This window comes from Paracoccus amoyensis (assembly GCF_014490725.1).
GTDB lineage: Bacteria > Pseudomonadota > Alphaproteobacteria > Rhodobacterales > Rhodobacteraceae > Paracoccus > Paracoccus amoyensis.
This window is the reverse complement of the sequence record NZ_JACOQL010000005.1, coordinates 55,192-111,228: the sequence shown is the minus strand read 5'-3', so window position 1 is coordinate 111,228 and position 56,037 is coordinate 55,192. Positions and strand designations below refer to the sequence as shown.

Annotated in this window: 57 protein-coding genes, 1 other RNA gene and 1 pseudogene (2 of these 59 cut by a window edge); 33 read left to right on the top strand and 26 right to left on the bottom strand. The window is 59.6% G+C overall.

Going from position 1 to position 56,037, the window contains the following annotated elements; translation table 11 throughout:
- On the top strand, positions 1-986 hold the 3' portion of the coding sequence (locus H4P12_RS15995) for a M20 aminoacylase family protein (RefSeq protein WP_187794677.1). Its footprint begins 190 nt before the window's first position; only the last 986 of its 1,176 coding nucleotides appear in the window; its start codon lies off the left edge, out of view; it ends in the stop codon at positions 984-986.
- Positions 983-2,113: a M20/M25/M40 family metallo-hydrolase gene (locus H4P12_RS15990; RefSeq protein WP_187794676.1), complete on the top strand. Its 1,131-nt coding sequence runs from the start codon at positions 983-985 to the stop codon at positions 2,111-2,113. The genes H4P12_RS15995 and H4P12_RS15990 overlap by 4 nt, the downstream gene beginning before the upstream one ends.
- 63 nt (positions 2,114-2,176) lie before the next feature.
- Here the strand turns inward: H4P12_RS15990 and H4P12_RS15985 are convergent, their stop codons facing one another.
- Entirely contained in the window at positions 2,177-2,842 is a 666-nt protein-coding gene (locus H4P12_RS15985; RefSeq protein ID WP_187794675.1) for a calcium-binding protein, read from the bottom strand.
- A 114-nt stretch (positions 2,843-2,956) separates the two neighbouring features.
- Here H4P12_RS15985 and H4P12_RS15980 point away from each other — a divergent pair, with 114 nt between their 5' ends.
- From H4P12_RS15980 to H4P12_RS15970, 3 genes are read left to right on the top strand one after another with little or no spacing between them, the layout of a single operon-like run.
- Positions 2,957-3,289, top strand: a complete 333-nt coding sequence (locus H4P12_RS15980) for a PepSY domain-containing protein (RefSeq protein ID WP_246449329.1) — start codon at positions 2,957-2,959, stop codon at positions 3,287-3,289.
- On the top strand, positions 3,289-3,951 hold the full coding sequence (locus H4P12_RS15975) for a response regulator transcription factor (RefSeq protein WP_187794674.1): 663 nt from the start codon (positions 3,289-3,291) through the stop codon (positions 3,949-3,951). The genes H4P12_RS15980 and H4P12_RS15975 overlap by 1 nt, the downstream gene beginning before the upstream one ends.
- A 7-nt stretch (positions 3,952-3,958) precedes the next feature.
- The gene (locus H4P12_RS15970; RefSeq protein ID WP_187794673.1) at positions 3,959-5,302 is read left to right on the top strand and encodes a sensor histidine kinase; all 1,344 of its coding nucleotides are present in this window, start codon (positions 3,959-3,961) and stop codon (positions 5,300-5,302) included.
- A gap of 8 nt (positions 5,303-5,310) precedes the next feature.
- On the opposite strand, the gene H4P12_RS15965 is transcribed toward H4P12_RS15970, so the two are convergent.
- The 4 genes from H4P12_RS15965 to rplU all read right to left on the bottom strand — a co-directional run bounded on the left by H4P12_RS15965 (position 5,311) and on the right by rplU (position 7,802).
- The gene (locus tag H4P12_RS15965) at positions 5,311-6,291 is read right to left on the bottom strand and encodes an MsnO8 family LLM class oxidoreductase (protein WP_187794858.1); all 981 of its coding nucleotides are present in this window, start codon (positions 6,289-6,291) and stop codon (positions 5,311-5,313) included.
- A gap of 132 nt (positions 6,292-6,423) precedes the next feature.
- The gene (locus H4P12_RS15960) at positions 6,424-6,993 is read right to left on the bottom strand and encodes a GNAT family N-acetyltransferase (RefSeq protein WP_187794672.1); all 570 of its coding nucleotides are present in this window, start codon (positions 6,991-6,993) and stop codon (positions 6,424-6,426) included.
- A 104-nt stretch (positions 6,994-7,097) separates the two neighbouring features.
- Complete coding sequence (gene rpmA / locus H4P12_RS15955; RefSeq protein WP_187794671.1) at positions 7,098-7,370, bottom strand: 50S ribosomal protein L27; 273 nt, start codon at positions 7,368-7,370, stop codon at positions 7,098-7,100.
- A gap of 12 nt (positions 7,371-7,382) precedes the next feature.
- Positions 7,383-7,802, bottom strand: a complete 420-nt coding sequence (gene rplU, locus H4P12_RS15950; protein WP_187794670.1) for a 50S ribosomal protein L21 — start codon at positions 7,800-7,802, stop codon at positions 7,383-7,385.
- A gap of 275 nt (positions 7,803-8,077) precedes the next feature.
- Here rplU and H4P12_RS15945 point away from each other — a divergent pair, with 275 nt between their 5' ends.
- Positions 8,078-9,049, top strand: coding sequence for a zinc-binding metallopeptidase family protein (locus H4P12_RS15945; protein ID WP_187794669.1), 972 nt, complete (start codon positions 8,078-8,080; stop codon positions 9,047-9,049).
- 16 nt (positions 9,050-9,065) lie between these two features.
- Here the strand turns inward: H4P12_RS15945 and H4P12_RS15940 are convergent, their stop codons facing one another.
- Both H4P12_RS15940 and H4P12_RS15935 read right to left on the bottom strand, forming a co-directional pair.
- Positions 9,066-10,127 carry a CaiB/BaiF CoA transferase family protein gene (locus H4P12_RS15940; protein ID WP_187794668.1) on the bottom strand — a complete coding sequence of 354 codons (1,062 nt, stop codon included), beginning with the start codon at positions 10,125-10,127 and terminating at the stop codon, positions 9,066-9,068.
- Positions 10,128-10,149: 22 nt separating this feature from the next.
- Positions 10,150-11,964 (bottom strand): ABC-F family ATP-binding cassette domain-containing protein, encoded by a 1,815-nt coding sequence (locus H4P12_RS15935; protein ID WP_187794667.1) that lies wholly within the window; start codon positions 11,962-11,964, stop codon positions 10,150-10,152.
- Positions 11,965-12,071: 107 nt separating this feature from the next.
- Here H4P12_RS15935 and H4P12_RS15930 point away from each other — a divergent pair.
- Together H4P12_RS15930 and H4P12_RS15925 are read left to right on the top strand one after the other, a co-directional pair.
- Positions 12,072-13,009, top strand: a pseudogene (locus tag H4P12_RS15930) (nucleoside hydrolase).
- Positions 13,010-13,028: 19 nt separating this feature from the next.
- Positions 13,029-13,319, top strand: coding sequence for a hypothetical protein (locus H4P12_RS15925; RefSeq protein ID WP_187794666.1), 291 nt, complete (start codon positions 13,029-13,031; stop codon positions 13,317-13,319).
- Between the two features lie 224 nt (positions 13,320-13,543).
- On the opposite strand, the gene H4P12_RS15920 is transcribed toward H4P12_RS15925, so the two are convergent.
- The 8 genes from H4P12_RS15920 to pyrH all read right to left on the bottom strand — a co-directional run bounded on the left by H4P12_RS15920 (position 13,544) and on the right by pyrH (position 22,189).
- On the bottom strand, positions 13,544-14,263 hold the full coding sequence (locus H4P12_RS15920; protein WP_187794665.1) for an OmpH/Skp family outer membrane protein: 720 nt from the start codon (positions 14,261-14,263) through the stop codon (positions 13,544-13,546).
- The gene (gene bamA, locus H4P12_RS15915; protein ID WP_187794664.1) at positions 14,263-16,563 is read right to left on the bottom strand and encodes an outer membrane protein assembly factor BamA; all 2,301 of its coding nucleotides are present in this window, start codon (positions 16,561-16,563) and stop codon (positions 14,263-14,265) included. Before bamA ends, H4P12_RS15920 begins: the two co-directional genes overlap by 1 nt.
- A 101-nt stretch (positions 16,564-16,664) precedes the next feature.
- Entirely contained in the window at positions 16,665-17,996 is a 1,332-nt protein-coding gene (gene rseP / locus H4P12_RS15910; protein ID WP_187794663.1) for an RIP metalloprotease RseP, read from the bottom strand.
- Positions 17,993-19,150, bottom strand: coding sequence for a 1-deoxy-D-xylulose-5-phosphate reductoisomerase (gene dxr, locus H4P12_RS15905; protein ID WP_187794662.1), 1,158 nt, complete (start codon positions 19,148-19,150; stop codon positions 17,993-17,995). The genes rseP and dxr overlap by 4 nt, the downstream gene beginning before the upstream one ends.
- A 3-nt stretch (positions 19,151-19,153) precedes the next feature.
- Entirely contained in the window at positions 19,154-19,987 is an 834-nt protein-coding gene (locus H4P12_RS15900; protein ID WP_187794661.1) for a phosphatidate cytidylyltransferase, read from the bottom strand.
- Entirely contained in the window at positions 19,984-20,718 is a 735-nt protein-coding gene (gene uppS / locus H4P12_RS15895) for a polyprenyl diphosphate synthase (protein WP_187794660.1), read from the bottom strand. Before uppS ends, H4P12_RS15900 begins: the two co-directional genes overlap by 4 nt.
- Before the next feature lie 7 nt (positions 20,719-20,725).
- Complete coding sequence (gene frr, locus H4P12_RS15890) at positions 20,726-21,289, bottom strand: ribosome recycling factor (RefSeq protein WP_187794659.1); 564 nt, start codon at positions 21,287-21,289, stop codon at positions 20,726-20,728.
- A 165-nt stretch (positions 21,290-21,454) separates the two neighbouring features.
- On the bottom strand, positions 21,455-22,189 hold the full coding sequence (pyrH, locus tag H4P12_RS15885; protein WP_187794658.1) for a UMP kinase: 735 nt from the start codon (positions 22,187-22,189) through the stop codon (positions 21,455-21,457).
- Between the two features lie 93 nt (positions 22,190-22,282).
- On the opposite strand from pyrH, the gene miaA reads away from it, so the two are divergent.
- The gene (gene miaA / locus H4P12_RS15880; RefSeq protein ID WP_343069846.1) at positions 22,283-23,179 is read left to right on the top strand and encodes a tRNA (adenosine(37)-N6)-dimethylallyltransferase MiaA; all 897 of its coding nucleotides are present in this window, start codon (positions 22,283-22,285) and stop codon (positions 23,177-23,179) included.
- A 465-nt stretch (positions 23,180-23,644) separates the two neighbouring features.
- A complete protein-coding gene (locus tag H4P12_RS15875) occupies positions 23,645-24,316 on the top strand; it encodes a helix-turn-helix domain-containing protein (protein WP_187794656.1) in 672 nt (223 codons plus the stop codon).
- Here H4P12_RS15875 and H4P12_RS15870 read toward each other — a convergent pair.
- Positions 24,304-25,059: an RlmE family RNA methyltransferase gene (locus H4P12_RS15870; RefSeq protein WP_187794655.1), complete on the bottom strand. Its 756-nt coding sequence runs from the start codon at positions 25,057-25,059 to the stop codon at positions 24,304-24,306. The genes H4P12_RS15875 and H4P12_RS15870 overlap by 13 nt on opposite strands.
- The gene (locus tag H4P12_RS15865) at positions 25,059-26,180 is read right to left on the bottom strand and encodes a Ppx/GppA phosphatase family protein (RefSeq protein ID WP_187794654.1); all 1,122 of its coding nucleotides are present in this window, start codon (positions 26,178-26,180) and stop codon (positions 25,059-25,061) included. The genes H4P12_RS15870 and H4P12_RS15865 overlap by 1 nt, the downstream gene beginning before the upstream one ends.
- Before the next feature lie 183 nt (positions 26,181-26,363).
- Here H4P12_RS15865 and H4P12_RS15860 point away from each other — a divergent pair, with 183 nt between their 5' ends.
- From H4P12_RS15860 to fumC, 10 genes are all read left to right on the top strand, one after another.
- On the top strand, positions 26,364-26,915 hold the full coding sequence (locus tag H4P12_RS15860; RefSeq protein ID WP_187794653.1) for a biotin transporter BioY: 552 nt from the start codon (positions 26,364-26,366) through the stop codon (positions 26,913-26,915).
- Between the two features lie 76 nt (positions 26,916-26,991).
- The gene (locus tag H4P12_RS15855) at positions 26,992-27,663 is read left to right on the top strand and encodes an MOSC domain-containing protein (protein WP_223115845.1); all 672 of its coding nucleotides are present in this window, start codon (positions 26,992-26,994) and stop codon (positions 27,661-27,663) included.
- Positions 27,663-28,511 carry a pyridoxal kinase gene (pdxY, locus tag H4P12_RS15850; RefSeq protein WP_187794651.1) on the top strand — a complete coding sequence of 283 codons (849 nt, stop codon included), beginning with the start codon at positions 27,663-27,665 and terminating at the stop codon, positions 28,509-28,511. Before H4P12_RS15855 ends, pdxY begins: the two co-directional genes overlap by 1 nt.
- A 69-nt stretch (positions 28,512-28,580) precedes the next feature.
- Positions 28,581-29,021, top strand: a complete 441-nt coding sequence (locus H4P12_RS15845; RefSeq protein ID WP_187794650.1) for a PaaI family thioesterase — start codon at positions 28,581-28,583, stop codon at positions 29,019-29,021.
- A 95-nt stretch (positions 29,022-29,116) separates the two neighbouring features.
- Positions 29,117-30,517, top strand: coding sequence for an NADP-dependent phosphogluconate dehydrogenase (gndA, locus tag H4P12_RS15840; RefSeq protein WP_187794857.1), 1,401 nt, complete (start codon positions 29,117-29,119; stop codon positions 30,515-30,517).
- A 310-nt stretch (positions 30,518-30,827) separates the two neighbouring features.
- Positions 30,828-33,002 carry a catalase/peroxidase HPI gene (katG, locus tag H4P12_RS15835; RefSeq protein WP_187794649.1) on the top strand — a complete coding sequence of 725 codons (2,175 nt, stop codon included), beginning with the start codon at positions 30,828-30,830 and terminating at the stop codon, positions 33,000-33,002.
- A gap of 97 nt (positions 33,003-33,099) precedes the next feature.
- Positions 33,100-33,454, top strand: a transfer-messenger RNA (tmRNA) gene (gene ssrA / locus H4P12_RS15830).
- 145 nt (positions 33,455-33,599) lie between these two features.
- Positions 33,600-34,076: an SspB family protein gene (locus H4P12_RS15825; protein ID WP_187794648.1), complete on the top strand. Its 477-nt coding sequence runs from the start codon at positions 33,600-33,602 to the stop codon at positions 34,074-34,076.
- Positions 34,077-34,130: 54 nt separating this feature from the next.
- The gene (locus tag H4P12_RS15820) at positions 34,131-35,039 is read left to right on the top strand and encodes a dihydrodipicolinate synthase family protein (RefSeq protein WP_187794647.1); all 909 of its coding nucleotides are present in this window, start codon (positions 34,131-34,133) and stop codon (positions 35,037-35,039) included.
- 92 nt (positions 35,040-35,131) lie between these two features.
- Positions 35,132-36,526, top strand: coding sequence for a class II fumarate hydratase (gene fumC / locus H4P12_RS15815; protein ID WP_187794646.1), 1,395 nt, complete (start codon positions 35,132-35,134; stop codon positions 36,524-36,526).
- Positions 36,527-36,586: 60 nt separating this feature from the next.
- Here the strand turns inward: fumC and H4P12_RS15810 are convergent, their stop codons facing one another.
- Positions 36,587-36,841 (bottom strand): hypothetical protein, encoded by a 255-nt coding sequence (locus H4P12_RS15810; RefSeq protein WP_187794645.1) that lies wholly within the window; start codon positions 36,839-36,841, stop codon positions 36,587-36,589.
- Positions 36,842-36,936: 95 nt separating this feature from the next.
- Between H4P12_RS15810 and H4P12_RS15805 the strand changes: the two genes are divergently transcribed.
- Positions 36,937-37,116 carry a DUF4169 family protein gene (locus H4P12_RS15805; RefSeq protein WP_187794644.1) on the top strand — a complete coding sequence of 60 codons (180 nt, stop codon included), beginning with the start codon at positions 36,937-36,939 and terminating at the stop codon, positions 37,114-37,116.
- Positions 37,109-37,339, top strand: coding sequence for a ribbon-helix-helix domain-containing protein (locus H4P12_RS15800; RefSeq protein ID WP_187794643.1), 231 nt, complete (start codon positions 37,109-37,111; stop codon positions 37,337-37,339). The genes H4P12_RS15805 and H4P12_RS15800 overlap by 8 nt, the downstream gene beginning before the upstream one ends.
- 678 nt (positions 37,340-38,017) lie before the next feature.
- Here the strand turns inward: H4P12_RS15800 and cobS are convergent.
- A complete protein-coding gene (gene cobS, locus H4P12_RS15795) occupies positions 38,018-38,989 on the bottom strand; it encodes a cobaltochelatase subunit CobS (RefSeq protein WP_187794642.1) in 972 nt (323 codons plus the stop codon).
- A gap of 134 nt (positions 38,990-39,123) precedes the next feature.
- Between cobS and H4P12_RS15790 the strand changes: the two genes are divergently transcribed.
- The 9 genes from H4P12_RS15790 to H4P12_RS15755 all read left to right on the top strand — a co-directional run bounded on the left by H4P12_RS15790 (position 39,124) and on the right by H4P12_RS15755 (position 47,042).
- Positions 39,124-40,017: a sigma factor gene (locus H4P12_RS15790; RefSeq protein ID WP_187794641.1), complete on the top strand. Its 894-nt coding sequence runs from the start codon at positions 39,124-39,126 to the stop codon at positions 40,015-40,017.
- 144 nt (positions 40,018-40,161) lie between these two features.
- Positions 40,162-41,169, top strand: a complete 1,008-nt coding sequence (locus tag H4P12_RS15785; protein ID WP_187794640.1) for a DUF808 domain-containing protein — start codon at positions 40,162-40,164, stop codon at positions 41,167-41,169.
- Between the two features lie 212 nt (positions 41,170-41,381).
- Positions 41,382-42,701: a sn-glycerol-3-phosphate ABC transporter substrate-binding protein UgpB gene (gene ugpB / locus H4P12_RS15780; protein WP_187794639.1), complete on the top strand. Its 1,320-nt coding sequence runs from the start codon at positions 41,382-41,384 to the stop codon at positions 42,699-42,701.
- Positions 42,702-42,761: 60 nt separating this feature from the next.
- Positions 42,762-43,640 (top strand): sn-glycerol-3-phosphate ABC transporter permease UgpA, encoded by an 879-nt coding sequence (ugpA, locus tag H4P12_RS15775; protein WP_187794638.1) that lies wholly within the window; start codon positions 42,762-42,764, stop codon positions 43,638-43,640.
- The gene (gene ugpE, locus H4P12_RS15770) at positions 43,640-44,488 is read left to right on the top strand and encodes a sn-glycerol-3-phosphate ABC transporter permease UgpE (protein ID WP_187794637.1); all 849 of its coding nucleotides are present in this window, start codon (positions 43,640-43,642) and stop codon (positions 44,486-44,488) included. The genes ugpA and ugpE overlap by 1 nt, the downstream gene beginning before the upstream one ends.
- Before the next feature lie 4 nt (positions 44,489-44,492).
- A complete protein-coding gene (locus H4P12_RS15765; protein ID WP_187794636.1) occupies positions 44,493-45,500 on the top strand; it encodes a sn-glycerol-3-phosphate ABC transporter ATP-binding protein UgpC in 1,008 nt (335 codons plus the stop codon).
- Between the two features lie 119 nt (positions 45,501-45,619).
- Positions 45,620-45,742, top strand: a complete 123-nt coding sequence (locus H4P12_RS19075) for a hypothetical protein (protein ID WP_281390479.1) — start codon at positions 45,620-45,622, stop codon at positions 45,740-45,742.
- A gap of 35 nt (positions 45,743-45,777) precedes the next feature.
- Positions 45,778-46,716 carry a M4 family metallopeptidase gene (locus H4P12_RS15760; protein WP_223115842.1) on the top strand — a complete coding sequence of 313 codons (939 nt, stop codon included), beginning with the start codon at positions 45,778-45,780 and terminating at the stop codon, positions 46,714-46,716.
- A gap of 41 nt (positions 46,717-46,757) precedes the next feature.
- Positions 46,758-47,042 (top strand): protealysin inhibitor emfourin, encoded by a 285-nt coding sequence (locus H4P12_RS15755; RefSeq protein ID WP_187794634.1) that lies wholly within the window; start codon positions 46,758-46,760, stop codon positions 47,040-47,042.
- A gap of 80 nt (positions 47,043-47,122) precedes the next feature.
- Here H4P12_RS15755 and H4P12_RS15750 read toward each other — a convergent pair whose 3' ends face one another.
- The 7 genes from H4P12_RS15750 to H4P12_RS15720 form a co-directional block, all read right to left on the bottom strand.
- Positions 47,123-48,085: a magnesium transporter CorA family protein gene (locus H4P12_RS15750; RefSeq protein ID WP_187794633.1), complete on the bottom strand. Its 963-nt coding sequence runs from the start codon at positions 48,083-48,085 to the stop codon at positions 47,123-47,125.
- A gap of 33 nt (positions 48,086-48,118) precedes the next feature.
- Complete coding sequence (locus tag H4P12_RS15745) at positions 48,119-49,363, bottom strand: glycerate kinase type-2 family protein (protein WP_187794632.1); 1,245 nt, start codon at positions 49,361-49,363, stop codon at positions 48,119-48,121.
- An 89-nt stretch (positions 49,364-49,452) separates the two neighbouring features.
- Complete coding sequence (locus tag H4P12_RS15740) at positions 49,453-49,653, bottom strand: CsbD family protein (RefSeq protein WP_187794631.1); 201 nt, start codon at positions 49,651-49,653, stop codon at positions 49,453-49,455.
- 77 nt (positions 49,654-49,730) lie between these two features.
- Complete coding sequence (locus H4P12_RS15735) at positions 49,731-50,675, bottom strand: 2-hydroxyacid dehydrogenase (protein WP_187794630.1); 945 nt, start codon at positions 50,673-50,675, stop codon at positions 49,731-49,733.
- The gene (locus H4P12_RS15730) at positions 50,675-51,007 is read right to left on the bottom strand and encodes a tRNA-binding protein (protein ID WP_187794629.1); all 333 of its coding nucleotides are present in this window, start codon (positions 51,005-51,007) and stop codon (positions 50,675-50,677) included. The genes H4P12_RS15735 and H4P12_RS15730 overlap by 1 nt, the downstream gene beginning before the upstream one ends.
- Positions 51,004-51,831, bottom strand: a complete 828-nt coding sequence (gene proC / locus H4P12_RS15725) for a pyrroline-5-carboxylate reductase (protein WP_187794628.1) — start codon at positions 51,829-51,831, stop codon at positions 51,004-51,006. The genes H4P12_RS15730 and proC overlap by 4 nt, the downstream gene beginning before the upstream one ends.
- Before the next feature lie 41 nt (positions 51,832-51,872).
- The gene (locus tag H4P12_RS15720) at positions 51,873-52,376 is read right to left on the bottom strand and encodes a type III secretion system chaperone family protein (RefSeq protein ID WP_187794627.1); all 504 of its coding nucleotides are present in this window, start codon (positions 52,374-52,376) and stop codon (positions 51,873-51,875) included.
- Positions 52,377-52,583: 207 nt separating this feature from the next.
- Between H4P12_RS15720 and cobD the strand changes: the two genes are divergently transcribed.
- Entirely contained in the window at positions 52,584-53,558 is a 975-nt protein-coding gene (cobD, locus tag H4P12_RS15715; RefSeq protein WP_187794626.1) for a threonine-phosphate decarboxylase CobD, read from the top strand.
- 137 nt (positions 53,559-53,695) lie between these two features.
- A protein-coding gene (locus H4P12_RS15710) for a transglutaminase family protein (protein WP_187794625.1) crosses the window boundary here: on the top strand, positions 53,696-56,037 show its 5' portion. The gene runs 988 nt beyond the window's last position; the window shows 2,342 of its 3,330 coding nt (coding positions 1-2,342); the start codon lies at positions 53,696-53,698; the stop codon falls past the right edge of the window.

Sequence of the window (56,037 nt, the reverse complement as noted above, 5' to 3'; positions counted from 1 at the left end):
GCGGCAAAGGCGCGGGCAATCGACGTATCGGCCTGCGTGCCGATATGGACGCGCTGCCGATCAATGAGACCAGTGGCCTGGATTATGCGTCCCAAAACAGCGGTCGGATGCACGCCTGCGGCCATGATGGCCATACGACGATGCTGCTGGGCGCGGCCAGATATCTGGCTGAAAGCCGCAATTTCGACGGCACTGCTGTGTTCATCTTCCAACCTGCCGAGGAAGGTCTGGGCGGCGCACGCGGCATGATTGCAGACGGCCTGTTCCAGCGTTTCCCGGTGGATGAGGTTTACGGGATGCACAATCAACCCAACGGCCAGCCGAACCGCGCAATGATCTGCAAGGGCGCGGCCATGGCCGGCGCGTCCTTCTTTGACATCGCCGTCACCGGCAAGGGCAGCCATGCCGCCATGCCACAACAATCGCGGGACGCGCTGGTTGTGGCCTCGGCCCTTGTCGGGCAATTCCAGACGATCCTTGGTCGCAACATGCCCGCGCTGGATCAGGCGGTGCTGTCGGTCACACAGATCCATGCGGGCAGCGCCTATAACGTGGTGCCGGAAACGGCGCAGATCGCGGGCACGATCCGCTTTTTCAAACCCGAGGTTCGCGACCTGATGCAGATCCGCATGCGCGAAATATGTGAAGGCTTCGCGGTGGCCTATGGTATGCGGATCGACGTGACTTTCAACGAAATCTTCGATGTTCTGCTAAACGACGACTCGCTTGCCGATGAATGGGTCGCGGCGGCGGCGGATGTGGTAGGCGCCGACAATGTCACCGATGACAGCCCCCCTTTTACCGGATCCGAAGATTTCGCCGACATGCTGCAAATCGTGCCCGGCGCCTATGGCAATCTGGGCCATGCCGGCACCGTGCCCCTGCATAACCCGGGCTTTGTGCTGGACCCGGAAATCCTGCCGGTCGGAGCCTCGATCTATGCCCGGCTGATCGAACGCCGCCTGCCATTGGGGAACGCCGCATGAATCCGCTGAACCTGCCGTTTGATTCTGATGAAATGCTGGCTGGTCTGCGCCCTTGGGTCGAATGTGAAAGCCCGACCTGGGACGCGGCTGCAGTCAGTCGGATGATGGCGCTGGCGGCCCGCGATCTGACGGCCATTGGTGCCACAGTGGAAACAATTCCCGGCACCAAAGGGTTTGGTGATTCCATTCGCGCCACTTTCCCGCATCCCGATCAGGGCAAGCCGGGCATTCTGGTTTCGGGCCATCTTGATACCGTCCACCCGATTGGCACCTTGGAAAAGCTGCCTTTCCGGGTGCAGGACGGCCTTGCCTATGGTCCGGGCATCATGGACATGAAGGGCGGAAACTATGTCTTTCTGGAGGCGATGCGCCAAATTCTAAAAACGGGCCTGCAAACGCCGCTGCCAGTGACCTTCCTGTTCACCCCGGATGAAGAGGTCGGAACCCCCGCCACGCGCGGGCTGATCGAGGATCAGGCCCGTGGTCAACGCGCCGTGCTGTTGCCAGAGCCCGCCTCGCCCGATGGTGGCGCGGTGATCGGGCGATACGCCATCGCCCGCTTTGACCTGCTGACCCAGGGTCGCCCCAGCCATGCCGGCTGGGCGCTGAAAGACGGACGGTCAGCCATCGCGGCAATGGCCCGCAAGATCTTGGAGGTCGAGGCGATGACCACGGATGACTGCACCTTTTCGGTCGGGGTGATCCATGCGGGGCAATGGGTCAATTGCGTGTCATCCGAATGTCGCGCCGAAGTGCTGAGCATGGCCAAGACGCAGGCCGATCTGGACAACGGTGTCGCCGCGATCGAGGCGCTTCAGGGCGAAGCAAATGGCGTCGACTTCATTGTCACACGCGGCGTCACCCGCCCCGTCTGGGAGCCTGCGCCCGGCACGAGGCAGCTTTACGAACTGGCCCGGAAAATCTGCGCCGAGATCGGCTTTGAGCTGACCGCTGGCAGCGCGGGCGGCGGATCGGATGGCAATTTCACCGGCGCGATGGGCGTGCCCACGCTGGATTCAATCGGCGTGCGCGGCAAGGGTCTGCATACGCTGAACGAACATATTCAGATCGACAGCCTTGCAGAGCGCGCGAAACTGGCTGCCGCTTTGATGATGGAAATTCGCTGAGACCGAAAAAAGGGTGGCCCAGGAAACCGGGCCACCCTTCGACTGTTTGACAGAAAACGTGACTTAGAACGTGAAGTCGCTCATATCCAGCTGTCCGAGACGCATGTCTTCCAGCGTGATCGTGGTCGTGGCCGACAGCTTCAGCACAACATCACCGCCATCCTGCGTCGCATTGTTGATCAGATTGCGAACCTGAGCACGGCTGAAATCGTCAATCTCGATCTTGTCCAAACCGTTCTGGAAATCGCGAACGATGTCGTGACCATGGCCCATCTCAAATTCGAACTCGTCAGCGCCCGTGCCGCCAACCAGAATATCGTTACCACGGCCGCCCTCAAGGGTGTCGTTGCCCGGACCGCCGATCAGCGTATCATTGCCGGCGCCACCATCCAGATCGTCGCGGCCGATATTGCCGGACAGTCGATCATTGCCGCTGCCGCCATCCAATTCATCGTTACCGGCCCCGCCATGCATCGAATCGTTGCCTGCGCCGCCTTCCAACTCGTCATTGCCAGCGCCCCCGCTCAGGAAGTCGTTGCCGCCATTGCCTTCCAGATCGTCGTTGCCATTGCCGCCCCAGATACGGTCATGACCAGCGCCACCTTCGATCTCGTCGTTGCCGTTGTAGCCGTAGACGGAATCATTGCCGTCCAGCGCCAGCAGCCAGTCATCCAGCGAGGTGCCCTTAATCAGATCAGGGCCGTTAGTGTAACGAACAGGATTTGCCATGGTGAAAGTCCTTTGTTTGCATTTCGCGTGGCACGGGCTGCATTGCCCTGTGCATCTGCGAATCATTCATAACGTAAGCTTGCTGACAGTATTCTGACCTGAACTGTCAGTGAATTGTCAGCGCTGATTTGGCATATGGCGTGGATGAAATATGCCGTGCTCACTCTCATCCTTTCAAGCGCTTCCATATCCACTGCGCAGGAAGCCGTCATGCCTGATTACGAGCTTGCACTGGATGCGGTGCAGGACGGTGAAATTCTTCCATTAGCTGATATTCTTGCAGAGCTGAACAAGACCCATCCTGGCGAAGTCGTTGAAGTCGAGCTTGAATATGACTTCGGAAGACGTGTCTATGAAATCGAATTGATTACACCCGAGGGCCTGTTGATCGAGGTTGACCTGGATGCAGCAACCGGGAAAATCCTGGAAGTGGAAGAGGATGATTGATGCGCGCGCTTATTGTCGAAGACGACCATCGGATCGCATCTGATCTGCAGCGCGCATTGGATTCTGCAGGCTTTCGGGTCGAGCATGTCGATAATGGTGAGGACGCGTGGTTTCGCGGCGGGACCGAAAACTATGACTTGATCGTGCTGGATCTGGGCTTGCCGGGGTTGGACGGCCTGACGATTCTGAAGCGCTGGCGGGCCGAGGGGTGTGAAAGCCCGGTCCTGATCCTGACCGCGCGCGGGGCATGGACCGAACGCGTCGAGGGTATTGACGCCGGGGCCGACGACTATCTGCCCAAGCCCTTCAGGATGGAGGAACTGATTGCCCGCGCCCGTGCCTTGGTGCGACGTTCGGGGGGACGGGCCGCATCGGTCCAGCAACTTGGCCGGCTGTCGGTTGATATCAACCGAATGCAGATCACGATTGATGGTGTGCCCATCTCTGTCACGCCGCTTGAATTTCGCCTTCTGGCCTATCTGGCGCTGCATCGAGACCGTGTTGTGCCACCACCGGAACTGCTGGAACATCTTTACGGTGATGATGACGCCAAAGATGCAAACGCCTTGGAAGCGGTGATCGCCCGACTGCGGCGCAAGATCGGGACGGGCATCATCATGACGCGTCGCGGCTTTGGCTACGGTCTGGACAGCGCTGGATGAGGGCTGGATGAGGCGGAATTCGATCAGATGGCGGTTGATGCTGGCTGGCGCAGTCGCAATCCTGATCACCCTGACGCTCTCGGCTGTCGGGCTGTCCTTTCTGTTTGAACGCCATGTCGAGCGCGTTGCCGTCAACGATCTTGCGGCGCGTGCCCTGACGCTTGCCGGAATGGTCGAAAACGACGCGGATGGCGTTCCCCACCTGACCGATCCCCCGCCGGACCGCCTGTATCGCCAGCCCTATTCAGGTCACTACTGGCAAGTCAGTCTGGGGAACGAGGAACGGCGGTCGCGGTCGCTGTGGGATTACCGCCTGACACCACCCAAAGACCCGATCCCCCCCGGTCAACGGCGCGTTCTGGCCCTGCCCGGCCCGCAGGATGAAAGGCTGATCGTTCTGGAACAAGGCCTGCTGGTCAATGCAAATGGCCAGCCGCTGCCTTTGCGTATTCTGGTCGCGACCGATCGCACCGCCATGCAAGAGGCCAAACGCGATTTCGTCACAGAATTGCTCCCCTTTCTGGGTGTTCTTTGTGCCTTGTTACTTACCGCGTTCTGGGCCCAAATCCGTGTCGGCCTACAACCTTTGTCGGAAGTCAGCGACCGCGTTCTGGCCCTGACCGCGGGCGACCGCAAGCGAATCGGCACCGACCTGCCGGACGAAGTTGTCCCCTTGTCGCAGCAGATTGACCAGTTGCTGGACCAACGCGATGCCGAACTGACCCGCGCCCGCCATCGTGCCGCCGATCTGGCGCATGGGTTCAAGACACCGCTACAAGCCTTGCTGGGCGATGCGGAAAAGCTGCGCGTTCAGGCGCAGACGACCGTCGCCGATAGTATCGAAACCGTTGTCGGCTCAATGCGGCAACTGGTTGACCGCGAACTGACACGGGCGCGCATCCAGTCTGATCGCAATTCGGCAGAGGCCAAGCCAGACCTGGTGATAAATCGCGTCATCAAAGTGCTGAAACGAACGCCCACAGGGGCCGATATCCAGTGGGATATCTCGGGTGACCCGGATCTACGGGCAAGAATCGACCCGGACGACCTGACCGAGGCCCTGGGCGCGTTACTTGAAAACGCGATGCGCCATGCCAGAACACGGGTAACCACAACGGTTGCAAGGCACGGTCGCCATGCCGTCATCACGATCCGCGATGATGGCCCCGGCGTCCCGGAAACGGCGCTGAAACATCTGACGCAACGCGGCGTGCGGCTGGACGAAAGCGGCGAAGGTCAGGGCATCGGTCTTGCCATTGTGACGGATGTCGTCGACGCCGCCGATGGGCAGATCAGCTTTGCAAATGCCGACCCCGGCCTGTCGGTCGAGGTCAAATTGCACGCGAAATAGGGGCGGATTTACGGCCGCCCCATCACTTCGGCCGCGATTTCAAAGCTGCGCAAGCGGGCTTTGTGATCATGAATCTGTCCCGTCAGGATAATCTCGTCCGGTTGATATGTTGCGATCAGTCGGCGCAGTTGTTCGTCAATCTGCGCCGCATTCCCGACCGCCGTGATCCTGAGCGCCTGATCCACCATGCGCCGCATCTGTGGGTCCAGATCATTCTGCAGATCACGCGTCGGGCACGGCAATTTCCCTGGCATCCCGGTCCGCAAACGCGCAAAGGCAAGCTGCATCGAGGTGCGCAGATAATGTGCCTCATCGGCATCGTCGGCCGCAAAGACATTGATTGCGATCATGGCCTTGGGCTTATCCAGCCATTGTGACGGGCGGAACCGATCACGATACATCTGCAAAGCCTGATCCATGTCACCGGGGGCGAAATGGCTGGCAAAGGCATAAGGCAGGCCCAAATGCGCCGCCAGTTGTGCGCCGAAAAGGCTGCTGCCCAAAATCCAGATCGGCACGTTCGTCCCCTCGCCCGGAAGGGCGCGAACAGACGCATTCGGGTTTTCGGGGCCGAAATAGGTCAGCAATTCCATCACATCCTGCGGAAAGCTGTCCGCCATCGGATCGCGGCGCAGGGCGCGGATGACAGCACCATCACCGCCCGGCGCGCGGCCCAGCCCCAGATCGATGCGATCGGGAAAGGCCGTTGCCAAAGTGCCGAACGCCTCTGCTACGGTCAGCGGGGCGTGGTTGGGTAACATGATTCCCCCCGCCCCGACCCGCATGGTCCTGGTCGATTGCGCGACCAGGGCGATCAGCACCGCAGTCGCCGCGCTGGCGATGCCGGGCATGTTGTGATGCTCGGCCAGCCAAAATCGGTGATAACCCCAACCTTCGGCTTTTTTCGCCAGATCAAGGGTATTTTGAATTGCATCTGCAGCCTCAAACCCCTCGGGGACAGGCGACAGATCAAGAAGGGAATAAGGAATGCTGCTCATACTGGGCAGTTATGTAGCAATACCGGATTTGCAACGGCAGTCGTTGCAAAAAATGGAATGCCCGCCATGCAATAAGAACGCCCGGCGTCGGACCGGGCGTTGAAAGGGTTTGCGAACGGACCGTCAGCCCATCTTGCGCAAATAGGTCCAAGTCGGCACCCGGGAATTACGCGCCACCGACCAGCTTTCGGCATCGCCCAGATAGACGAAACCGCAATTGGTCAGCACACGGGCGGAACCGGGATTGTCCTGAAACACCTCGGCGAACAGGGTTCGGGAGTTGTGGGGGTTCGCCTTGACGACAGCATCCACAGCCTCAGTCGCGAAGCCGGTGTTCCAGAAGCCAGCGCCGATCCAGAAGCCAAGTTCGGACTGATCCCCCTCCATACGGGTCAGCGATACGACGCCCAACAGTTCTGCCAATTTATAGGTCGATCCGTCGATCGCCCAGACGTCTTCGCTTCGCTTTTCCGACAGCGCACGGGCCACGAACGCTTCAGAGGCGCCGGGCGGCAGTGGGTGCGGAATGGCGCGCGTGCCTTCGGCAATGCGGCGATCAGCGGTATAATGTGCGATCATTCCCGCATCCGACGGACGCAAAGGGCGCAAGACAAAGCGTTCGGTTTCGATGACTGGCTGGTTCAGCACATCCCTGTCGATGGCCAGATCGTCCAATCTCGTTCCTTCCCGCATGGGTGCAGACATTACCATTTTCCCCTCCCGGAAACTGGTCAAAAAATGACCGGGGGACCGGCTTTCGCCGATCCCCCCGTTAACATTGAAATGTTAAGTTTGGGTTACTCGGCCGCCTCAAGCGAGGCCGGGACCACCGAAATAAACGTGCGACCCTTCAGACCCTTGCGGAAGGTCACATGGCCATCGGTCAGTGCAAACAGGGTATGGTCCTTGCCTATGCCCACGTTCACGCCCGGCCACCACTTGGTGCCGCGCTGACGCACGATGATATTGCCGGCAATCGCTTCCTGACCGCCATACAGCTTCACGCCAAGACGGCGACCAGCTGAGTCGCGACCGTTGCGGGACGAACCGCCTGCTTTCTTATGTGCCATGGTTCAGTCTCCTTAAGCTTCTGCGGCTTCTTTTTTAGCCGGTTTTTTCGCTTTGGCGGGCTTTGCTTCTTCCGCCTCGACTTTGGTGCGGGCGCCGACGGCAGCCTTCACACCGGATTTGTCCGCGCCTTTTTCCAGCACGTCGGTGACGCGCAGCAGGGTCAGTTGCTGACGGTGGCCGCGCGTGCGCTGCGAGCTGTGCTTGCGGCGGCGCTTGACATAGGTGATGACCTTGTCAGCCTTGATCTGGTCGATCACTTCGGCCTGAACGCATGCGCCGTCAACCAGCGGAGCGCCCAAGGTCGAGCCGACCATCAGAATATCGTTGAACTGGACTTTATCGCCAGCAGCAGCATTCAGCTTTTCAACGCGCAGCACATCGCCTGCCTGCACTTTGTATTGCTTGCCGCCTGTTTTCAGAACCGCGAACATCGCTTCATTTCCTTTGTCTACCGCGTTCTTCGGCCCCGGATGTTCCGGTGTTCTGGCAAAGCCGCCTTCGAACTGCGCACCCTGACGGACAGGGTGTCATTCAAAAATAACGATCCGGCCAAGAGCATTCGCCCGGCCGGTTGAAGGGGATATGGCGGATTCGGGCCAGCAAGTCAAGCGTAACGGGCAGATTACCGCAAACTGACTTGCTATATTTAACAGGAACCTTGAACGAACGCGCTGCATTGGAACGTCATAAGTCCAAGGAGCCAGCGATGCAAAGTTTCACCTGTCCCGCCAGCGGTGATCGCGTTTATTTCGACAATCTTGCCTGTGGCTGCGGTGCCCAGCTTTACTATGAACCCGAAGCGCGCGCCATGTGGAACGAAGCCATGCCCTGCGCCAATCGCGACATCATCGGTTGCAATTGGGCGGTGGCGCCCGGTGAAACCTTGTGCCGCGCGTGTCTGATGACCGGTATTATTCCGGATTTCAGCGTCGGCAACAATCAGGAACTATTGGCGCGGGCCGAGCGTGCGAAACGGTGGGTGCTTGCCAATATCTCGAACTGGGGATGGTTCACTGACGCGGATCAAGGACCATCCCCAAGCTTCCAGATGCTGTCTGAATACATTGCGGGCAGTGAAGAACGGATCATGATGGGCTACGGAGGCGGCATCATCACGATCAACGTGACCGAAGCCGACGAGTTGATCCGCCTGCAGCGCCAGCACCAGTTGCGCGAACAGTATCGGTCAATGGTCGGCCATTTCCGGCATGAGATTGCGCATTTCCTGTTCAACCGTCTTTCAGTTGCTTCCGGGTTTCTGGAGGCCTTTCGCACCGTCTTCGGGGATGAGCGCACCGATTATGGCGCGGCGTTGCAGGAACATTACGCCAATCCAAAGCTGACAAACGGCGAATTCATCACCAATTACGCGACCGCCCACCCGCATGAGGATTGGGCAGAAACGACAGCGCATCTGCTGCACATGGTCGATTTCACCGACAGCTTTGTCAGTGCGGGCCTGTCGATGGCAGGCGTGCCGGAAAACTATACCCCCTATCAGGACGGCAACGCGCAGCATCTGCTGACGATCACGACTGATGTTGCCATCGCCATGAATGACATCAACCGGGCGCTGGATAACTCTGACTTGTATCCATTTGTCCTGACGCCACGCATCCGCGAAAAATTGTCATTCGTGCATGATTGGGTCATGCACCATGCCGAACGCGGGGCTTAGGCGCGCAGGACAGGGGCTATAACCAGCGTTGCAGAGCAACCTCGGCGCTGATCTCCTCGCCATCCCTGACCCGGGCCGGTGTCGCGGACAATCGCGGCGCGGGCATTGGCTCATACCCCGAAAAAGTGCGGCGGGCGATGTTGTGAGGATGGCGCGGAGCCTCGTCTATCGACAAGACGGGCGCTGCACAGGCATCCTCGCTCTCCATGATCTCGGCCCATTCATCGCGTGACCGCTGCGAAATGACCTGCGCCAGACGCTCTTGGATCGCGGGCCAATTGTCGGGATCGGCGCGGTCGGGCAAGCTGTCGGGCGCAATGCCCAGCAGGGATAAAAGCCGTGTCCAGAATTTCGGCTCGATCGCGCCCACGGCCAAAAAACCGCCATCTGCGCAGCGATAGACGGTATAATAGGGCGCACCGCCATCCAGCAGATTCACCTGCCGCCGGTCGGTCCACAGGTTTGACAGCCGCAGTCCCGAAATCATCGTCATCAAATGCGCCACGCCGTCCGTGATCGCCGCATCGACGACCTGCCCCCGACCCGTGCGACTGGCCCGCAACATGGCCGCCAGCATCCCCGACACCAGATACATCGACCCGCCCGCGAAATCGCCCAGCAGGTTCAATGGCGGGATCGGATGCGTCGCAGGACCAATGGCATGAAGTGCGCCGGTGATCGCCAGATAGGTGATGTCATGGCCCGCAGTTTCCGCCAAGGGGCCGGATTGCCCCCAGCCGGTCATCCGACCGTAGACCAGTTTGGGATTGGCTGAAAAATCCGACGGCCCAAGGCCCAGACGTTCCATGACGCCGGGGCGCATCCCTTCGATCAGCGCGTCAGCGTGCAGGACCAGTTCCCGCGCCGCGGCCTTGTCCTCGGACCGTTTCAGGTCAAGCTCGATCCAGTCGCGGCCACGGTTCAACAGATCGCGATGCGGCCCCAGAACCGGTTGCTCATCCGGGCGCACGATGCGGATGACCTGTGCGCCATGTTCAGCAAACCACATCGCGGCGAAGGGCGTCGGCCCGATGCCGGCAAATTCGACAATTCGTATACCTTGAAGTGCAGCGACCATGACGCCTCCTATGCGGACAGGATCAGCCCGCCGCCCTTTCTTCAAGGGTCAACCATTCCTCTTCAGCAGAATCCAGCGCGGATTGGCGTTCGGCCAAAGCGAGTGTCGCCTTTTCAAATTTTTGCGGCGCGGTGCGATACAGGTCCGGGTCGGACAGAAATTGCGACAGCTTGGCGATTTCGGCCACTAACCGGGAAATCACCGTGGGCAGTTCCTCAAGTCGATGCTTTTCGGTAAAGCTCAGCGAGGATTTTGCCGCCTTCGGCTTCTCCTGCGCGGCTCCTTTTTTGGGGGCCACAGCCGGTTGGACAATAACGGCGGGCTCATCCTCGCCACGCTGGGCGCGATAATCGCTCCAGCCACCAGCATAAATCACGGCGCGACCATCACCTTCCATGGCCACCGTCGTATCGGCCACGCGGTCGATAAAGTCGCGGTCATGGCTGACCAGCAGAACCGTGCCGTCATATTCGCCCAGCAAATCCTGCAACAGGTCCAGCGTTTCCACGTCCAGATCGTTGGTCGGTTCGTCCAGCACCAGCAGGTTCGACTGCCTGGCCATCAACCGTGCCAACAGCAGCCGGGCCTTTTCGCCGCCCGACAGGCTGCGCACGGGGGCACGAACCTGCGCGTCGTCGAACAGGAAATCTTTCAGATAACCCACCACATGCCGTGGCTGACCGCGGACCATCACCTGATCCGCACGTCCCGAAACGCGCATCTCCGGGTCGCCCGTCAGCGATTCCCACAGGGATTGATCGGGATTCAACGCGGATCGCGTTTGATCGAAAATCGCCATTTCCAGATTGGTGCCCAGGGTCACGCTGCCCTCATCCGGGGGCAACTCACCGATCAGCATTTTGATCAGCGTGGTTTTGCCCGCGCCATTCGGACCGACGAAAGCCACGCGATCACCGCGTTGCACACGCAGATCAAAGGGCTTCAGGATCACACGGTCGCCAAAGGTCTTGCTGATCCCCTTGGCCTCGATCACGCGCTTGCCCGATTGCGGTCCGGCATCCAGCGCCATCGCCGCCGCACCCTGTCGCCGGATCTGGGCCGAGCGTTCCGCCCTCAGATCGGCCAGCGCGCGGACTCGCCCCTGATTACGCTTGCGGCGGGCGCTGATGCCTTCAACAGCCCAACGCGCCTCGGCCTTGATTTTGCGGTCCAGTTTATGACGGGCATCGTCCTCGGCGGACCAGGTGGCTTCGCGCCAATCCTCGAAATGTTCGAAGCCACGTTCCTGACGGCGAACCTCGCCCCGGTCGATCCACAGGGTCGCGCGGGTCAGACGACGCAGAAAGGCGCGGTCGTGACTGATAATGACATAGGCCGCCCGGGTTTGGGACAGATATTCTTCCAGCCAGCCGATCGCCTCGATATCCAGATGGTTCGTCGGCTCGTCCAGCAGCATCAGCTCCGGCGCCTGCGCCAGCAGACGGGCCAGCGCGGCGCGGCGGCGTTCACCACCCGATGCGGTCGCGACCGGACGGGCCGGATCGAATTTCAACCCCTCGGCCGCCATCTCGACCCGGTAGGTTTCCGCTTCAGGCAGGCCGTCAGCGGCAAAATCGCCCAGCGTTTCAAAGCCCGACAGATCGGGCTCTTGCTCCATATAACCGACATGGGCGCCAGTGGTCAGGATCACATCCCCCCGATCCGGTTCGACGATGCCGGCCATGACTTTCATCAGCGTCGATTTGCCCGAACCGTTTCGCCCGACCAAAGCCACCCGGTCGCCCTGCTGGACGATCAGCGAAAGATCCTCGAATACCGGGTTGCCCCCGAAAGTCAGGGAGATATCGGTCAATTGAAGTAAGGGTGCGCGTGCCATGCCAGCGCCCTATCCCGGCAATGATCGGCGGTCAATCCGGCATAGATGCCCCTTGCGCGTGGATGCGGGCCGCCGCAAAAATGACCAACAGACATCAAGGACGCACTATGGCGCAGAAAATCATAATCGACACCGACCCCGGTCAGGATGATGCCGTGGCGATCCTGCTGGCCCTTGCCAGCCCCGAATTGGAGGTGATGGGCATCACCGCCGTGGCCGGCAATGTGCCGCTGTCCCTGACCGAGGTGAACGCCCGCAAGATCGTCGAACTGGCAGGCCACACGGATATTCCGGTTTTTGCCGGCTGCGACCGGCCATTGGTCCGCAATCTGGTGACGGCGGAATATGTCCACGGCAAGACCGGGCTGGACGGTATCGAACTGCCCGCACCCACCATTCCGCTGCAAACAGAACATGCCGTGCAATTCATCATCGACTGTTTGCGCAAGGAACCTGCCGGAACGGTGACGCTGATCCCCATCGGACCGCTGACCAATATCGCCGCAGCGTTTGAACGTGCGCCGGATATTGTCGAACGTGTCGCCCGTATCGTGTTGATGGGCGGAGCGTATTTCGAGGTTGGCAATGTCACCCCGGCTGCCGAATTCAATATCTATGTTGATCCCGAAGCCGCAAAGCAGGTCTTTGCGTCGGGCGTGCCGATCACTGTCCTGCCGCTGGATGCGACGCATCAGGCACTGACCTCGCGTGAATGGGTCGATGCGATGCGTGCCCTGCCCAATCGTTGCGGCCCTGCCGTCGCAAGCTGGACCGATTTTTTCGAGCGTTTTGACAAGGCAAAATATGGCAGCGCGGGTGCTCCGCTGCATGACCCATGTGCCATCGCGTGGTTGATTCGGCCCGAATTGTTCGAGGGGAAGGACATCAACGTCGAAATCGAAACGAAGGGCGAATTTACCGCAGGTATGACGGTTGCGGATTGGTGGGGCGTGACGGATCGCCCAGCCAATGCCTTGTTCATCCGCATGTGAACCGCGATGGCTTCTTCGACCTGCTCAGCGAACGCATCGCGACATTGCCCTAGGTCGAAAACCCCAAAGGCTTTGCGCAAAATCTTTTGCACGACACTTGCTGCTGCATTGGCAACATTTGCGCAGCCTGTGTTCGCCCAACTGACCGAAGGATGCTATATCCGCGAATATTCGGACGTCCATTTGGCCAGTCAGCCAGTCCAGCATATCAAGGCGCTGAAAGGCGTCGTTCCAGCCAAAGGCGCGATTGATAGCGATGGTGATGATATCTCGGTCTGGGCGCTGATGGCCGATCAGGGTCAGGCGCGGCAGAGTGGCTTGGGTGGGCCCGGCGTTGCACCAATCCTTATTCTGCGGCGATGACCATAGCAAACTGGGCTGAGCCGTTGAATGCGACGGAGGTTTCCTGACCATCCGCAAGACATCCATCGACGTTGTCGAATTTGAAACGTCCTGTTTCTCGCTGGATCGCGACGCCGGTCGCGGACAAGGCCTGGCAGATCTGGTGGAAACGGAAAATGCAGCCACAACCTATGGACTGGAATCCCGTTTAATGACGCAGTGCATGGGCGATTGAGGCGTGACGCCTATTCAGGCTGATCCGGCGTAGGCTCGGTCGGCATCGGTTGATCGCTGGCGGGGGTCGGCGATGGTTCAAACGGCACAGCACCTGCGCCGTCGCCAAGCTGCTGATCCGCTTGTGCGACCAGATCCGCAGTCACATCGATTGCATCAAGCGATACGAAGACCGTGCGGCGGTCCAGCACGGCCACGGCGCCCCGCTCTTGGACCACAGCCCCCATCAGCGGCAGGGCGGCACGATAAAATGCGGCGCGGTCCGTTTCGGCCCAGCTGTTCAACTCTTGAACGGCTTGCGCACGTTCGCGACGAACCTCGGTCGCGCGGGCGTCAAAGGCTTCGGCACGCTTGCGAAACTCTGCCGGGTCCAGGGTATCGCGCATTGCGGTCAATTCGGCTTCTTCTGCGGAAAGCTGATCTGCCAGCCGCTCATTGTCAGCCGCAATCTTGCCGCCTTCTTCCTCAAGCACTGCTTGCGTTCGTTTACCCCAGGCGGATGTGGCAAACAAAACGTCTTGATCCACGGTCAGGATGGGTGATTGCAGGGCCTGGGCGGCACCGTTCGGCGCTTCGATGGTTCGCGACGGAATTTCCGGCGCGGCCCGAGGATCAGCCTGTTCCGGCATTGGTGTGGCGGGAGTTACTCCATCCTGTGCCAGAACGGGCACGGCGCCACTTGCAAAGGCAAGCAGCGCCGCGAAAGCCAAGGCTTTGTTCAGCAAAGACATCAGAACCGGGTCGAGATTGTCAGATCGAAGTTCTGCTCTTCATCGTAATCTTCCTTCTTCACAGCATGCGAGAAGTTGAAGCGCAGCGGACCAATCGGCGTGGTCCAAAAGATCGACGCCCCGACGGCGGCGCGAACATGCATGTCGTCATCGACGATTGTGCCATCAGTGCCGACTGTCTTGTCCAGCCCCCAGATCGAGCCGACATCCGCAAACAGACCGCCGGTAATGCCATATTCTTCGGGCAGACCAACGGGGAATTGCGCCTCTGCGCGGGCTGCCCAGTAATAGTTACCGCCCAGACCGTCCTCATTTTCCGCGCCAAGGTCACGCGGCCCGATGCCATTCGGCTCGAACCCGCGGATCTTGTTGCCAGCCCGGAAGCGATCCAGAATCCACGGCGAATAATCATTATAGCCGTGGATCGCACCCGCTTCCAATTCCGCGCGCAAGGTGACTTCTTCACGCCATGCGTTGCTTTCGATACCCGCCAGGGCTGTGGTTGTCACCGTATCCACGTCGCCGCCAAGACCTGCAAAATCCTGCGAGAAGGTCAGCTTGTAGGTCGTCACGGGGTCAAGACCCAGGCGGCGCGTATCCCAGCTGTAGGTATAGCCAAGGGCCGAGGTTGTCCGACTGCCTTCCTCGTCCTGCAAGATGACCGAGCTTTCCTCGGGCACATCACTCAGCGTTTCTTTCTTGATGGAATAGCGCAGTTCGAAGCGACCGTTTTCGGAAACCGGGAATTCAATCGACGACCTCAGGCCGACAGACCGGGTGTTATAGTCCGAGTTCAGACTTTCGGTGACATTATAGAACGCATTGAAGCCAAAGCGCAGATCGCGGCCAAGGAAATAAGGCTCGATAAAGCGGATTGACGATTGCTGATCGCCATCGGCGGTCGCGATGCTAAGCCCGACAGTCTGACCACGGCCAAGGAAGTTCGTTTCATTCAACGAAGCATTCAGACCAACACCGGACGCCACGCCATAGGATGCCCCGAAGGAAAGCGAGCCGGTCGGCTGTTCCTCCACGTTCACGTCCACGACGACCTGTTCGGGATTGCTGCCCTGACGGCTGTTGACCTGTGCATCCGAGAAATAACCAAGGGCACGGATACGTTCAGCCGCGTTGCGGATTTCACGCGGGTTGAAGGGATCGCCTTCGACCGTATTGAACTGACGGCGGATCACCTGATCCTGCGTCGTCGTGTTGCCTTCGATGTCGATCCGCTCGACAAAGACGCGCGGTCCACGGGTCAACGCGAATGTCAGATCCAGCGTCTGGCTTTGCGGATTGCGGGTCACGCGCGGCTCGATATTGACGAAGTTCAGGCCCTGCTGAATGGCCACGGTTTCCATGCGGCGAATGGTGTTATCGATGGCAGCGGGGTTGTAGATATCGCCCTGACCGACACGGTTTTGTGCCGCGAAAGGTGCGGCATCAACGCCCGGAATTTCCGAAATCGTGTTCACCTGACGAAAGCGGTAGCGCGGACCTTCCTGAATGTTGAAGGTCACATAGAACGCATCACGTTCACGCGTCAGTTCCGGCGAAACCGCCTGAACCTGAAAATCGGCATATCCGCGTGAGCGGTAGAAATCGGTCAGCAATTGCTGGTCGACCGGGATCCGTTCCGGCGCAAAAGTGTCCGCACGGATGATCCGGCGCAGAATGCCGGCCTGTTTGGTTTCCAGCACGTTGCGCAAACGGCGGTCACTATAGGCACGGTTGCCGGTAAAGCCGATCCGCTCGATCTCGGTCACGTCGCCTTCGCGGATTTCGAAGACAACGTCGACGCGGTTATCGCTGCGCCGGATAATTTTCGGATCGACACGTGCAGCCAGACGCCCTTCGGTCGCATAAGCCTGCGAGATATTCTGCGCATCGGCCAACGCCTGCGAGGGCTGGTAAACACGGCGCGATTGGCTTTGCACGACCTGCGACAGCTGATCATCCTTGATGCGGCGGTTGCCCTCGAAGCTGATCTGGTTGATCGTCGGGTATTCGCGGACCCGAATGACCAGCACGCCGCCGCGCGGCTCAACCTCGACCGTTTCGAACAGGCCCGCGTTCTGCAACCGCTGCAATGCGCTGTTCAGTTCGCCCGCAGATACGTCCTGACCGCGCGCGATATTTGCATAGGACAGGATCGTCGCAGGTTCGATGCGCTGCGCCCCCTCGATCCGAACATCGTTGAAGACATAAGCCGAAGCGACTGACGGAATCAGCGCTGCCGGTGCCGCGATCGTCAATGCCGTGACCAGCGCGACTGCGCCTTTGCCCAGTTTCCGTGTCATTGCCGCCCCTCTTTCAAGCCTGCATTGGTGCGCTGTCGGCACCTTCTTTTGCAATCAGCTTGTGCATCAAACAGTCTGCCCTGTCAAAAGCGCATCGCGGCTTATGGGCAGAAAATATCGTTCGTGAGGCCGAAAATCATCAACGACAGCACGGCGGCCATACCAATCGCGGTCAACAGATTCAGAATGCGATCCGACGGCGGACGGCCGGTTACGGCTTCCCAAGTATAGAACATCAAATGCCCGCCATCCAAAACCGGGATCGGCAGCAGGTTCAGAAAGCCGATCGCGGCTGACAAAACGGCGATCCACCACAGGAAATTCGCCCCGCCCGCAGACGCAGCCTGTCCCGTGCTTTCGGCAATGGAAATCGCGCCGCCCAGATTGCAGGTGCCGATCTGTCCCGAGATCATCGCCCACATCCCTGAGAGGGACGATACGATAATGCTCCAGGTCTGACCCACACCCAGCCAAAGCGCCTCGATCGGTCCCGCCGTGCGCATCTGCGGCGCGAAGAAGCTGTCGCCCCCCGTCACGCCGATCAGCCAGCGGCGCTCATACCCGCCGTTATCGGCGGGCAGATCCTGCATCTTGGCAACAAGCGTGTAATCGGCCGTCCCCTGGCCGGGACGCCAGACGGTCAGCGACAGGGGCTTGCCTTCAGCCGTTTCGACCGCGTCGCGCATCTGGGTAAAGCGGGTGACGGGCTGGCCGTCGATGGCCAGAACCACATCCCCCGCCCGCAGCCCCGCATCGGCCGCCGCGCTGCGCGGCGCGATCCCGCTGATGCGGGCGGGCATGGGGTCGGGCCCGGCCACGGTGATTTCTGCGCCATCACGAATCACGGTCCAGTTCTGCTGCGACGCGACCGGCAGCTGTTGCGCGGCAGAGCCCAGATCGCGCCAGCTTTCCACGGCATAGGGGCCGACTGCCGTGATCTGGTCGCCTGTTTGCAAGTCATTGATGATGCCCGGCGGCGCTTCGTCGATTTGCCCGATCACAACATCCGATGCAGGCAGCCCTTGGACCAATGCAAAGCCGCCGAACACAAGGATCGACAGGATGAAATTGAATACCGGCCCTGCCAGCAAGGTCGCGAAACGTGCCCAAAGCGGTGCGCCGGTCAGCGTTTGCCGACGCAGGGACGGATCGACCGCACGGCCGGTGCCTGCACTGGCGGCGTTGCTGTCGCCCAAAAACTTGACATAACCGCCCAACGGGATCGCGGCGACCTGCCATAACGTTCCGCGCTTGTCCCGCCGCGCGAACAGGCGCGGCCCGAAGCCGATCGAAAACACCTCGGCCCGGATGCCCGACAGGCGTCCAATGATATAGTGCCCGTATTCGTGAACCGTGACGATCACCGCCAAAGCCACGATAAAGGCCGCCAGCGTCCACAGCGTGCCGCCAAATTGCGGGATCAGTTGGGTCATATTGCGGCCTCCTGCCGTGCGGCACGGTCCCATTGCAGGACGGTATCCAGATCATGGGGATCAGCCGAAAAGCCGGATTGCGCGGACAGTGCTGACAATGTGCTTTCGACACGTGGCGCCATATCGGTAAACGCCATGCGTCCGGCAATGAAATCATCCAGCGCCTGTTCCTTGGCCGCGTTGAACACCGCGCCCGCCATGCCACCGGCCTGCATCACCTCTCGCGCAAGGCGCAGGGCGGGCCAGCGGGTTTCATCGGGTTCGCGGAAGGTCAGACGACCCAGGGCCGCAAGATCCAAATCCGCGACCGGCAGCACGCCGCGATTTGGCCAGTTCAGCGCATATCCGATGGCATGGCGCATGTCGGGTGCGCCCATATGCGCAATCGTGCCGCCGTCGATATGACTGACCATCGCGTGAATGATCGATTCGGGATGAACGATCACCTTGATCTGATCAGGGCGTAGGCCGAAAAGCTCTTTCGCTTCGATGACCTCCAGCGCCTTGTTGAACATCGAGGCGCTGTCGATTGTAATGCGCTGTCCCATGGCCCAGTTCGGATGGGTCGATGCCTCGGCCACGGTCGCTGCGGCCAGACGTTCCAGCGGCCAGTCCCGAAACGCGCCGCCCGAGGCCGTGATTGTCACCGATTTGACGCTGTCTATATTTTCGCCGCCAAGCGCCTGAAAAACTGCGGAATGTTCGGAATCAACAGGCAAGATCGTTGCCGACTGTCCCGCTGCAGCGTTGCGCAGCAAGGGGCCGGCACAAACCAGGGATTCTTTGTTCGCCAGCGCCAGAATGTTCCCGCGCCGAAGCGAGGCCAAGCCGGGCGCCAACCCGGCCGCGCCGACGATTGCGGATAAAACCCAATCGGCGGGACGTTGCGCAGCCTCGATCAACGCGGCAGGGCCGGCGGCGGCCTCAACTCCGCTGCCGGCCAGTGCGTCGCGCAACTGACCCAGCAGGTCGTCATGTGCGGTCACCGCAATCTGGGCCTGCAGATCGCGCGCCATTTGGGCCAGCCGGGCGATGTTACGCCCCCCCGTCAGCGCAACGACCTGAAAGGCCCCGCTGCCCATTTCGCGCTGGATCAAATCAACACAGTTGGCCCCGACCGAACCGGTCGCACCGAAGATGGAAATACGTCGCATGGATCAGCTCACTACGGGTAGCTTGGCTACAAGTCCAATCAACATGGTGGCAAGCACTGCGCCCGTCACTGCGTCAAAACGATCCATGAAGCCGCCATGGCCCGGGATCAGGTTGGAACTGTCCTTGACCCCCGCCCGACGTTTCAGCCAGCTTTCCGCGATATCACCAAGCTGACCAGCAAAGCAGACAAAAGGCGAAACCCAGATCAACGCCGGGTCGCCATGCCCGGTCATATACAGAACCCAGCCAAAAATCAGCGCGCCAATCCAGCCAGCAACGGTGCCCGACCACGTTTTTTTCGGGCTGACCGCCGGCCAGAATTTGGGACCACCGATGATACGGCCCGCGAAGTAACCCAGGGTGTCCGAAATGATGACGATTCCCATCAACCACAACACGAATGGCAGGCCATAGGTCTCGCGGAATCCAACCAGACCATAGGCAACCAGCATGATCGCCGCGCCGAAGATGGCATAGGTCCAGCGATCCCGGCGGGCAGCACCGGGCAAACCCGCGATGATCGGCAAAAGCAGGATCAACCACGAGCCGGGGAAATCAAATAACAGGGCCGCCGCCTGCGACAGCCCCGCGATCAGGGCAAGCGCCAGCGAACGCCAGCGTCCGAAAGGTCCGGGGTGAAAAGTCGGGTTTGGCCAGCCCGTCATCGCAGCCAGCTCCCAGAAGGTGATGGCGGATATAAGCGCCATCCCAAGACGCAGCCACACGCCACTGGCAAACGCCAGCAGAACACCAATCGCAATCAGCACCACGGTCGACGCGACGCGACGCGACAGATCCCCCCATTTTCCCGAAGTTGTCTCCCCGCCTGTTGTCATACGCCCCCGAAACGGCGATCCCGAAGGCCGAAGCGATCCAGAATTTCGGCAAGACGATCCGGCGTAAAATCGGGCCACAGCGTCGGGGTGAATTCATATTCGGCATAAGCCGCCTGCCATGGCAGGAAATTTGAGGTCCGCGTTTCGCCCGATGTGCGGATCACAAGATCCGGGTCGGGTTGCCCCGCCGTATCCAGACACGCGGCGAAATCCGCCTCGGTCGGGTCAGTAACTTCGCCGCTGGCGATTTTCTTCGCCAGTCGCGCGGTTGCGCGGGTAATTTCGTCGCGGCCGCCATAGTTGATCGCGACGGTCAGATTAAGACGGGTATTACCGGCCGTCCGCGCCTCGATCGAACTCATCAAAGCCTGTAGCTTGGCATCCAGACGTTCGCGCCCACCGATAAAGCGCATCCGCACGCCTTCGGCCGCCATACCTTGCGCTTCATACTGGATATAACGGCGGAAAATCTTCATCAGGCCAAGGACTTCCTCGGTCGACCGCTTCCAGTTTTCGGTGGAAAAGGCATAGACGGTCAGCCAGTTCACCCCCATATCGGGACAGGCGCGAACGATCTGCTTGACCCGTTCGGCACCACGTCGGTGGCCGACAAGACGCGGCCAGCCGCGTTCGGTCGCCCAGCGACCATTGCCGTCCATGATGATCGCCACATGGCGGGGCCGCTGTTCGGGACTACCCGACACCAGTGCCTGTGCGGTTTCAGCGGCCATCACACCCTCAGACTTGCATAATTTCGGCCTGTTTGGCCTCTAACGCCTGATCGACATTGCCGATCATCTTGTCCGTCAGTTCCTGAACTGCCGTTTCCCAGAATTTTTGATCATCTTCGGGCATGCCGTTACTTTTGCCCTTCTTGATCTGATCCATGCCATCGCGGCGCACGTTGCGGACCGCAACACGGGCGCTTTCGGCGTATTGTGCGGCAACCTTGGTCAGTTCGCGGCGGCGTTCTTCGTTCAGCTCGGGGATCGGCAACATGATGATGGTGCCGTTCAGCTGTGGGTTGATGCCCAGACCGCTTTCGCGAATGGCCTTTTCAACCTTGCCGACCATGGCCTTGTCCCAGACGTTGATCGTCACCATGCGCGGTTCAGGCACGTTGACGGTGCCCAGTTGGTTGATCGGGGTCATCTGGCCATAAGCGTCGACCTGAACCGGATCGACCATCGACGCCGAGGCGCGGCCCGTACGAAGTGAACTGAATTCATGGCGCAGACTTTCCATCGCGCCTTTCATCCGCCGCTCCAGATCGTCGATGTCGATTTCGATATCCTCTGCCATTCGGGCTGCCTCTGATATGCTTTTGCTTGTTTGTAACCGGATTGCATATGCATGGCAAAGCCTTTGCCCGCAACATATGCTATCCGTTAAGCGTCAAATCGCTTAGTTTGTCGCCTCGGATGGCCAGCCGACATCGCCCGGCCACCCTGCCAGATCACTTCCGCGTCAATTGTGGACGCGCGTATAGGTGCCGCGACCTTCAAGAATCGTTCTGAACCCACCCGGTTCATCCAGCGAGAAGACGATGATTGGCAGTTTATTGTCGCGTGCCAACGCGATCGCCGACGCATCCATCACGCCCAGATGCTTCTGCAGCACCTCGTCATAGCTGACATCGCCGTAACGTTTGGCATCGGGGAACTTGTTCGGATCCTTGTCATAGACGCCGTCCACCTTGGTGCCTTTGAAAATCACTTCGCAGTTCATCTCATTCGCACGCAGCGTCGCCGCGGTATCGGTGGTGAAATACGGGTTGCCCGTCCCGGCTGCGAAAATCACGATGCGCTTTTTCTCAAGGTGGCGAATGGCGCGGCGGCGGATATAGGGTTCACAAACTTCATCCATGCGAATGGCGCTGATGACGCGGCAATGATGGCCCAACGCTTCCAGCGCCGATTGCATCGCCAGCGCGTTCATCACCGTCGCCAGCATCCCCATATAGTCGGCTGTCGTCCGCTCCATCCCCTGTGCGCTGCCCTGCAGACCACGGAAGATGTTGCCGCCCCCGATGACCATACAGACCTCGACGCCCATCTTGGCGACCGAATCAACTTCGTTCGCAATCCGCGCGACGGTGGGCGGATGAAGGCCGAAACCCTGATTGCCCATCAACGCCTCGCCCGATATTTTCAGCATTACGCGGCCATATTGCGTGGGCGCCGTGCCCTTGTCGTCGGTCATGTGGTGTCCTTCTTTGCCAAGGGGGTCGCTTTCATCGCAGCGCAAAATGTCGCAAAAGACCCGCGTGTTCAACCGTCAGCAAGGGCAACCGCTGTGATCCGAGTGGATGAAATCGACGCCAGCCGCCATCTGCTGATCGCCGGGCCGACCGCCAGTGGCAAATCGGCGCTGGCGTTGGCCGTGGCGCAAGCGCAGGGCGGGCTGATCGTGAACGCAGATGCGCTGCAGATCTGGTCGTGCTGGCGCGTGCTGACCGCCAGGCCTTCGGCACAGGATGAAGCCCTGGCACCGCATGCACTTTATGGTCATGTCACACCAGATCGCAGCTATTCCGTGGGCGATTGGCTGAAGGAGGTGCAGGCGCTGATGGGGCAGCGCCTGATTATCGTCGGTGGGACGGGGCTGTATCTGACCGCGCTGACGCAAGGGCTGGCCTATGTGCCTCCGGTCCCGGCCGAGATACGGGCCGAAGGTAACGCCCTACTGCGCCAGCCCGATGGTCTGACACAGATGGTCAACGCGCTGGATAGGCTGACGAAGGATCGCATTGACCTGCTGAACCCCGCCCGCGTCCAGCGCGCATGGGAGGTATTGCGCGCCACAGGCCGCGGTTTGGCCGAATGGCAGGCAGATACGCCCCCCCCACTGATCGGACCCGCGGACAGCCAGCGCGTCCTGATCACGACCGACCGTGACTGGCTGGCGACCCGGATCGCAAGACGCTTCGAGATGATGATGGCACAAGGCGCACTGGATGAGATTCGCGCGGTATTGCCCGACTGGGACCCGGCACAGCAATGGGCCCGCGCCATCGGGGCACCAGAATTGACGGCCCACCTTCGCGGCGAAACGAATCTGGAAACCGCAACGGAACTGGCCATCATCGCGACCCGCCAATATGCCAAATCGCAGCGGATCTGGTTTCGGGGCCGAATGAAGAACTGGCAACAATCACCAGTGATTTCGGGCAACAATTCCCAATCTGATTAATACAGGTAAGCATACCATCTATTGAATGCCTCACGTATATCGGCAATAATTCGCCTATATATTCTACACGTGAAGGCATGATTCGTGTCGCTGCATGAACGCCCAAACTGGAGCCATGTTTTTCCGTTTTCGCCCAGCCGTTTACGGGCAATAAACCATTTCCGATCGACTATTGAAAACCCTTCCGATACCAGCAATGCGGACGTCAATGCTCCGCAGATACCCGATGGCCATTCGCTGAATTCCGCCGACCTGTTGTCCCCATTGTTGCAGCCAGCGCCGTCGAATAGCCGGCCGGCAGAAAAGCTGACGCGACGACCCGTCGCGCGGGCCGGGCGTCCAGTCGCGCGGCAGACCGGCCTGCGCCTTTTACCGCTAGAGGCGTTTATCTGGGGCAGCGTTGCCGTTCCCCCACAACCCCGCACACGGCCCGATCACACGCTGATCTGGGTGACCCAAGGACGGATGCAAGTCGACTTTCCTCGCCGCCACCAGATCATGCGGGCGGGCGATCTGCGACTGATCCCGGCGGGCACGGCCTTTGCCGCCCTGCCCGGCCCGAATGCCTGTGGGCATGTCGCCCTGATTTCGGTGGCCTTGGCTGCCCATGCCAGCCCGCCCTTGCCTGATCGCGGGCTGTCCGCGCATATCGGCCAGCATGGTCCCCGATTTCTGGCAACGCTGAATGATCTTGCGGTCGAAGCTCGTTCGCCCGAGTCTGCAACGATTGCCTGTCTGATGAACCTGCTGGCGCTGCGGTTGGGCCAGCTTGATCCAGAACGACGCAGAACGCAGGCCCAATCCCCCCCACAGCCAGACCGTCCCCTGGTGGAACGCTTCATCGCGTTGGCGTCGCAATCCCTGGGATGTTGTGATCTGGTCGCTGATATGGCGCAGAAGCTAGGCACGACGACAGCGATATTGGACCGATCCTGCATCGCGGCACGCGGACAACGCGCGATACAGCTGGTCTATCAGTTACGTCTGGAACGAGCAGTTGACCTGTTGCGCAACACCGAACAGCCGCCGGCACGCATCGCAACTGAACTTGGTTATACCAGTCACGCGCATTTCACGCGTGCCTTTGTCGCGGCGACCGGACGCGTGCCCGAAATCTTTCGCGCTCAGTCCCGCTGATCTTCGTCGGCATCTTCACGACGACCGCGAAAGCCCGTTGCGACCACGAATTTCTCAGAGGAATCGCTGCGGCTTGCAGGTGGCTTCACATTGGCGACCTTGTCGAAATTGCGTTTCAGCATTGCCTGCATTTCGGTTTCTGCGCCCCCTGCCAGAACCTTGGCGACGAATGTTCCGCCCGGCTCCAACACGTCAAAGGCCAGCGCGGCGGCAGCCTCGACCAAAGCAACGATGCGAATGTGGTCGGTGCCTTTGTGTCCCGATGACGCGGCGGCCATGTCAGACATCACCACATCCGCCGGGCCGCCCAGCCATTCCTTGACCTGCATATCCGCGCCCTCGGCCAGAAAATCCAGCTGATGGATTTCCGCACCCGCAATCGGATCGACCTCTTGCAGGTCGATGCCCAGAACCTTGCCGACCCGCTTGCCCGACTTCTCGCCCAATGCGTTTACCCGCGCGACCGCAATCTGACACCAGCCGCCCGGCGCACAGCCAAGATCGACGACCCGCGCGCCCGGAACCAGAAAACGGTATTTGTCATCCAGTTCCAGGATCTTATAGGCCGCCCGCCCGCGATATCCGTCACGCTTTGCGCGGGCCACATAGGGATCGTTCAACTGCCGCTCCAGCCACAGCTTGCTGGACAGCTTGCGGCCTCTGGCGGTCTTGACCCGCACTTTCAGATCGCGCTGCCCGCGCCCGCTGGACTTGCCTTCGCGGCTGGTTGGTCCCTTTGTCATCATGCCACTCCGTTCAGTCCTTCAGGCGTCAGCACTCCATCGCGCACCATCTGGGAATAAAGCAACCCCTCTCGCAGGCCGCGATCCGCGACGGACAGCTTGTCTGTCGGCCAGACACGCATCAGCGTTTGCAGGATCGCCGCACCCGACATGATCAACGCATGCCGTTCGCGCCCGATGCGCGGATCGCTGCGCCGTCCATCGGGGCCAAGTTGCAGATAGGAGTGAATCACCCGGTCGATCTGATCGCTGGTCATCTCCAACCCGTCGACCTTGGTTCGGTCATAGCGACGCAGACCAAGAAAACTGGCCGCAACGGTCGTGACCGTTCCCGATGTGCCGATGATCTGGAACCCTTCATCCGGCGAACCTTGCTGATAGGGCGAAAAGCCCGACAGCATTTCCTCGAAATACCAGCTCATCAGGGCAAAGCGGCCCTGATCGTCCTCGACATCCGCAAACTGATCGCGCAGCGTGGCAACGCCCAAAGGAACGCTGATCCAGTCCACCACCCGCGCGCCCCCAGGAACCGGGTTTGAAAAGCCTTCGGACAAACGCATGATCGCACGCGGACGCTCTTTCGGTTCGACATCTTCAAGGTCGATCCAGACAAGTTCGGTCGATCCGCCGCCGATATCGACAACCATCAGGGTTTCGGTCTTGTGGCTGACCAGCGGCGCACAGGAAATAACGGCAAGACGGGCTTCCTCTTCGGCGCCGATCACCTCGACCGGCAGGCCGGTTTCACGGCGGATCGTGCGCAGGAAATCGCGGCTGTTGCGTGCACGGCGGCACGCCTCGGTCGCGACCAGACGCATGTTTCCGACGTGATGCTGTTCCAGCTTGCGCCGACAGACCTGAAGCGCGTGAACGGTGCGCGCCATCGAACCGCGAGACAAGCGCCCCGAAGCTTCCAGCCCCAAACCAAGCTGAACAGGCTTGGAGAAGCTGTCGATCACCTGAAACTGACTGCCGCGCGGTCGCGCAATCAGCATCCGGCACGAATTTGTACCAAGGTCTAGCGCAGCATAAAGCTGCCCCTCCTCGGCGGTGCGGGTGGAAGACGGCTCAACCGTTTTTTTCGGGAACGCGTCCGCACCCGCAGGACGCTTGGGCGCCATGATACGCCCTCCGATGACAAGTTAATCAAAAGGTAGCTTGCCACCCCCACGCAATCAAGGGGCGCACAGTGCGATTGATACGAGAAATTGCCCGCGCTAAGACTGGGGAAAGAAAACCGATGCGGCTTTCGCGCCGGCCAATGATTCGCGAGACAAGAACGAGACAAGAAAGAGGGTTATCCGATGCAACTTGCCAACCGCATTGCTACAGGGGTCAATCTGCGCAACGTCGGCCTGACGCTGGGCGCAGTCGCGCTGCTGACACTGGCCGCCAAAACTCAGGTGCCCTTCTGGCCTGTCCCGATGACGTTGCAATCACTGGCTGTCATGGTTCTGGCGATCGTGATGGGGCCGCGCATGGCGCTGGTCGCGATCATGACCTACATGGCCGCGGGCGCCGCGGGCTTGCCAGTATTCGCAGGAACGCCAGCGAAGGGGATCGGCCTTGCCTATATGATGGGCCCGACCGGCGGCTTTCTGGTGGGCTTCGTTCTGGCAACCATCGTGACCGGCACCCTGGGTCAGGGTCGCGGAATGGTTGGTCGCACGCTGGCCATGCTGGCTGGCACCGCGCTGATCTATGCGGCGGGTCTGGCATGGCTGGCAACCTTTGTTCCGGCGGACAAACTGCTGGCCGCAGGGTTCCTGCCCTTCGTGCCCGGCGATATCTGCAAGATCGTCATTGGCGTGCTGCTGGTCGAAGGCTTCAACCGCGTTCGCGACGCCCGCAACTGATCAAAAGCCCCGTTTTGACGGAATAAAGCGCGGGCCCCTGTGGTCCGTGCTTTTTTTGTGCGTATGGATGAAGGCTATGCCGCTGACGATACTGACAGGTCCCGTCGCCCCCTTGGGTGACACAGATCGGCTGAGCGGCATCGCCAAAACGCCAGTCACCGCCCCGCTTTGGCTTGGCGCCGAGGGATTTGCCGGCGACGCCCAGGCTGATCGCCGCGTGCATGGGGGCATTGAAAAGGCGGTGCATCATTATCCGTTTGATCACTATGCCGACTGGCGCAGCGATCTGGGCGATCCGCCCATTTTGGATCACGCAGGTGCATTCGGCGAAAACATTTCGACCACAGGCATGACCGAAGAAAATGTCGCGGTTGGCGATGTCTTTCAACTGGGTGACGCGCTGGTGCAGGTATCACAGGGGCGCCAGCCCTGCTGGAAGCTGAACTATCGGTTCGGTGTCAACGATATGGCGCGACGGGTGCAGAATACCGGACGGACAGGTTGGTATTATCGCGTTCTTCAACCTGGCATGGTCCGTGTCGGCGACGACTTGCTACGAATTGATCGTCTGGCACCCGACTGGACGCTGCGGCGGCTGTGGCATGTGATGTATGTTGACCGGCTCAACCTGGATCTCCTGGCTGAAATCGCGGCACTTGATGTGCTGGCGGATGGTTGGCGGCGCTACGCCCGACGGCGTCTGGAAAGCGGGCGGGTCGAAGACTGGCGCCCAAGGCTGGAGGGATAATGGACGACACAGCAAAAGCACCCCTGATCATTTCGATCCAAAGTCAGGTCGTGCATGGCCATGTCGGCAATTCCGCCGCAGTCTTTCCGATGCAGGCGGCAGGGCTGGAGGTGGCCGCGATCCCGACGGTAATCTTTTCCAATACGCCCGATTACCCGACTTTGCGCGGCGCACCCGTGCCCGCCGATCTGTTCGCCGATCTGCTGTTGGGCGCAGAGGAACGCGGTCTGCCACAGCGCGCGATCTGGATCATGACCGGCTATATCGGCTCGGTCGAGGTGGCCGAGCTGACGGCCGATTTCGTCGCCCGCTGCAAACAGGCCAACCCGACGTTGCGCTATCTGTGCGACCCGGTCATGGGTGATCATGGTCCGGGACTATATGTCCCTGCCGAACTTGCCCGCCTGATGCGCGACCGGCTTTTGCCGATGGCCGATCTGGCAACGCCCAATTCGTTTGAACTGGGGCATTTGACCCGCAGACAGATCAGGACGCTGGCCGATGTGCAGGCCGCTGCCACGGATTTGAACCTGTCCGCAGGTGCTGATCTGATCGCCACAGGCTGCATTCTGGAAGATACCCCGGCAGGCCAGTTGGAAAGCATCATCGTTGGCCCGACCGGCACGACACGCCTGCCAACCCCCTATATCCCCGTCGCGCTACCCGGCACTGGCGATCTGTTCGCAGGCTTGGTCATGGCGGGTCGGGGCAAGAATCGAAGCCTGACCGACGCGGTTGCCTTTGCCCAAAAGCTGACGGGTATGGCGCTTGCCCACGCAGCACAGGTCGGCGCGAATGAAATTGTGCTGTATGAGCCGAATTTTCGGCAAGAATTGCTGCGGATATGAGCCTGCGTCCGACCTTTCCCAACCCTCTTTGGCGCTGCATCATGGCACCGCAATTGCAGGAGTAATTGAATGAACATCGGTGCAACGCTTGATCGCGCAATCGAGCAGCGGGTTCGCGACAGCTTTGACCAGCAAGGTTTGATGGCCCTTCTGGGCGCGCAAATGGTGGGCGTTACTGTCGGCCAGGTTGTCATTCGCCTGCCGTTCCGGGCGGAAGTCACCCAGCATCATGGCTATTTCCACGCCGGCGGCACCAGTGCGATCGCAGATACGGCCGGTGGATACGCAGCCTATACTATGTTTCCCGACGATTCCTCGGTCCTGACGGTCGAATTCAAACTGAACCTGCTGAACCCCGGTCAAGGTGACTACCTAGAGGCAATCGGACGTGTCGTGAAACCGGGCCGCACGTTGACGGTTTGCCAGCTAGACGTTTGGGGCGTATTCGATGATCGACGCATCCATGTTGCCACGGGCGTGCAGACGCTGATCCGCGTGCAATCGCGTTGACGCAGCACAACGTCGCGGTCGTGACACCGGAAAGACGTTAGCGTAAACAACGAGCAATCAAATTGTCCAAGGAGAGTCGCGACATGGCAAACGAAGTGGCACAGGCAGATATCGGTCTGATCGGACTGGGCACCATGGGCGCGGCCTTGGCGTTGAACATCGCCGAAAAAGGGTTCCCCATTGCCGTCTGGAACCGCACCACCGAAGTGACACATCGCTTCAAGGCCGAAGCGGGCGATCTGGCCGACCGGGTCATCCCGACAGACAGCCTGAAAGATCTGGTTGCAGCCATCAAGACGCCGCGTGCGATCATTCTGATGGTCCCGGCTGGTGCAGCCGTCGATCAACAGCTAGAGGCACTGACCCCGCTGCTGGACAAGGATGATCTGGTCATCGACGCGGGCAACGCCGATTTCCACGACACCAACCGCCGCAGCGAGGGCGGCCTGCCCTTCCACTTCCTTGGCATGGGTGTTTCAGGCGGCGAAGATGGTGCGCGGCACGGGCCGGCCATCATGGGCGGCGGCACGCAAGCCGACTGGGACCGCGTGGCCCCGATCCTGACCGCCATTGCCGCCAAAGCCGAAGACGGCGTTCCCTGTGCGGCACGCATGGGCGATGCGGGTGCCGGGCATTTCGTGAAAATGGTCCATAATGGCATCGAATACGCCGATATGCAGATGATTGCCGAAGTCTACGGCCTGATGCGCGACGGCATGGAAATGGACGCGGCAGCCATCTCGAAAGTCTTTACCGACTGGAACGAAGGTCCGTTGCAGTCTTATCTGATCGAGATTTCGGGCAAGGTCACAGAGGCCACGGATCCGCATACCGGCAAGCCGATGGTCGATGTCATTCTGGATCAGGCGGGCCAAAAGGGCACCGGCCGCTGGACCGCCATCGAAGCACAGCATCTGGCCGCCCCGATTCCGGTGATCGAAGCCGCCGTGATGGCGCGCAACGTCTCGGCCCAGTTGCAGCAGCGCAAAGAGGGTCAGGATCGCTTCGGCATCGCGCCGAAACACCACGGCTTTTCACCCACGACGCTGGAACAGGCGCTGATCGCAGGCAAGATCCTGTGTTACGCACAAGGCTTTGCCATGATCGCCGCAGCGTCGGAAAAGTTCGGCTGGACGCTGGATCTGCCCGGCATCGCCCGCGTCTGGCGTGCAGGCTGTATCATTCGCTCTGCCATGCTGAACGATATGGCCGAAGCTTTGGCGCAAGATCCGTCCCGCAATCTGGTGATGGCACCGTTCTTTGCCGATCTGCTGGAAAAGGCCATGCCATCCCTGCGACAGGTCGTGTCCGAAGGCATCGCAGCCGGTCACGCGCTGCCCGCACTGGCATCGGGTCTGATGTGGTTCGACATGATGCGCACGGCGCGCGGCACCGCCAATATGATTCAGGCACAGCGCGATTTCTTTGGGGCACATGGCTTCAAGCGGCTTGACGGATTGGACGATCCGCACGGTCCCTGGGGCATGGGCCGCTAAGCCATCCTGCATCAGCAAAATCGTCAGGGCCGTTCGCGGCCCTTTCTTTTTGCGCGCATCCGACGAACAATCAAAATTCACTCGCTATACCCTGCATCCCGCGGCAACTGTCAGGGAGAGGGCTTTAGATCACTTCGGTTATAAGTAATTCTTATTGTATCTCATAGTAATTGAAATTTCTCATTATTTTCAGGACCTGCTATTTATCTGGCGACAAATGCAAGCGACACAGAACCCTGCAATCCCGACGCGAGAGGCAAAGGCCACGCTCGCGCGCCACGAACATCGTAGCATCCAGCGGAGGATAATTATGGACGGCAATGACATTCCGACGGGCAAATGCCCCGTCATGCACGGCGGAAATACAACCAGCGGCGAGTCGGTCACAAGCTGGTGGCCGAATTCGCTGAACCTCGACATCCTTGGCCAGCACGATACCAAGACGAACCCCTTGGGGCAGGATTTCGACTATCGTGAAGAACTGAAAACGCTGGACGTCGAGGCGCTGAAAAACGATCTGCGCGCGCTGATGAGCGATAGCCAGGATTGGTGGCCCGCCGATTGGGGCAGCTATGTCGGCATGTTCGCGCGTGTCGCCTGGCATACCGCCGGTTCCTATCGTCTGGCAGATGGTCGCGGCGGCGGCGGCACCGGAAACCAGCGTTTCGCGCCGTTGAACAGCTGGCCGGACAACGCCAATACCGATAAGGGCCGTCGCCTGCTGTGGCCGATCAAAAAGAAATACGGCAACAAGATCAGCTGGGCAGACCTGATCCAACTGGCCGGCACCATTGCCTATGACGTCGCGGGCCTGAAAACCTTTGGTTTCGGTTTTGGCCGCGAAGACATCTGGCATCCTGAAAAAGACGTGTATTGGGGCGCTGAAAAGGAATGGCTGGCGCCGTCTGCCAGCCCTCGTTACGGCGATGTCGATCAGCCCGAAACGCTGGAAAACCCGCTGGCAGCCGTGCAGATGGGCCTGATCTATGTCAATCCCGAAGGCGTGAATGGCAAACCTGACCCGCTGAAGACCGCAGCGCAGATGCGCGAAACCTTCGCCCGCATGGCGATGAATGATGAAGAAACCGTCGCGCTGACCGCAGGTGGCCACACCATCGGCAAGGCGCATGGCAATGGCAATGCCGCCGATCTTAGCCCAGAGCCCGAGGGGGGCAGCCTTGAAGATCAGGGCCTTGGCTGGATGAACAAGACCGGGCGCGGCATTGGTCGCAACACGGTCGTCAGCGGCATCGAAGGTGCTTGGACCACGCATCCGACGAAATGGGATAACGGCTTCTTCGACATGCTGATGAACCACGACTGGGAATTGCGCAAAAGCCCGGCAGGTGCTTGGCAATACGAACCCGTCTCGATCGCCGAAGCGGATAGGCCCGCAGATGTGGAAGATCCCTCGATCCGCTACAACCCGATCATGACCGATGCGGATATGGCGTTGAAAGTGGATCCGATCTATCGCGAAATCTCGGAACGGTTCCACCGCGATCCGGCGGCCTTCAACGATGCTTTTGCGCGGGCGTGGTTCAAACTGACGCACCGCGATATGGGGCCGAAAGCGCGTTATGTCGGCCCGGATGTCCCGTCCGAGGATCTGATCTGGCAAGATCCTGTCCCGGCTGGCAATGCTGGCTATGATATTGATGCGGCAAAAGCCAAAATCGCGGCCAGCGGCCTTTCGATTGCTGATATGGTTGCAACGGCATGGGATAGCGCCCGCACCTATCGCGGCTCGGACATGCGCGGCGGCGCCAATGGCGCCCGCATTCGGCTGGCCCCGCAAAAAGACTGGGAAGGCAATGAGCCGGAACGTCTGGCCCGCGTTCTGTCCGTGCTGGAACCGATTGCCGCCGAAACCGGTGCAAGCGTGGCCGACATTATCGTTCTGGCGGGCAATGTCGGTGTGGAACAGGCAGCAAAAGCCGCAGGTTACGACATCAAGGTGCCCTTCGCGCCCGGCCGCGGTGACGCCACCGACGCGCAAACCGATGCCGAATCCTTCGAGCCGCTGGAACCGGTCGCCGACGGCTTCCGCAACTGGGAGAAAAAGGAATACGCCGTTTCGCCAGAGGAAATGATGCTGGACCGTGCCCAGCTTCTGGGCCTGACGGCGCCGGAAATGACGGTTCTGGTTGGCGGCCTGCGTGCAATGGGCGCCAACCATGGCGGCAGCAAGGATGGCGTTCTGACAGATCGTGAGGGCGCGTTGACGAACGATTTCTTCGTCAATCTGACCGACATGAACAACACCTGGAACCCGACCGATCGGAACAGCTACCAGATTCGCGACCGCAAGACCGGCACCCCGAAATGGACTGCCACGCGGGCCGACCTGGTCTTTGGCTCGAACTCGATCCTGCGGGCCTATGCCGAACTTTACGCGCAGGACGACAATCGGCGGAAATTTGTCGATGATTTCGTCAAAGCCTGGACCAAGGTGATGAACGCGGATCGTTTCGATCTGGTCTGATCCAAGGTCACGCCAAGAAATCCCCGCGCTTCCGAACCGGTTGCGTGGGGATTTTTCGTTTCATGGTATCGTCTTCGCCGCGCCCAATCTGCGACTACCCGTTGCACTGCCCGCTGCGGCGACCTATATTCCTCTTGTTCGGCGCAAGCCGGGCTATGGACATAAACGCGCATGTAATAATCGGATCGGACCCGGGGGCGGTACCCGGCGGCTCCACCAAATCACCATCGTTGGGGGATCATGGGGCCGAAACAGGATCGACGAACGCCTAAAGATGTTTGCTTTGTCTCGGTGAGCTACCACCGTCATCGGTGCAAAATGTACAGTTGCCAACGACAACCGTGCTCCGGTCGCTCTGGCTGCGTAAGCAGCTCGGGTAACCGAAACCTAACTCCTTGCGCTTAGCCGCGTAAGGCGGGGCCTGCAGGAGCCTTGCAACAGAATCCTGCACTTTCCCTATATTTTTTGTATGCTTAACAAGCGGTCACGGCAAAGCATTGTTTGTAACCGACGATTCTTCCTGCGATCGAGCACAGCCCCCTTTTTTATCCGGGATCATATGCCTATGCTTGCGCAAAAATACGAAGGGTTGGTGGCATGTCGCGTTCTGAAATCGACTATGGCAGAATGATGCATCGCGCGATGCAGGGTCTTATCGCGGATGTTCTTGAGGATGTCGCCGCACATGGCCTGCCCGGAGAGCATCATTTTTTCATCACCTTCGACACGCGTGAAGATGGCGTCGAGATGGCTGATTGGCTGCGCGAGCGGTATCCGGAAGAAATGACAATCGTCATCCAGCACTGGTTCGAAAACCTGACTGTCAGCGAGGACGGCTTTACCATCACTCTGAACTTCGGCAATTCACCCGAACCGATGCGCATCCCCTTTGACGCATTGCGCACCTTTGTCGATCCCTCCGTTGAATTTGGCCTGCGCTTTGAAACGCAGGATTCGGACGATGAAGATGAGGACGAAGAATTCGAGGAAAATGAAGGCGAAGATGGCGATCCGCCGGACGAAAGCCCCAAGGGCGGCGGCGAAGTTGTCAGCCTTGACAAGTGGCGCAAGTAGCCAATCGGCAAGCGCCCTGCCCTTTCCCACCCGGAATAAGGTAACCTCTCGCCCATGTCCGTTTTTTCCGGCCTGTCAGCCTTTCCGATCACCCCAACGGATGCCAACGGCAGGCTGAGCACCGCAGATTTCAACGGCTTGTTGAACAGCCTGGTTGAAGCTTGTTCGGGCGATACGGCCCTGGATTCCATTTGCCTGTTGGGCAGCACCGGCACCTATGCCTATCAGTCGCTGGATCAGCGGAAACATGCAGCAGAAGCAGGCATTGCTGCGATCAAGGGCCGGACACCGACGATCATTGGTATTGGAACCCTTCGCACCGACCATGCGCAGGAATTGGCCGCTCATGCCAGGCAAGCCGGGGCTGAGGGCCTGCTGATGGCGCCATTTTCCTATACTCCGCTGACAGATGAGGAAGCGTTTCAGCATTACGCCGCAGTTGCCGCGACCACGGATCTGCCGCTTTGCATCTACAACAACCCATCAACGACGCATTTCAACTTTTCAACCGCGCTGCTGCAGCGTCTGGCCGACATTCCGACGATCGAGGCGGTCAAGATGCCCCTGCCCGCGGATTGCGATTTCGAAGGCCAGCTTCCGCAACTGCGCGCCGCACTGCCAAGCGGCTTTCTGATCGGATACAGCGGCGACTGGCAATGCGCGGATGGGCTGCTGGCCGGTGCCGATAGCTGGTTCAGCGCCGTTGCCGGCCTGTTGCCAGTGCAGACACTGAAACTGTCGCAGGCCGCCAGAAGCAGGAATCATGCCGAAACCGCGCGCCTGCAGGAAATCTTTGAACCCCTGTGGGAACTTTTCCGCGAATATGGCAGCCTGCGCGTCATTTATGCTGCGGCCAACATCATGTCGCTAAGCGACGCCCAACCGCCACGCCCGATTCTGGCGATGCCAGAAAATCAGCTTCATCGCCTGCGCGACGCGCTGGACGCGGTAAACCGGCTATAAAACCCATGTTCGCGTTAGCATACCGTTGTATGCGAATTGCGAACCACGCCCGCAGCGGTTAGAACGCCTGCAAAACCGTGAGGAGTGACGCGATGACCAAAACTCGCACCGAAACCGACAGCTTCGGCCCGCTAGAGGTTGACGCCTCGAAATACTGGGGCGCGCAGACGCAGCGTTCGATCCTGAACTTCCCGATTGGCTGGGAACATCAGCCGGTGCCGATCATCCGGGCACTTGGCGCGATCAAGCTGGCGGCGGCGCGGGTCAACATGGCGCACGGCGATCTGGACCCGACCATCGGCAAAGCCATGGAACAGGCTGCGACCGAGGTGTTTCAGGGCAAGTTTGACGACAATTTCCCGCTGGTCGTCTGGCAGACGGGGTCGGGCACGCAGTCCAACATGAACGCGAATGAGGTCATCTCGAACCGCGCAATCGAAATTCTGGGCGGCGAGTTGGGCAGCAAAAAGCCTGTTCACCCGAATGATCATGTCAATATGGGTCAGTCCTCTAACGACACGTTCCCGACCGCCATGCATGTCGGCATCGCCATGCAGGCACGTGACGTGCTGATCCCCGGTCTTGAAAAGCTGCATGCCGCGCTGGTTGCAAAGTCCGAAGAATTCAAGGACATCATCAAGATCGGCCGCACCCATACACAGGACGCCACACCGCTAACCCTTGGTCAGGAATTTGGCGGCTATGCCCATCAGGTCGCGAAGGGGATCGAGCGGGTCAAGCTGGCCCTTGGCGACATCTATGAACTGGCGCAGGGTGGCACCGCTGTCGGCACCGGCCTGAACACCAAGAAAGGCTGGGACACCGAAATCGCGGCGGAAATCGCCAAGATCACCGACCTGCCCTTCATCACCGCCCCGAACAAATTCGAGGCGCTGGCCGCCCATGATGCGATGGTTTTCTTTTCAGGTGCGCTGAAAACGGTGGCGGCTTCGCTGTTCAAGATCGCAAACGACATGCGTCTGCTGGGTTCCGGCCCGCGTTCGGGCCTGGGCGAACTGATCCTGCCGGAAAACGAACCGGGGTCGTCGATCATGCCGGGCAAGGTCAACCCGACCCAGGCCGAGGCGCTGACCATGGTTTGCGCCCATGTCATGGGCAACGACGCCGCCGTGACCTTTGCCGGCTCGCAAGGTCATTTCGAACTGAACGTCTATAACCCGATGATGTCCTATAACGTCATCCAGTCGATGCAACTTCTGGGCGATGCGGCCAGCAGCTTTACCGACAACATGGTTGTCGGCACCAAGGCCAATGTCGAACGCATCGACAAGCTGATGAAGGAATCGCTGATGCTGGTGACGGCGCTGGCCCCGACCATTGGCTATGACAACGCCACAAAGGTTGCCAAGACCGCGCATAAGAACGGCACAACCCTTCGGGAAGAGGCGATTGCGCTTGGCTTTGTCGATGGCGAAACCTTCGACAAGATCGTGCGTCCCGAAGACATGATCGGCCCCAAGGACTGATCCTTCGCAATCAATCAAAGGGCGCGTCCATCCGTGACGCGCCCTTTTCGTTTTTCGGGCTTACTTGCGCAACAATTCGTTCAGCAGCCGGTTTGTTTCAGCCGTGTTGCGGTAAATCCCAAAGGCGACATACATGATACCGCCCATGATGATCAGGTATACCGCGCCGCCAATCAGCAGCAGCAGCCCCTGCAGAAAGGCACCCGGCACACCCGAAAACATTGCGCCGATGCCCGCGATCAGAATACCGATGGCGGCCAGAATGACGAATACGGCAATCAGCCTTTCCGCCCAGTCAATAAAAAAATCACGCATTTCAATTCCTTCCGATTCCATCAGATAGCACTGTTAGTTTACCTCCAAATAGAAATCCGCTTTTTTTTCAAGGTAAAGCGGCGTATTCAATTTGAATGATCAGGATTGTAAATCTGCGACAGGCCCGCAAGGATCGCGCCCGCACGGAAAAGCGGGCGGCGGGCGACGCCAACGCGGCCAAATTTGGTGAGGTCAAGGCGCTGAAGGATGCCCGCAAGGCCGAAGCAGATCGCGCGGCTCTCGCCCTTGAAGCCCATCGCAAAGACGATGTCTGACTTTCCACGCATGACCCCGCCGGTCAAGCGATCGGTCACGATCGACGGCCACAGCACATCCGTGTCGCTGGAAGATGCGTTCTGGAACGCACTGGGCGGCATCGCCAAGGCACAGGGTGTCGCCCGTGCCAACCTGATCGGCCAGATCGACCACGCCCGCCCGCCCGAAGTGGGGTTGGCAACGGCGATCAGATTGTTCGTTTTGGCGAATTTGCAGAGGTGATGCGCCACCACCGCGACATTCGATCTGGTTGCATGATATCGAATAGATGGGCGGCGTGGGCCTGAGTAGAAAGCATTCGTGACGTGGCCCGAGTCCAGTGATCAGACCGGTACTCATACCGCGCCTGCGCGGGCCTACCGTCCTAATGCGATTTTTCAGCTTTTATTTCGATGGTTTGACGCAGTGTGATGACCTCGCGAACAGTCGCTCTGACCCTCTCGCTGCACACGAGAATTTCCTGTCGTGTCACAGTCAATATTTCAGGGGCTGATTCCGTGCCCTCACGCAGAGTTTTCAAAGACTTATCTGACCAGAACGTCGCGGTCATGCTTCCGTCAACCGCTTTTCCCCAGACACCATGACATACAGCGTTTCGCATGCTGGCGATGGCTTTGATGTGGGATACCAACCTGTCCAATGATCGGCAGGCCTCATCATTCAACAAGTTCGTTGCTTCATCCCGCAACGCGTCAGCGTAGCGACCAAGATGTGCCCCCAGCTACCGCTGCAACTTCTTAGCCTCGTCAGCCTCACGTTCGGCAACTGTCTCGCCGAACCTAAGAACGAGGAGAGTCCGGAACAATCGACCAAGAACATACTCGAGTTCGCCGAATGCTCTAACAAGACTTCCAATTGCTGCGTCGTCGTCGTTTTCGAAAGGCAGCGAAACGCCGCTTATCACCCCGCCTTCGCCGCAGCGCTTTCAGGCAGTTCCTCATCGAACAAACGCTGATAGAATTCGGCGACCGTCTGGCGTTCCAACTCGTCGCATTTGTTCAGGAAGGTCAGCCGGAAGGCATAGCCGACATTGTCGAAGATTCGGGCGTTCTGCGCCCATGAAATCACCGTGCGCGGCGACATGACCGTCGACAGATCGCCTTGCATGAAGGCGGTGCGGGTCAGGTCGGCCAGCGTCACCATCTGGTTGATGACCTTGCGACCCTTCTCGTTATTGTAATTGGGGTTTTTTGCCAGAACGATGGCGGCCTCGGCGTCATGGGACAGATAGTTCAGCGTGGCGACCAGCGACCAGCGGTCCATCTGGCCCTGGTTGATCTGCTGGGTGCCGTGATACAGCCCGGTCGTGTCGCCCAGACCCACGGTATTCGCGGTGGCGAACAGGCGGAAATAGGGGTTCGGCGTGATGACCTCGTTCTGGTCCAGCAGGGTCAGTTTGCCGTCGGCCTCCAGCACGCGCTGGATCACGAACATCACATCGGCGCGGCCGGCATCATATTCGTCAAAGACGATCGCAGTCGGGTTGCGCAGGGCCCAGGGCAGGATGCCTTCGTGGAAAACCGTGACCTGCTTGCCATCGACCAGCTTGATCGCATCCTTGCCGATCAGGTCGATCCGGGACACATGGCTGTCCAGGTTCACCCGCACGCAGGGCCAGTTCAGCCGCGCCGCGATCTGCTCGATATGGGTCGATTTCCCGGTGCCGTGATAGCCCTGGATCATCACCCGGCGGTTATAGGCAAAGCCCGCCAGAATCGCCATCGTGGTGTCAGGATCGAATTTGTAGGTTGAATCGATTTCCGGGACGCGTTCGGTCCGCTCGGCAAAGCCTTTGACCTTCATATCGCTGTCCAGACCGAACACCTCGCGCAGGTCGATCTCTTCGGTGGGTTTGGCGTTCATGTCCAGCATCGTCAGGCCCTTTCATCGCAACGCGACATTGATTGCGCATATGTTCGCCGGGTGCAAGCCGACCTCGCGTTGACGCCACCTGCCGGTCTACCTAAACTTATCTCTTAACTGCGGCAAAAACAGCAGGGGCAGACGTGTCAAACGCACAGAACGAGCATCTGGAACGATTGATTGCCCAAATCGCCAAAGGCGACCGGGCAGCATTCGATGCATTATACGATTCGACCTCGGCCAAATTGTACGCGCTTTGCGTGACCATCCTGAACGATAGACCGGCCGCAGAGTCGACGTTGCAAGATGTCTATGTCGCCGTCTGGAAACAGGCGCGAAACTTTTCCGACTTTGACCTGCAGCCCATGACGTGGCTGGTCAGCATCACCCGGGCGCGGGCGATTGCCCGGCTCCGCGCGTCCGGGATCAATGGCGGCATGATTGAAAAGAAGCCTGCCGTTCAGCTTTCACCCGCGACCGCCCACGCGTCGCAGGCAGCCGAGGGCGCGCTGCCAACAGACGGCCCGCTGGCCAAACTGGAGGGCGCGCAATTACAGAACCTGCGCGATGTTTACCTGCGCGGTCTGACCTATGAGGATCTGTCGCGACGTGGTAAATTATCTGTGATGCAGGCCCGCGGAGACATGAAGGCAGCATTGCTGGGAATTGAGGGAGAACTGCCCAAGCTGACGCCCGCGCAATCAGATCAGTTTCTGGCAGCAGAACTTGTGCTGGCCTTGCTGGACGACAGCGCGACAGAGGCCGCGCTGGATCGCAAATCCGATGATCCCGATTTTGCCGGACTGGTGCGGGGCTGGCAGGAATATTTTGTGCCACTGGCCGTCGGCCTGACCCCAATCATGGCCCCTGCCCGTGCGCGCCAGGGTGCCCGTGAAACGCTTGGGCTGATAGCGGCCCCGTTGACCGAAGATCCGACCGAGGAGACGCCATGGTATAGGGGACGAACGGGCATCGTGGTGTTGCTGTTGGTTGTCGTGGCCGTATTGGCCTATCTTTGGCAATCCAACGTCAACTGACAAACATGGCGCAATCATCGCGTTTTTCTGACTAAATCGCATGAAACGGGTGAACTGGCTTGCGCTTTATGCGTTCAACGCCACAAGCCAATGTCAACGCCAATCATGGCAACGAAATATTACGGTTGTTGTTAAGGGATACTTATGAGCGGTCTTCTGGCACTACTCGACGACGTTGCATCCATTTCCAAGGTCGCGGCGGCTTCCATCGACGACGTGGCCGGTCAGGCCGCCAAGGCGGGGGCAAAGGCCGCCGGGGCAGTCATCGACGACGCCGCAGTAACGCCGAAATATGTGCATGGCTTTGATGCAAACCGCGAAGTGCCGATTGTCTGGAAGATCGCAAAGGGGTCGCTTTTCAACAAGCTTGTTATCCTGCTGCCGGTGGCGTTGCTGTTATCGGTGTTTGCTCCGTGGCTGATCTCTCCTCTCCTGATGCTGGGTGGGGCGTATCTGTGCTTTGAGGGCGCGGAAAAGGTTGCCCATGCCCTTGGTGCATCCAGCGATGCGCATGACAGCGAAAAGCATACCCACCCAGAGGCAGACGGTCCCGCGCTGGAAGAACAACGCGTCGCGGGCGCGATCAAGACAGACTTTATCCTGTCGGCTGAAATCATGACAATTGCCCTTTCCACGATCCCGGATAGCGATCCGATCTGGATGAAGGCGCTGATTCTGGCCGTCGTGGCCATCGGCATCACCATCGCCGTATATGGCTTTGTCGCGGTTATCGTGAAGGCCGACGATTTCGGCGTTCGGTTGGCAAGCCGGCAGACCGGACCTTTGGCGGCATTCGGTCGCGGCATCGTCAAATTCATGCCGGGTTTCATGAAAGTGCTGACGGTCGTCGGCACGGCCGCAATGATCTGGGTCGGCGGCCAGATCGTTCTGCACGGGCTGGCAGAATTGGGCTATAGCGCCCCTTATGACTGGGTTCACCACATGGCTGAAATCGCGGCCCATGCCGTGCCACAGGCTCCTGGCCTTGTATCCTGGGCCACAACCGCCTTCTTTGATGGCATCTTCGGACTGATTTTGGGGCTTATCTTGATCCCCATTGCCAAATACATCATCAACCCGCTGCTGAGCGTGACCATCATCCCGCTGATCAACGCAATTCGCGGTATGTTTGGCAGTGCCAACAAGGCTTGAAGGCGGAGACGTTCCCTGTCTGGCGCGTGCATTTTCGCCAGACACAAGGAACATTTAAGAAAATTTTCGAACAATTCGGATCATCATAAGAAAAAACACAGCGTTGACCCGCCGCAAAAACGCTGTCACATTTCCTTCGCAGGATTGTTGTGACCCCGTCACTTTGGGCCGTTAGGCCCGGCGACGAGCCACAACTCCAAAGGGAGGAAAGAATGACAAAATTTTTCGCGGCGTCCACCATGGCGCTGATCGCTTCACTGTCCGCGGCACAGGCCAAAACCGACATCCAGTGGTGGCATGCCATGGGCGGAGAGCTGGGCGCAAAACTGGAAGAAATCACCAAGAATTTCAACGAAAGCCAAGACGAATACAACATCGTGCCGTCCTACAAGGGCAACTATGTTGAAACGATGACGGCAGCCATTGCAGCATTCCGCGCGAAACAGCAGCCGGCCATCGTGCAGGTCTTCGAAGTGGGCACCGGCACAATGATCGCGGCCGAGGGTGCGATCTATCCGGTCTATCAACTGATGACAGACAACCAGGAACCGTTTGATCCGGCAGCCTATCTGCCTGCGGTCGCGGGTTACTATACCGATACATCTGGCAATATGCTGTCGATGCCGTTCAACAGCTCGACCCCGATCATGTATTACAACAAGACCGTGTTCGAAAAAGCCGGCCTTGATCCCAATACGCCGCCCAAAACCTGGGCAGAGATGGAAGAGTTTTCCAAGAAGATCGTCGAATCCGGTGCGGCCACCTGTGGTTTCACGACCGGCTGGATCAGCTGGATCCAGACCGAAAACCTGTCGGCATGGCATAACCAGCCCATCGGCACGCTGGAAAACGGCTTCGGCGGCCTGGACGCGCGGTTGGAGGTCAATGGCCCGGTGCAGGTCAGGCATTGGGAAAACCTGAAGAAATGGGCCGATGAAGGTCTGTATAAATATGCAGGCCCGCTGGGCGGCGACAACGCACCGCCGATGTTCTACGGTCAGGAATGCGCGATGATGATGAACTCATCGGGGTCGCGTGCTGCGGTTGTCGAAAACTCGAAAGACTTCGATCTGGGCTTTGCGATGCTGCCCTTTTACGACGATGTCGAGGGTGCGCCGCAAAACTCGATCATCGGTGGCGCGACCCTGTGGGTTCTGCAAGGCCGTGCACCCGAAGAATACGCGGGCGTTGCCAAGTTCTTCACCTACCTGTCCTCGCCAGAGGTTCAGGCCGACTGGCACCAGTTCTCGGGCTATCTGCCGATCACCACGGCGGCTTACGAATTGTCGCAGGAACAAGGCTATTACGAAGCCAATCCGGGTGCTGATACCGCGATCAAACAGATCACCCTGAACGAACCGACGCCGAATTCGAAAGGTCTGCGTTTCGGCAACTATGTTCAGGTCCGCACCATCATCGACGAAGAGTTTGAAGCGATGCTGGGGGGCAGCAAGGATGCGCAAGGCGCATTGGATGCCGTGGTCGAGCGTGGCAACAAGCTGATCGAAGAGTTTCAGGCTCAGAACCAGTAACCAGACGATCAAGCGCCCGCAGGAGAATCCTGCGGGCGTTTTCCCTTGCCGGAGCCTGCGATGAAAAGAGTCGTATTCAATAATAAATTCCTGCCGCTGCTGCTGCTGGCACCACAGTTGATCATCACCGCGATCTTTTTCCTCTGGCCTGCCGCGCAGGCGATCCGGCAAAGTTTTCTGCGGGAAGACGCCTTTGGTCTGCGGACGGAATTTGTCGGCATCGACAATTATACGGCGCTGTTTCGCAGTTCCGAATATCTTAACAGCTTTTCAGTCACGCTGATCTTTACCGTTTCCGTCACCGTGGTGACGATGGTGTTCGCGCTGCTGATGGCGATCGCCGTTGACCGGCTGATCAAATCGGAAAAGGTCTATACGACCTTGCTGATCTGGCCCTATGCCGTCGCGCCAGCGGTTGCAGGCATCCTGTGGTGGTTCATCTTCAACCCCTCGATCGGGATCCTGCCTTATGTGCTGCGTCAGGTCGGGATCAACTTCAACTGGATTTTCGATCCGACCGACGCCATGATTTTCGTCGTCATCGCATCGGCATGGAGCCGGATTTCCTATTCCTTCCTGTTCTTTCTGGCCGGGCTGCAATCCGTCCCGGCCAGCCTGCGCGAAGCGGCTGCCATTGACGGCGCGGGTCCGGTGAAGCGTTTCTTCACCATCACGCTGCCGTTGCTGTCGCCCACGACATTCTTCCTGCTGGTGGTCAATCTGGTCTATGCGATGTTTGAAACCTTCGCGGTGATCGACGCCACAACGCTGGGCGGCCCGGCGCAGTCCACGAATATCCTTGTCTACAAGGTCTATCAGGATGGTTTCGTCGGCCAGAACCTTGGCTCATCCGCCGCGCAATCGGTGATCCTGATGGGCATTGTCATTGTCCTGACGGTGATCCAGTTCCGCTTCGTCGAAAAAAGGGTGGCTTACTGATGGTCGAAAATCGTCCCATTCTGAACATCCTTGCCCATCTGGTGCTGATTCTGGGGGTGGCTATCGTGGCCCTGCCCGTCTGGATCGCGCTTGTCGCCTCGACCCATGCGTCGAACGATTTTCTGGGGGGCGTCGTGCCGATGTGGTTCGGCGACCAGGCGTGGAACAACTACAGCCGCATGCTGGGCACCGGCATATCGACCTCGGGGATGCCGCCGGTCAGCTGGATGATGTTCAATTCTCTGATCATGGCGCTTGGCATTGCGATCGGGAAAATCGCCATCTCGATCACCTCGGCCTTTGCGATCGTCTATTTCCGCTTTCCGTTTCGGATGCTGGCCTTTTGGGTGATATTTGCCACGCTGATGCTGCCGGTCGAAGTGCGGATCGTGCCGACCTTTCAGGTAGTCGCCAATCTGGGCATGCTGAACACCTATCCCGGCCTGATCATCCCGCTGATCGCATCGGCCACCGCGACCTTCCTGTTTCGGCAGGTCTTTCTGTCCATGCCGGATGAGCTGACCGAGGCGGCGCGCATCGACGGTGCAGGCCCGATGAAGTTCTTCTGGGACATCCTGCTGCCGCTGACCCGCACCAATATCGCTGCGCTGTTCGTCATCATGTTCATCTACGGCTGGAACCAATACCTGTGGCCGCTGCTGATCACGACCGGGTCGGACATGTATACCGTGGTTGCCGGGATCAAGCGGATGTCCACGGTGGCGGATACCGATCCCCAATGGAACTATATCATGGCGACCGCTGTGCTGGCTATGTTGCCGCCCTTGCTGGTCGTGATCTTCATGCAAAGACTGTTCGTCAAAGGTCTTGTCGAGACGGAGAAATAAGAAAGTGGCATCAATCACCCTCGACAATGTCGGCAAGGTTTACCCCGGCGGAACGCGTGCGATTGGCGACGTCAATATTGATATCGCAGATGGCGAATTTATCGTGCTGGTCGGGCCATCGGGCTGCGGCAAATCCACCCTGCTGCGAATGGTGGCGGGTCTGGAAACCATTACCGAAGGCCAGATTCGCATTGGCGACCGCGTGGTCAATGATGTCGAACCGATGGATCGCGATATCGCCATGGTGTTTCAGAATTATGCGCTTTATCCGCATATGTCCGTGCGCCAGAACCTTGCATATGGCCTGAAAAATCGCGGCACCTCAAAAGCTGACATCGAAAAGCGCGTCGCCGAGGCGGCCGAGATTTTGCAGATCGGCCCGTTCCTTGACCGCAAGCCCCGCGCCCTGTCCGGGGGTCAGCGTCAGCGCGTGGCCATGGGCCGCGCCATCGTTCGTGAACCCGCGGCGTTTCTGTTTGACGAGCCGCTGTCCAACCTTGACGCCAAGTTGCGCGTGACCATGCGGTTGGAGATCAAGGAACTGCAAAGGCGTCTTGGAACGACCTCGATTTACGTGACCCATGACCAGCTAGAGGCGATGACGCTGGCCGACCGTTTGGTCGTTCTTAGCGCGGGCAAGGTCGAACAGATCGGCACCCCCCTGGAGGTGTATCGCAAACCGGCATCAACCTTCGTGGCAGGCTTCATCGGCAGCCCGGCGATGAACCTGATCAAGGCATCGTCGGTGCCGCATCTGCCCGGAACAGCACATGCCGGGATGATCGGCATTCGTCCCGAAGATCTGACCGTCAGCGCCGACGGCCCGATCCAGATGAAGGTCGCGGCGGTCGAAGAACTCGGCGCCCAGCGTCTGGTTCACGGTCATATCGGCGGGGATGCGGCCACGGTCACCATGGCCTCGGACGCGACGTTATCCGACGATCTGAACCTGACCTATCGCCCCGGTTCGCTGCATTTGTTCCACCCTGAAACGGGCAAACGTATCGACTGAATCAGTGGCCGCGCGGGTGCGCGAAAACGCACCCGCTCAACCTTTGCGATAAATATTCACGTTTTGTTCCAATCCAAAATGTGGTAGTCTGAGGCCATCATTCAGAATGGATTCGTCTCATGTGTTTTTCGCTGAACTGCTCTCATCATAACCCGCTGAACTGCATCGTGCCGCCCTATATGCTGCGCGTGCTGGAACTGCGGGGCGACGAGCCATGGCGGATATGGCGCGCAAGTTATTGAAACAGAACGAGAAGGTCAGGGAAGAACGGGCAGAGATGACCGATATCGGTGCCCCGCATCACGAACTGTCCCCTGCAGCGTTGAACAGGATCGCCGCGCAAGGCGAAAGCAAGCTGAAGCCCGACCGCCAGATCCACGATGGCCAGTATAAAGCCGCCCTGCCCGGCAAGCTGATCCGTTCCGAAGGGGATACCGAAACCGGAATCGCCGATGCCGATACCGCCTATGATGCAGCCGGGCAGGTCTTTTCCCTGTTTGCCGACGAATACGGCCGCAATTCGCTGGATGACGACGGTATGCCACTGGTCGCAACCGTTCACCACCGGCGCAACTATAACAACGCCTTCTGGGACGGAAAGCAGATGGCTTATGGCACCGGCGACGGAAAATTGTTCAGGACGTTTCTGGAGCTTTCAGTCGTTGGCCATGAAATGGCGCATGGCGTCATCCAGTATTCGGGCGGCTTATTGTATGAAAACCAATCAGGTGCGCTGAATGAAAGTATCGCCGATGTCTTTGGCAGTCTGACGCTTCAACGCGGACTGGCCCTGGAAGCGCATGAGGCGGACTGGCTGGTCGGGCGCGGAATCCTTGGCCCCGATATCAACGGTGCCGCGCTGCGCAGCATGAAAGCCCCCGGAACCGCCTATTCCGACGATTTACTGGGGCAGGATCCGCAGCCTTGGCACATGGATCATTTCGTCGTCACCACGGATGACAATGGCGGCGTGCATATCAATTCGGGCATTCCGAACCACGCCTTCTATCTGTTCGCCACCTATCTGGGTGGCAAAGCGTGGGAAATCCCGGGCCGCATTTGGTATCACGCGCTGCAATCGCTGAACAACCCGATGGCCAGTTTTTCGGATTGGGCCGATCAGACAATCAAGTCGGCGAATGAGCTGACTGGCAATGGCTCGTCCGAGGCGGTGATGCTACGCCGTGCATGGAAACTTGTAGGAATCGCCATCTGACCTTAGATTTATGCGGAAGCGTAATCTTATGGGCAGATACCATGATTATCGAAATCGCAGCAAAAGGTGGCTTTGGCGGCTTTGCCGCCACTGGCCTGCACAAGACAATCGACGTGGATCGGCAAGCCGCTCCGATCCGTCAGGAATTATCCGACGCGTTCAAGCCGGATGAATTGGCGCGGCTGTCGCGCGAACCCTGCGGCAATTGCCCAGATCGGATGACATATCACATCACGGTCACGGATGAGGCGCGTCACAGTCGCAGCTTTACCCTGCATGAACATCAATTGCCGCCCGAAACACTGGATCTGATCGACCAGATGTAGGGGTGGCCTTTGCGCCGATGCCTGAATTGCAAAGGGCAGTCCATCTGATCCGTGGCCCGGAAACCTGCCGCGGCTGAAGGTTACAGCCAATTCTTCCATCGCAGAACCAGCCATGTGGCCAGCGATGTTCCCAACATCAGACAAAGCGCCATCGGATAACCCCATATCCACTGCAGTTCCGGCATGATGTCAAAGTTCATCCCGTAAATGCTGGCGATCAGCGTGGGCGGCAGGAACAGCGCGGCGATCACGGACAGGATGCGCACGGTGCTGTTCTGTTCCAGATTGATCATGCCCAGCGTGGTATCGACCAGCAGGCTGACGCGGGAGGACAGGAAATCCGCATGGACCTCCAACGCCTGAACGTCGCGGCCCTGGCTGCGCATCATCGGACGCAGCTTCTTTGCCTCGGCAGTTTCATCAATGGTCGCGACAAAGAAAGCCAGCATCCGTTCAATCGTCAGCAGGCCCGCCCGGACCTGACTGATCAACTCTGCCTCTCGCACGACCACACGCAGCGCGGCATTCAGTTTGTCGCTGGTGCCGCGACCGGATTTCAGGTCGATGGTTTCGGTCATCACCTGATCCAGAACACGCCCCGAGCTTTCCAGAATATCGGCCTGTCGGGCGACGATTTCTTCGACCAGGCCGGCAAAAACCCGGTCAACAGTATTGCACCCCAAAGTGGCGCGATCGGCCCGTGTCGGGAAAGTCAGAAAAGGGCGCGGCGAATGGTGGCGCACGGTGATCAGCCGCTGACCCGACAGAATGAATGTGACCGGCATGGCCTTTCGTTGCCCATCAGCCCGTTCACCCGGTAGGACGGCGGTCATGTAATCGGCCCCGTCCTCGCGATACAGCCGGTTCGAGATTTCGATCTCTTCCATATCCGCAAGCGTGGGGATCTCGACCGCAAGGGCGCTGGTCAGGGCAATTTCCTCTTTGGTCGGAACCATCAGGTCGATCCAAAGGGCCTGCGACAGATCGGCCTCTCGCCCCAATCGGTGAAGCCGCCCGTTCTGGCTGGCATAAGCATACATCATCGCGCGTTTCCCTTTGGTCCGCCTTGGTCGCGCTTAGCTGTCGCGGATGAACACGGCAAGATCGGCAACATTTGTCCCTGTCGCGCCGGTGATGACCAACCCGCCCGCCGCGTCAAGCGTCGGACCTGAATCGTTGCGGGCAAGGGCGTCGTCCAGGTCAATCCCTGCGGCATGGATGCGGTCCAGAGTGTCGGGGCCGACAACGCCGCCAGCGGCGTCACCCGGCCCATCGCGCCCGTCGCTGCCGATCGAGGCGAACGCCCAGTTACCAGTCAGCCCGGCCCGCGCCGCCGCGCGGGCAAACCGCAAGGCCAATTCCTGATTACGCCCGCCCAGACCGTCGCCCGTCAGTTTGACGGTCGTTTCACCGCCGAACACCAAAGCCTCACCCGGTTTTGCCGATTTGGCCGCCTGCGCCAGCGTCTGGGCGCAATCTTCGACATCACCCGACAACTCGACCCGACCATCGCGCCCACCTGCGGCGATCATGGCCTTAAGGCTGTGCCCGTTCGACCCGACAAGGATATTCCTTGCGGATGGCAGGGCACGACGATCCTCTGGACGCTGCAAGGCGTGCTGAACCGCATCAGGCAGATCGTCCCAAATCCCCAGACCCCTCGCCATATCGGCCGCCTGTGCGATCGAGCCAATGGGCTGCACCGTTGGTCCCGAGGCGATGACACGCAGATCATCACCCGGAACGTCTGACAGGATCAGCGCAACGACGGGCGCATCACATGCCCGCAGCCAGCCGCCGCCCTTCAGACGCGACAGGGCCTGACGGATCAGGTTCATCTGCGCGATATCGGCCCCCGCCCTCAACAGGATGCGGTTCACCTGCTGCTTTTCCGGCAGCGTTACCCCGTCGACAGGGGCTGGCAGCATCGCAGACCCTCCGCCCGAAATCAGGGCCAGTATCCGATCCTGTGGTCGCGCCGCTGTCAATATCTGCTCAACCCGGCGTGCGGCGGCCTCTCCGGCGGCATCGGGGATCGGATGGCCGGACACCAGAATTTCAGCGCGTGCCAACGCGGCGTCATTGCCCGCATTGGTGACGACCAGCGCCTTGGCGTCAGGCATTGCGTCCAGCGCAGCTTTTGCCATTGATCGCGCGGCCTTGCCCAAGGCAATCACATGCCAAACGCCGCCCGGCATTGGCGGATCCCGCAGCACAGCCGGCATGGCTGCGGTTGTGGCGCGGTCTGGATCGGCGGCGCGTATCCCGACCTGAACCAGGTCCAGCGCGCGCTTGGCAAGAGGATCGGTTATCTGTGACATGCCGCGATGCTAGGTCGCCTTCGGGCCAAGCGAAAGCAAAAAAGGGTGCCCAAGGCACCCTTTCCTGCATCCATCACGCAAAGCCGAAATCAGGTTTTGTCGCGGAAATAATCGTCAATCTCACGCTCGGCATCATTCTTGGCCCAGCCGTATTTTTCCTGCAGCTTGCCAGCCAATCTGTCTCTGTTGCCGTCGATCTGATCCAACTCGTCGTCGGTCAGTTCGCCCCATTTTTCTTTGACCGAACCTTTGACCTGCTTCCATTTGCCTTGGATAACATCCCAGTTCATAGCGTCCTCCTTAGACGTTATTGCCTTATGCCGGATCAACGTGTCGTGGCAGGAAGCGTTCCACGAGTTAGCAAAAGTCAGTTCACAGGATCGTGAGGGGCGCGGCCTTCGGACATTGCGATCAGGTTGTCCAGCGCGCACATACCCATATCCGTGCGCACATCATCCGTCGCAGTTCCCAGATGCGGCAAAAGGGACGCGTTTGGCGCATCCATCAACGCCTGTGGGACAATCGGCTCGCGTTCATAAACGTCCAGCCCCGCCCCGGCGATCATGCCGCCGTTCAGCGCCGCGATCAGCGCGTCTTCGGCAACCACATCACCACGCGCGATATTGACCAGATAGCCGTCGGGTCCAAGTGCCCGCAGTTCGGCGGCTCCGATCAGGTGCCTGGTCGAGCCACCCGGAACCGCAACGACAGCCACATCAGCAGCACGCAACATGTCGTGCAAATCGGCAATCTGTTCTGCGGGGAAATCCAACCCTGTCACAGGCGAGCGATTGAAGAAAATCACCTTCATCCCGAAGCCGAAATGACAGCGCCGCGCGATGGCCTTGCCGATGCGGCCCATGCCGATGATGCCAACCGTCGCGCCGGTCACGTGCCCGCCCAGCAACTGCGTCGGATGCCAGCCGGTCCATTCGCCTGCACGCAACATCGCCTCGCCCTCGGTTGCGCGGCGCATCGTCATCAGGATCAGCGTCACAGCGATATCAGCTGTGGCATCCGTCACCACGTCGGGGGTGTTCGTCACCTTGATCCCGGCCTTTGTTGCGGCGGCGATGTCGATGTGGTTATAGCCCGCGCCGAAATTCGCCAGAAACCTGCAACGCAGATCGCCCGCGAAAGCAGCGGCAGAAAAACCGTCGCCCAGGGTCGGAATGATGGCATCGTAATCGCGCATCGCCTGTGCTGCTTCTTCAACCGTCAAAGGGCGGTTCTCGTGAAATTCGGCGTCGAATTTATCGGCAATGGCTTTGGTGGCGCGTGCCGTCATGGGCCGGGTGACCAGCAGTTTCATCAGTAGAGCCTTCCACCATTCGGGACGTCCAGATCAGGGCGGATCAACACCACCTCATTGTCGGGATCGGGCACGCCCAGCACCAGCACTTCCGACTTGACGGGGCCGATCTGGCGTGGCGGGAAGTTCACCACGCAGAGCACCTGTTTTCCGGTCAACTGTTCGGGCGTGTAATGCCGCGTGATCTGGGCCGAGGATTTGCGTTCGCCCAGCTCCCCCAGATCCAGCCACAGCTTGATCGCGGGCTTTCGCGCCTCGGGGAAGGGTTCGGCGCGGGTGATCGTCGCCACGCGGATATCGACTTTCAGGAAATCATCGAAAGAGATCGTCATTTGCCGCCCCGTTCCAGGTCCCGCCCCAGTTCGCGTCCACGCGCGGTCGCGGCGGCAACCGTGCGCTTCATCAGTGGGCGAAGGCCGTGTTCCTCGTTCATCAACACCATCAGACCGGCCGCAGTCGTGCCACCGGGCGAGGTGACGTTTTCGCGCAGTATTGCCGGGTCTTCATCGGCATCAACGGCCAAGGCCCCGGCCCCTGCAACGGTCATCCGCGCCAGTTCCAACGACAGTTCCGGCGACAGGCCAACCGCCTGCCCGGCCTGCGCCATGGCCTCGATCATGTGGAACACATAGGCCGGACCGCTGCCGGAAAGCCCGGTAACGGCATCCATCTGATCCTCGGATTCCAACCGGACGACGCGGCCAACGGCACCCATCAGCGCCTCGGCCATATCCAGATCCGCATCTGTCGCGCGGGCATTCCCGATCAGCGCGGAAATCCCTTGACCGATGGCCGCGGGTGTATTTGGCATGACGCGCACAATCGTCGCACCGGGAAAGGCGGCTTCATAGGTGGCAATCGTGGTTCCCGCCGCCACGGAAAGAACCAGCGTGTCGGTCAGCACCGGCACTTCACCCAAGGCATCGGCCATCATCTGCGGCTTGACCGCCAACACCAGAACCGCAGGGTTGTCGGGCAGCGGCGCATTCACACGCAGCCCCGCGCTTTGCCATTCGGGTGCCAGCTTGGGATCAATGACGGTCACAGCACCGGGGTTCAACCCACGGGCAAGCCAGCCCTTCAACATGGCACCACCCATGCGGCCACACCCGACCAGCACAAGGCCACGCTTATTGATATCGTCAAATTCGCTCATCTGCTTCCCCAGGCTACATCGCGAGGGCAGATCGGCCCTCTTTACGCCCGTCCGTAGGCCTCGCCCATGGCGATGTCCAGCGCGGCGGACGGGGTGGTATCGCCCCATCCTACCAATTGAAACGAGGGATAAAAGCGTTCGCAGGCAATCAGCGCATTGCTGATCATCTGGTCGATTTGCTCGGGCGAGGCAAAGGCGTCGCCCGCCAACACAAGACCATAGCGCCAGACCATCAACCGCTGCTGCGACCAGAAGGTGAAGCCACCATCCCAGACCTGATCGTTGGCCAGATTGATCGTTTCATAGATCAATGGCAACCGATCTGCGGGCGGGTCCATATCAAAGGTGCAGATCAGGCGCAGGACTTCCTCTCGCGTCGACCATGCCAGCGTGACCGAGTAGTTTCGCCACTGCCCCGCAACGACCATGGCAATCTGGTCGTCGGCCAGCCGGTCAAATTCCCAAGCATGATGGGTGGCGACGGCTTCAACAATATCAATGGGATGAATCTCGTCACTCACGACGAATCGTTCGGTCTGTGCCATGACTCTGTCCTGCCTCTGATGGGTGCGATTCTGGTGCCGCTAACCCTTGGTCGTTCCACAACACCGAGCGTGGGTGCCCGAATGTTCTCACTACATATCGTGTAGGTTAATCCGCTTGGTGTAAAGTAAAAATTCGCTAACACATTGCAGGACAACAGGCTTGGCCCTAGCAAGTGGTAGCAAAAACAGGACGGCGGCGGAGGCAGAATGGCGCGCGATCACGGGGGCAATATTGATTGGGCGATTGCGCAATATGGTGCGGGTGACTGGATCGATCTGTCCACTGGTATCAACCGACGCCCCTGGCCCATTGAAAAAGTCAGCGCCCAAGCATGGCATGCCCTGCCGACGGCGCGAGCGTCCCGTCATCTGACGCAGATCGCTGCAAGCTGGTTCGGTTGCGATCCCGCGAACATCCTGCCGGTCAACGGGGCCTCTGCCGCGATTCAGATGATCCCACGCCTGTTTGCGCCGGGCAATGCGGCGGTTTTGACGCCGACATATAATGAACATGCCGCAAGCCTGCGCAGCGCAAACTGGTCCGTGACGAAGGTGGCTGACCCTCATCACATGGCCGGCGCCAAGCTGGCGGTTGTGGTCAATCCCAACAATCCCGATGGCCGCGAATGGTCGCCTGGCACACTGACAGAACTGGCGCAGAAGGTCGGCCATCTGATCGTCGATGAAAGTTTCGCCGATCCACGCCCCGATCTGTCCATCGCCTCGGGTTTTCCGGACAACGCCATCATATTGCGTAGTTTCGGAAAATTCTGGGGGCTGGCCGGGCTGCGGCTGGGCTTTGTCATCGCCCATACCGATCTGCTGGCAAAGCTGGCCGAGATTGCTGGTCCGTGGATGGTCAACGGCCCCGCACTGGAAATCGCAGCCGCAGCAATGGCGGACACCGATTGGGCAGATGAAACCATCGGTTACCATTCCGAAGCCGGACTGCGTCTGGACCATCTTGCATTGCGGGCGGGGTGGCAGCAGGCTGGCGGCACGCATCTGTTCCGCCTTTACAGCACCCCCGCGGCCAAGGCCGTCCAAGCCGCACTGGCGCGCAACCATATCTGGACACGCCAATTCCCCTATTCTGACACCTGGTTGCGGATGGGCGTTCCGGGCAACCGCCATGAATGGGACCGGGTGACTGCAGCCTTCAACGCCTTGGGCAGGCCCTGATGGCAGGGCAGATTTCCTGCCCGTTCAACAGTCATCAAAAGGATCATCACCTGCAGACTGTCGGTATTATCTTTCCCTCTCGCCCTGCCCTGCGCAACATGCAAACCTGACGGAAGTCTAACAGTTGGAACATTTGCATGTCGATCAAGGCCAGCATTTATCATCTGACGCATTACAAATATGATCGCCCGGTGACGTTGGGCCCGCAGATCATCCGGCTGCGACCTGCGCCGCACAGCCGGACCAAGGTCATTTCACATTCGCTGAAGGTCACGCCCGAAAAGCATTTCGTGAACCATCAGCAAGACCCGTTCGGCAACTGGCTGGCCCGCTTCGTGTTTCCCGAACCCGTGCGCGAATTCAAGATCGAGGTCGATCTGGTCGCCGATATGACCGTCTATAACCCCTTTGATTTTTTCGTCGAGGAAAGCGCCGAACACTGGCCGTTCTCCTATACCCCGGAACTGGCCGAGGAGCTGATCCCTTACCGTCAGGCCGAACCGGCGGGGCCGTTGCTGCAACAATTGCTGAACAGCATCCCGCGCGACCAGACACGCACGGTCGATTTCGTTGTAAACCTGAATGCGCGAATTTCAGGCCAGACCAACTATACCATCCGCATGGAGCCGGGGGTGCAGACACCCGAAGAAACCCTGCAACTGCAAAGCGGATCTTGCCGCGATTCCACGTGGCTGCTGGTCAATGCGCTACGCCATCTTGGCTTTGCCGCGCGCTTTGTGTCGGGCTATCTGATCCAGTTGAAACCTGATCTGAAGGCGCTGGACGGCCCCTCTGGCACCGAGGTTGATTTTACCGATCTGCACGCATGGGCCGAGGTTTATATCCCCGGTGCGGGCTGGATCGGGCTTGACCCGACCTCGGGCCTGCTGACGGGGGAAAGCCACATCCCGCTGGCCGCCGCGCCGCATTATCGCAGCTGTGCCTCGATTTCCGGGCTTGCCAGCTATGCCGAGGTCGACTTCGGCTTTGACATGCAGGTGCGCCGCGTCGCCGAACACCCCCGCATCACCAAACCGTTCAGCGATGAGGCATGGGCCGATCTGAACAGGCTGGGCCAGCAGGTTGATGCCGCATTGCGCGAAGGCGATGTCCGCCTGACCATGGGAGGAGAGCCGACATTCGTTTCGATCGACGATTTCGAAAGCCCCGAATGGAACACCGACGCGGTTGGCCCGTCGAAACGCGTGCTGGCCGACAAGCTGGTGCGCAAGCTGCGCAATCGCTTCGCGCCGAATGGCTTTTTGCATTACGGCCAAGGCAAGTGGTATCCGGGCGAGACTTTGCCCCGCTGGACCTTTTCGCTATATTGGCGGACGGACGGGCAGCCGATCTGGCAGAACCCCGACCTGATCGCACAGGAAAGCGACGAAGGTGACGCGACCCCCATCGAGGCACAGGAACTGCTGCGCGAAATGGCGGCGGAATTGGGCGTCAGCGATGAAAACGTCATGCCCGCCTTTGAAGACCCTGCCGAATGGCTGATGAAAGAGGCGAACCTGCCGCCAAACGTCACCCCCGATAATTCGGAACTGGAGGATCCCGAGGCCCGCCACCGCATTGCCGCCGTCTTTGATCGCGGTTTGACGACGCCGACAGGCTTTGTGCTGCCAATCCAAAGCTGGCAAAGCAAATCCGGGCTTGGCTGGCATTCCGAAAAATGGCGTCTGCGGCGTGGCAAGGTATTCCTTGTGCCCGGCGACAGTCCGGTTGGTTATCGCCTGCCGCTGAACTCTCTGCCGCATTTGCCCGCGTCGGTTTATCCCTATATCAATCCGACGGACCCCACGGTCCCGCGCCAACCGCTGGCGGAACCGGCGCCAATCGCTGCGGATCGCCGGTCTCAGCCGATGGCCAGCTTTGTCACCAGCGGCCCCGTGCAGGAGCTGGTTGAACAGGTGATGCCCGGCGAGGGCGACCTTGACGGGCTGGTGCGCACCGCGCTGTCGGTCGAACCAAAACATGGCCGACTATGCGTCTTCATGCCGCCCGTCGCCACGCTGGAAGAATATCTGGACCTCCTGCGCGCGGTCGAGGTCGCGGCCCTGCGCCTGAACCTGAAAGTCCACGTGGAAGGTTATGCCCCGCCGCATGATCCACGCCTGAACGTGATCCGCGTCGCCCCCGATCCGGGCGTGATCGAGGTGAATATCCACCCGGCAAAAGACTGGGACGATTGCGTATCGATCACTCAGGGTGTTTACGAAGATGCCCGCCAGTCACGGCTTGGCGCCGAAAAATTCATGATCGACGGCAAGCATACCGGCACTGGCGGCGGCAACCATGTCGTTGTCGGGGGTGCCACGGTCACTGACAGTCCGTTTCTGCGTCGTCCCGATCTGCTGGCCAGTCTGATCCTGTATTGGAACCGGCACCCGTCGCTGTCCTATCTGTTCTCGGGTCTGTTCATCGGCCCGACCAGTCAGGCACCGCGCATCGACGAAGCCCGTCACGACGCGCT

What these genes read in the sequence shown, in the direction of transcription:
- H4P12_RS15810 (WP_187794645.1), bottom strand. Translation starts at nt 36,841, where the DNA reads ATGCGTGATTTTTTTATTGACTGGGCGGAAAGGCTGATTGCCGTATTC.
- H4P12_RS15735 (WP_187794630.1), bottom strand. Translation starts at nt 50,675, where the DNA reads ATGAAACTGCTGGTCACCCGGCCCATGACGGCACGCGCCACCAAAGCC.
- H4P12_RS15730 (WP_187794629.1), bottom strand. Translation starts at nt 51,007, where the DNA reads ATGACGATCTCTTTCGATGATTTCCTGAAAGTCGATATCCGCGTGGCG.
- H4P12_RS15975 (WP_187794674.1), top strand. Translation starts at nt 3,289, where the DNA reads ATGCGCGCGCTTATTGTCGAAGACGACCATCGGATCGCATCTGATCTG.
- bamA (WP_187794664.1), bottom strand. Translation starts at nt 16,563, where the DNA reads ATGACACGGAAACTGGGCAAAGGCGCAGTCGCGCTGGTCACGGCATTG.
- pyrH (WP_187794658.1), bottom strand. Translation starts at nt 22,189, where the DNA reads ATGACCGACGACAAGGGCACGGCGCCCACGCAATATGGCCGCGTAATG.
- H4P12_RS15865 (WP_187794654.1), bottom strand. Translation starts at nt 26,180, where the DNA reads ATGGCGCCCAAGCGTCCTGCGGGTGCGGACGCGTTCCCGAAAAAAACG.
- fumC (WP_187794646.1), top strand. Translation starts at nt 35,132, where the DNA reads ATGACCAAAACTCGCACCGAAACCGACAGCTTCGGCCCGCTAGAGGTT.
- H4P12_RS15740 (WP_187794631.1), bottom strand. Translation starts at nt 49,653, where the DNA reads ATGAACTGGGATGTTATCCAAGGCAAATGGAAGCAGGTCAAAGGTTCG.
- uppS (WP_187794660.1), bottom strand. Translation starts at nt 20,718, where the DNA reads ATGGCCGCTGAAACCGCACAGGCACTGGTGTCGGGTAGTCCCGAACAG.
- H4P12_RS15820 (WP_187794647.1), top strand. Translation starts at nt 34,131, where the DNA reads ATGTCCGTTTTTTCCGGCCTGTCAGCCTTTCCGATCACCCCAACGGAT.
- rseP (WP_187794663.1), bottom strand. Translation starts at nt 17,996, where the DNA reads ATGACCCAACTGATCCCGCAATTTGGCGGCACGCTGTGGACGCTGGCG.
- H4P12_RS15940 (WP_187794668.1), bottom strand. Translation starts at nt 10,127, where the DNA reads ATGGTCGCTGCACTTCAAGGTATACGAATTGTCGAATTTGCCGGCATC.
- pdxY (WP_187794651.1), top strand. Translation starts at nt 27,663, where the DNA reads ATGGACGACACAGCAAAAGCACCCCTGATCATTTCGATCCAAAGTCAG.
- H4P12_RS15855 (WP_223115845.1), top strand. Translation starts at nt 26,992, where the DNA reads ATGCCGCTGACGATACTGACAGGTCCCGTCGCCCCCTTGGGTGACACA.
- H4P12_RS15755 (WP_187794634.1), top strand. Translation starts at nt 46,758, where the DNA reads ATGATTATCGAAATCGCAGCAAAAGGTGGCTTTGGCGGCTTTGCCGCC.
- H4P12_RS15750 (WP_187794633.1), bottom strand. Translation starts at nt 48,085, where the DNA reads ATGATGTATGCTTATGCCAGCCAGAACGGGCGGCTTCACCGATTGGGG.
- cobD (WP_187794626.1), top strand. Translation starts at nt 52,584, where the DNA reads ATGGCGCGCGATCACGGGGGCAATATTGATTGGGCGATTGCGCAATAT.
- dxr (WP_187794662.1), bottom strand. Translation starts at nt 19,150, where the DNA reads ATGCGACGTATTTCCATCTTCGGTGCGACCGGTTCGGTCGGGGCCAAC.
- katG (WP_187794649.1), top strand. Translation starts at nt 30,828, where the DNA reads ATGGACGGCAATGACATTCCGACGGGCAAATGCCCCGTCATGCACGGC.
- H4P12_RS15960 (WP_187794672.1), bottom strand. Translation starts at nt 6,993, where the DNA reads ATGCGGGAAGGAACGAGATTGGACGATCTGGCCATCGACAGGGATGTG.
- H4P12_RS15920 (WP_187794665.1), bottom strand. Translation starts at nt 14,263, where the DNA reads ATGTCTTTGCTGAACAAAGCCTTGGCTTTCGCGGCGCTGCTTGCCTTT.
- ugpA (WP_187794638.1), top strand. Translation starts at nt 42,762, where the DNA reads ATGAAAAGAGTCGTATTCAATAATAAATTCCTGCCGCTGCTGCTGCTG.
- H4P12_RS15785 (WP_187794640.1), top strand. Translation starts at nt 40,162, where the DNA reads ATGAGCGGTCTTCTGGCACTACTCGACGACGTTGCATCCATTTCCAAG.
- H4P12_RS15900 (WP_187794661.1), bottom strand. Translation starts at nt 19,987, where the DNA reads ATGACAACAGGCGGGGAGACAACTTCGGGAAAATGGGGGGATCTGTCG.
- H4P12_RS15985 (WP_187794675.1), bottom strand. Translation starts at nt 2,842, where the DNA reads ATGGCAAATCCTGTTCGTTACACTAACGGCCCTGATCTGATTAAGGGC.
- H4P12_RS15805 (WP_187794644.1), top strand. Translation starts at nt 36,937, where the DNA reads ATGATCAGGATTGTAAATCTGCGACAGGCCCGCAAGGATCGCGCCCGC.
- H4P12_RS15800 (WP_187794643.1), top strand. Translation starts at nt 37,109, where the DNA reads ATGTCTGACTTTCCACGCATGACCCCGCCGGTCAAGCGATCGGTCACG.
- cobS (WP_187794642.1), bottom strand. Translation starts at nt 38,989, where the DNA reads ATGCTGGACATGAACGCCAAACCCACCGAAGAGATCGACCTGCGCGAG.
- ugpB (WP_187794639.1), top strand. Translation starts at nt 41,382, where the DNA reads ATGACAAAATTTTTCGCGGCGTCCACCATGGCGCTGATCGCTTCACTG.
- H4P12_RS15845 (WP_187794650.1), top strand. Translation starts at nt 28,581, where the DNA reads ATGAACATCGGTGCAACGCTTGATCGCGCAATCGAGCAGCGGGTTCGC.
- H4P12_RS15860 (WP_187794653.1), top strand. Translation starts at nt 26,364, where the DNA reads ATGCAACTTGCCAACCGCATTGCTACAGGGGTCAATCTGCGCAACGTC.
- H4P12_RS15745 (WP_187794632.1), bottom strand. Translation starts at nt 49,363, where the DNA reads ATGTCACAGATAACCGATCCTCTTGCCAAGCGCGCGCTGGACCTGGTT.
- H4P12_RS15875 (WP_187794656.1), top strand. Translation starts at nt 23,645, where the DNA reads ATGCAAGTCGACTTTCCTCGCCGCCACCAGATCATGCGGGCGGGCGAT.
- H4P12_RS15825 (WP_187794648.1), top strand. Translation starts at nt 33,600, where the DNA reads ATGTCGCGTTCTGAAATCGACTATGGCAGAATGATGCATCGCGCGATG.
- rplU (WP_187794670.1), bottom strand. Translation starts at nt 7,802, where the DNA reads ATGTTCGCGGTTCTGAAAACAGGCGGCAAGCAATACAAAGTGCAGGCA.
- H4P12_RS15720 (WP_187794627.1), bottom strand. Translation starts at nt 52,376, where the DNA reads ATGGCACAGACCGAACGATTCGTCGTGAGTGACGAGATTCATCCCATT.
- H4P12_RS15870 (WP_187794655.1), bottom strand. Translation starts at nt 25,059, where the DNA reads ATGACAAAGGGACCAACCAGCCGCGAAGGCAAGTCCAGCGGGCGCGGG.
- rpmA (WP_187794671.1), bottom strand. Translation starts at nt 7,370, where the DNA reads ATGGCACATAAGAAAGCAGGCGGTTCGTCCCGCAACGGTCGCGACTCA.
- H4P12_RS15945 (WP_187794669.1), top strand. Translation starts at nt 8,078, where the DNA reads ATGCAAAGTTTCACCTGTCCCGCCAGCGGTGATCGCGTTTATTTCGAC.
- H4P12_RS15990 (WP_187794676.1), top strand. Translation starts at nt 983, where the DNA reads ATGAATCCGCTGAACCTGCCGTTTGATTCTGATGAAATGCTGGCTGGT.
- ugpE (WP_187794637.1), top strand. Translation starts at nt 43,640, where the DNA reads ATGGTCGAAAATCGTCCCATTCTGAACATCCTTGCCCATCTGGTGCTG.
- H4P12_RS15935 (WP_187794667.1), bottom strand. Translation starts at nt 11,964, where the DNA reads ATGGCACGCGCACCCTTACTTCAATTGACCGATATCTCCCTGACTTTC.
- H4P12_RS15760 (WP_223115842.1), top strand. Translation starts at nt 45,778, where the DNA reads ATGACCGATATCGGTGCCCCGCATCACGAACTGTCCCCTGCAGCGTTG.
- proC (WP_187794628.1), bottom strand. Translation starts at nt 51,831, where the DNA reads ATGAGCGAATTTGACGATATCAATAAGCGTGGCCTTGTGCTGGTCGGG.
- H4P12_RS15970 (WP_187794673.1), top strand. Translation starts at nt 3,959, where the DNA reads ATGAGGCGGAATTCGATCAGATGGCGGTTGATGCTGGCTGGCGCAGTC.
- H4P12_RS19075 (WP_281390479.1), top strand. Translation starts at nt 45,620, where the DNA reads ATGTGTTTTTCGCTGAACTGCTCTCATCATAACCCGCTGAACTGCATC.
- frr (WP_187794659.1), bottom strand. Translation starts at nt 21,289, where the DNA reads ATGGCAGAGGATATCGAAATCGACATCGACGATCTGGAGCGGCGGATG.